Annotated in this window: 55 protein-coding genes and 1 pseudogene (1 of these 56 cut by a window edge); 21 read left to right on the top strand and 35 right to left on the bottom strand. The window is 63.2% G+C overall.

Annotated features, from left to right (window positions below):
- A protein-coding gene (locus tag CAG41_RS08150) for a hypothetical protein (RefSeq protein ID WP_085706844.1) crosses the window boundary here: on the bottom strand, positions 1-270 show its start. Its footprint begins 513 nt before the window's first position; the window shows 270 of its 783 coding nt (coding positions 1-270); it begins with the start codon at positions 268-270; the stop codon falls past the left edge of the window.
- Between the two features lie 10 nt (positions 271-280).
- Positions 281-826 carry a PAAR domain-containing protein gene (locus CAG41_RS08145; protein ID WP_085706843.1) on the bottom strand — a complete coding sequence of 182 codons (546 nt, stop codon included), beginning with the start codon at positions 824-826 and terminating at the stop codon, positions 281-283.
- A gap of 358 nt (positions 827-1,184) precedes the next feature.
- On the opposite strand from CAG41_RS08145, the gene CAG41_RS08140 reads away from it, so the two are divergent.
- Both CAG41_RS08140 and CAG41_RS08135 read left to right on the top strand, forming a co-directional pair.
- The gene (locus CAG41_RS08140) at positions 1,185-2,114 is read left to right on the top strand and encodes an S-4TM family putative pore-forming effector (protein ID WP_085706842.1); all 930 of its coding nucleotides are present in this window, start codon (positions 1,185-1,187) and stop codon (positions 2,112-2,114) included.
- Complete coding sequence (locus tag CAG41_RS08135) at positions 2,111-3,544, top strand: nucleotidyltransferase (RefSeq protein ID WP_085706841.1); 1,434 nt, start codon at positions 2,111-2,113, stop codon at positions 3,542-3,544. The genes CAG41_RS08140 and CAG41_RS08135 overlap by 4 nt, the downstream gene beginning before the upstream one ends.
- A gap of 278 nt (positions 3,545-3,822) precedes the next feature.
- Here the strand turns inward: CAG41_RS08135 and CAG41_RS08130 are convergent, their stop codons facing one another.
- From CAG41_RS08130 to CAG41_RS08120, 3 genes are all read right to left on the bottom strand, one after another.
- Positions 3,823-5,625: an ATP-binding protein gene (locus tag CAG41_RS08130; protein ID WP_085706840.1), complete on the bottom strand. Its 1,803-nt coding sequence runs from the start codon at positions 5,623-5,625 to the stop codon at positions 3,823-3,825.
- Positions 5,622-6,812, bottom strand: a complete 1,191-nt coding sequence (locus CAG41_RS08125; protein WP_085706839.1) for an SIR2 family protein — start codon at positions 6,810-6,812, stop codon at positions 5,622-5,624. Before CAG41_RS08125 ends, CAG41_RS08130 begins: the two co-directional genes overlap by 4 nt.
- 218 nt (positions 6,813-7,030) lie before the next feature.
- A complete protein-coding gene (locus CAG41_RS08120; protein ID WP_085706838.1) occupies positions 7,031-9,178 on the bottom strand; it encodes a hypothetical protein in 2,148 nt (715 codons plus the stop codon).
- 672 nt (positions 9,179-9,850) lie between these two features.
- Between CAG41_RS08120 and CAG41_RS08115 the strand changes: the two genes are divergently transcribed.
- From CAG41_RS08115 to CAG41_RS08100, 4 genes are all read left to right on the top strand, one after another.
- Positions 9,851-10,168 carry a helix-turn-helix domain-containing protein gene (locus CAG41_RS08115; protein ID WP_085706837.1) on the top strand — a complete coding sequence of 106 codons (318 nt, stop codon included), beginning with the start codon at positions 9,851-9,853 and terminating at the stop codon, positions 10,166-10,168.
- The gene (locus tag CAG41_RS08110) at positions 10,161-11,420 is read left to right on the top strand and encodes a type II toxin-antitoxin system HipA family toxin (RefSeq protein ID WP_085585186.1); all 1,260 of its coding nucleotides are present in this window, start codon (positions 10,161-10,163) and stop codon (positions 11,418-11,420) included. The genes CAG41_RS08115 and CAG41_RS08110 overlap by 8 nt, the downstream gene beginning before the upstream one ends.
- Before the next feature lie 262 nt (positions 11,421-11,682).
- The gene (locus CAG41_RS08105) at positions 11,683-11,862 is read left to right on the top strand and encodes a type II toxin-antitoxin system HicA family toxin (RefSeq protein ID WP_007957952.1); all 180 of its coding nucleotides are present in this window, start codon (positions 11,683-11,685) and stop codon (positions 11,860-11,862) included.
- A 34-nt stretch (positions 11,863-11,896) separates the two neighbouring features.
- Complete coding sequence (locus CAG41_RS08100) at positions 11,897-12,310, top strand: type II toxin-antitoxin system HicB family antitoxin (RefSeq protein ID WP_085585188.1); 414 nt, start codon at positions 11,897-11,899, stop codon at positions 12,308-12,310.
- A gap of 53 nt (positions 12,311-12,363) precedes the next feature.
- Here CAG41_RS08100 and CAG41_RS08095 read toward each other — a convergent pair whose 3' ends face one another.
- From CAG41_RS08095 to CAG41_RS08085, 3 genes and pseudogenes are all read right to left on the bottom strand, one after another.
- Entirely contained in the window at positions 12,364-12,732 is a 369-nt protein-coding gene (locus CAG41_RS08095) for a DUF6124 family protein (RefSeq protein WP_085585190.1), read from the bottom strand.
- A 389-nt stretch (positions 12,733-13,121) separates the two neighbouring features.
- Positions 13,122-13,892 (bottom strand): trans-aconitate 2-methyltransferase, encoded by a 771-nt coding sequence (tam, locus tag CAG41_RS08090; protein ID WP_085585192.1) that lies wholly within the window; start codon positions 13,890-13,892, stop codon positions 13,122-13,124.
- A gap of 210 nt (positions 13,893-14,102) precedes the next feature.
- Positions 14,103-15,188: pseudogene (locus tag CAG41_RS08085) on the bottom strand (type I restriction endonuclease).
- Positions 15,189-15,408: 220 nt separating this feature from the next.
- On the opposite strand from CAG41_RS08085, the gene CAG41_RS08080 reads away from it, so the two are divergent.
- Positions 15,409-15,819, top strand: a complete 411-nt coding sequence (locus CAG41_RS08080; protein ID WP_085585196.1) for a low affinity iron permease family protein — start codon at positions 15,409-15,411, stop codon at positions 15,817-15,819.
- Between the two features lie 171 nt (positions 15,820-15,990).
- Here the strand turns inward: CAG41_RS08080 and CAG41_RS08075 are convergent, their stop codons facing one another.
- From CAG41_RS08075 to CAG41_RS08040, 8 genes are all read right to left on the bottom strand, one after another.
- A complete protein-coding gene (locus tag CAG41_RS08075) occupies positions 15,991-16,494 on the bottom strand; it encodes a DUF4142 domain-containing protein (protein ID WP_085585198.1) in 504 nt (167 codons plus the stop codon).
- Positions 16,495-16,559: 65 nt separating this feature from the next.
- Positions 16,560-16,718, bottom strand: coding sequence for a KGG domain-containing protein (locus CAG41_RS08070; RefSeq protein WP_085585200.1), 159 nt, complete (start codon positions 16,716-16,718; stop codon positions 16,560-16,562).
- A 116-nt stretch (positions 16,719-16,834) separates the two neighbouring features.
- Positions 16,835-18,184, bottom strand: a complete 1,350-nt coding sequence (locus CAG41_RS08065) for a bifunctional diguanylate cyclase/phosphodiesterase (protein WP_085585202.1) — start codon at positions 18,182-18,184, stop codon at positions 16,835-16,837.
- 79 nt (positions 18,185-18,263) lie between these two features.
- Positions 18,264-18,902, bottom strand: coding sequence for a LysE family translocator (locus CAG41_RS08060; protein WP_085585204.1), 639 nt, complete (start codon positions 18,900-18,902; stop codon positions 18,264-18,266).
- Between the two features lie 61 nt (positions 18,903-18,963).
- A complete protein-coding gene (gene fos, locus CAG41_RS08055) occupies positions 18,964-19,380 on the bottom strand; it encodes a fosfomycin resistance glutathione transferase (protein ID WP_085585207.1) in 417 nt (138 codons plus the stop codon).
- Between the two features lie 4 nt (positions 19,381-19,384).
- Positions 19,385-20,101: a hypothetical protein gene (locus CAG41_RS08050; protein ID WP_085637261.1), complete on the bottom strand. Its 717-nt coding sequence runs from the start codon at positions 20,099-20,101 to the stop codon at positions 19,385-19,387.
- A 36-nt stretch (positions 20,102-20,137) separates the two neighbouring features.
- The gene (locus CAG41_RS08045; protein ID WP_085706836.1) at positions 20,138-20,872 is read right to left on the bottom strand and encodes a hypothetical protein; all 735 of its coding nucleotides are present in this window, start codon (positions 20,870-20,872) and stop codon (positions 20,138-20,140) included.
- Between the two features lie 20 nt (positions 20,873-20,892).
- On the bottom strand, positions 20,893-21,804 hold the full coding sequence (locus tag CAG41_RS08040) for a LysR family transcriptional regulator (protein ID WP_170929957.1): 912 nt from the start codon (positions 21,802-21,804) through the stop codon (positions 20,893-20,895).
- Between the two features lie 79 nt (positions 21,805-21,883).
- On the opposite strand from CAG41_RS08040, the gene CAG41_RS08035 reads away from it, so the two are divergent.
- Complete coding sequence (locus tag CAG41_RS08035; RefSeq protein WP_085637267.1) at positions 21,884-22,405, top strand: DMT family transporter; 522 nt, start codon at positions 21,884-21,886, stop codon at positions 22,403-22,405.
- 91 nt (positions 22,406-22,496) lie between these two features.
- Here the strand turns inward: CAG41_RS08035 and CAG41_RS08030 are convergent, their stop codons facing one another.
- From CAG41_RS08030 to yiaY, 5 genes are all read right to left on the bottom strand, one after another.
- Positions 22,497-23,828, bottom strand: a complete 1,332-nt coding sequence (locus tag CAG41_RS08030; RefSeq protein ID WP_085585217.1) for an MFS transporter — start codon at positions 23,826-23,828, stop codon at positions 22,497-22,499.
- Positions 23,829-24,060: 232 nt separating this feature from the next.
- The gene (locus CAG41_RS08025; RefSeq protein ID WP_085632222.1) at positions 24,061-24,987 is read right to left on the bottom strand and encodes a hydroxymethylglutaryl-CoA lyase; all 927 of its coding nucleotides are present in this window, start codon (positions 24,985-24,987) and stop codon (positions 24,061-24,063) included.
- Positions 24,984-26,177 (bottom strand): CaiB/BaiF CoA-transferase family protein, encoded by a 1,194-nt coding sequence (locus CAG41_RS08020; protein WP_085585221.1) that lies wholly within the window; start codon positions 26,175-26,177, stop codon positions 24,984-24,986. The genes CAG41_RS08025 and CAG41_RS08020 overlap by 4 nt, the downstream gene beginning before the upstream one ends.
- 202 nt (positions 26,178-26,379) lie before the next feature.
- On the bottom strand, positions 26,380-27,288 hold the full coding sequence (locus tag CAG41_RS08015) for a LysR family transcriptional regulator (protein WP_085585223.1): 909 nt from the start codon (positions 27,286-27,288) through the stop codon (positions 26,380-26,382).
- Between the two features lie 68 nt (positions 27,289-27,356).
- A complete protein-coding gene (gene yiaY / locus CAG41_RS08010; RefSeq protein WP_085706835.1) occupies positions 27,357-28,505 on the bottom strand; it encodes an L-threonine dehydrogenase in 1,149 nt (382 codons plus the stop codon).
- Positions 28,506-28,660: 155 nt separating this feature from the next.
- Here yiaY and CAG41_RS08005 point away from each other — a divergent pair, with 155 nt between their 5' ends.
- The gene (locus tag CAG41_RS08005; protein ID WP_085585227.1) at positions 28,661-29,680 is read left to right on the top strand and encodes a DUF4917 family protein; all 1,020 of its coding nucleotides are present in this window, start codon (positions 28,661-28,663) and stop codon (positions 29,678-29,680) included.
- Between the two features lie 94 nt (positions 29,681-29,774).
- Here CAG41_RS08005 and CAG41_RS08000 read toward each other — a convergent pair whose 3' ends face one another.
- Entirely contained in the window at positions 29,775-30,317 is a 543-nt protein-coding gene (locus CAG41_RS08000) for a helix-turn-helix domain-containing protein (RefSeq protein ID WP_085585229.1), read from the bottom strand.
- A 159-nt stretch (positions 30,318-30,476) separates the two neighbouring features.
- Here CAG41_RS08000 and CAG41_RS07995 point away from each other — a divergent pair, with 159 nt between their 5' ends.
- Both CAG41_RS07995 and CAG41_RS07990 read left to right on the top strand, forming a co-directional pair.
- The gene (locus tag CAG41_RS07995; protein WP_085585231.1) at positions 30,477-31,259 is read left to right on the top strand and encodes an aldolase; all 783 of its coding nucleotides are present in this window, start codon (positions 30,477-30,479) and stop codon (positions 31,257-31,259) included.
- A gap of 25 nt (positions 31,260-31,284) precedes the next feature.
- Positions 31,285-32,172, top strand: coding sequence for a dihydrodipicolinate synthase family protein (locus tag CAG41_RS07990; protein ID WP_085585233.1), 888 nt, complete (start codon positions 31,285-31,287; stop codon positions 32,170-32,172).
- A gap of 80 nt (positions 32,173-32,252) precedes the next feature.
- Here CAG41_RS07990 and CAG41_RS07985 read toward each other — a convergent pair whose 3' ends face one another.
- Positions 32,253-32,597, bottom strand: a complete 345-nt coding sequence (locus tag CAG41_RS07985) for a YegP family protein (RefSeq protein ID WP_085706834.1) — start codon at positions 32,595-32,597, stop codon at positions 32,253-32,255.
- 155 nt (positions 32,598-32,752) lie between these two features.
- Between CAG41_RS07985 and CAG41_RS07980 the strand changes: the two genes are divergently transcribed.
- The 3 genes from CAG41_RS07980 (at position 32,753) to CAG41_RS07970 (ending at position 36,926) form a co-directional block, all read left to right on the top strand.
- Positions 32,753-33,289 (top strand): RNA polymerase sigma factor, encoded by a 537-nt coding sequence (locus tag CAG41_RS07980; protein WP_085585237.1) that lies wholly within the window; start codon positions 32,753-32,755, stop codon positions 33,287-33,289.
- Positions 33,286-34,245 (top strand): FecR domain-containing protein, encoded by a 960-nt coding sequence (locus CAG41_RS07975; protein ID WP_085706833.1) that lies wholly within the window; start codon positions 33,286-33,288, stop codon positions 34,243-34,245. The genes CAG41_RS07980 and CAG41_RS07975 overlap by 4 nt, the downstream gene beginning before the upstream one ends.
- A gap of 122 nt (positions 34,246-34,367) precedes the next feature.
- Positions 34,368-36,926 carry a TonB-dependent receptor gene (locus tag CAG41_RS07970; protein WP_085656110.1) on the top strand — a complete coding sequence of 853 codons (2,559 nt, stop codon included), beginning with the start codon at positions 34,368-34,370 and terminating at the stop codon, positions 36,924-36,926.
- A gap of 64 nt (positions 36,927-36,990) precedes the next feature.
- Here CAG41_RS07970 and CAG41_RS07965 read toward each other — a convergent pair whose 3' ends face one another.
- Positions 36,991-37,572 (bottom strand): DJ-1/PfpI family protein, encoded by a 582-nt coding sequence (locus tag CAG41_RS07965; protein ID WP_085632208.1) that lies wholly within the window; start codon positions 37,570-37,572, stop codon positions 36,991-36,993.
- Between the two features lie 183 nt (positions 37,573-37,755).
- Here CAG41_RS07965 and CAG41_RS07960 point away from each other — a divergent pair, with 183 nt between their 5' ends.
- Positions 37,756-38,646 (top strand): DMT family transporter, encoded by an 891-nt coding sequence (locus CAG41_RS07960; RefSeq protein WP_085632206.1) that lies wholly within the window; start codon positions 37,756-37,758, stop codon positions 38,644-38,646.
- Positions 38,647-38,796: 150 nt separating this feature from the next.
- Here CAG41_RS07960 and CAG41_RS07955 read toward each other — a convergent pair whose 3' ends face one another.
- The 4 genes from CAG41_RS07955 to CAG41_RS07940 form a co-directional block, all read right to left on the bottom strand.
- Positions 38,797-40,005 (bottom strand): SAM-dependent methyltransferase, encoded by a 1,209-nt coding sequence (locus CAG41_RS07955; protein ID WP_085632204.1) that lies wholly within the window; start codon positions 40,003-40,005, stop codon positions 38,797-38,799.
- A gap of 102 nt (positions 40,006-40,107) precedes the next feature.
- Positions 40,108-40,725 carry a TPM domain-containing protein gene (locus tag CAG41_RS07950; protein WP_085585249.1) on the bottom strand — a complete coding sequence of 206 codons (618 nt, stop codon included), beginning with the start codon at positions 40,723-40,725 and terminating at the stop codon, positions 40,108-40,110.
- Between the two features lie 29 nt (positions 40,726-40,754).
- Positions 40,755-41,507, bottom strand: coding sequence for a YgcG family protein (locus CAG41_RS07945; RefSeq protein WP_085632202.1), 753 nt, complete (start codon positions 41,505-41,507; stop codon positions 40,755-40,757).
- Between the two features lie 13 nt (positions 41,508-41,520).
- Positions 41,521-42,129, bottom strand: coding sequence for a LemA family protein (locus CAG41_RS07940; protein WP_085706832.1), 609 nt, complete (start codon positions 42,127-42,129; stop codon positions 41,521-41,523).
- A 261-nt stretch (positions 42,130-42,390) separates the two neighbouring features.
- On the opposite strand from CAG41_RS07940, the gene bglX reads away from it, so the two are divergent.
- Positions 42,391-44,682, top strand: a complete 2,292-nt coding sequence (gene bglX / locus CAG41_RS07935) for a beta-glucosidase BglX (RefSeq protein ID WP_085706831.1) — start codon at positions 42,391-42,393, stop codon at positions 44,680-44,682.
- An 82-nt stretch (positions 44,683-44,764) separates the two neighbouring features.
- Here the strand turns inward: bglX and CAG41_RS07930 are convergent, their stop codons facing one another.
- The 5 genes from CAG41_RS07930 to CAG41_RS07910 all read right to left on the bottom strand — a co-directional run bounded on the left by CAG41_RS07930 (position 44,765) and on the right by CAG41_RS07910 (position 49,072).
- Positions 44,765-45,922 (bottom strand): phosphatidylserine/phosphatidylglycerophosphate/cardiolipin synthase family protein, encoded by a 1,158-nt coding sequence (locus CAG41_RS07930; protein ID WP_085694339.1) that lies wholly within the window; start codon positions 45,920-45,922, stop codon positions 44,765-44,767.
- A 1-nt stretch (position 45,923) separates the two neighbouring features.
- Positions 45,924-46,511 (bottom strand): YceI family protein, encoded by a 588-nt coding sequence (locus CAG41_RS07925; RefSeq protein WP_085581741.1) that lies wholly within the window; start codon positions 46,509-46,511, stop codon positions 45,924-45,926.
- Between the two features lie 84 nt (positions 46,512-46,595).
- The gene (locus tag CAG41_RS07920) at positions 46,596-46,901 is read right to left on the bottom strand and encodes an amidase (protein WP_085581739.1); all 306 of its coding nucleotides are present in this window, start codon (positions 46,899-46,901) and stop codon (positions 46,596-46,598) included.
- Positions 46,898-47,974, bottom strand: a complete 1,077-nt coding sequence (locus CAG41_RS07915; protein WP_085581737.1) for a serine hydrolase — start codon at positions 47,972-47,974, stop codon at positions 46,898-46,900. Before CAG41_RS07915 ends, CAG41_RS07920 begins: the two co-directional genes overlap by 4 nt.
- Before the next feature lie 219 nt (positions 47,975-48,193).
- Positions 48,194-49,072 (bottom strand): acyl-CoA dehydrogenase family protein, encoded by an 879-nt coding sequence (locus tag CAG41_RS07910; RefSeq protein WP_085637280.1) that lies wholly within the window; start codon positions 49,070-49,072, stop codon positions 48,194-48,196.
- A 153-nt stretch (positions 49,073-49,225) separates the two neighbouring features.
- Between CAG41_RS07910 and olsB the strand changes: the two genes are divergently transcribed.
- Together olsB and CAG41_RS07900 are read left to right on the top strand one after the other, a co-directional pair.
- Positions 49,226-49,981, top strand: coding sequence for an L-ornithine N(alpha)-acyltransferase (olsB, locus tag CAG41_RS07905; protein ID WP_085581733.1), 756 nt, complete (start codon positions 49,226-49,228; stop codon positions 49,979-49,981).
- Complete coding sequence (locus CAG41_RS07900) at positions 49,981-50,775, top strand: 1-acyl-sn-glycerol-3-phosphate acyltransferase (RefSeq protein ID WP_085706830.1); 795 nt, start codon at positions 49,981-49,983, stop codon at positions 50,773-50,775. The genes olsB and CAG41_RS07900 overlap by 1 nt, the downstream gene beginning before the upstream one ends.
- Positions 50,776-50,883: 108 nt before the next feature.
- On the opposite strand, the gene CAG41_RS07895 is transcribed toward CAG41_RS07900, so the two are convergent.
- Entirely contained in the window at positions 50,884-51,462 is a 579-nt protein-coding gene (locus CAG41_RS07895; RefSeq protein ID WP_085581729.1) for an ACP phosphodiesterase, read from the bottom strand.
- 169 nt (positions 51,463-51,631) lie between these two features.
- Here CAG41_RS07895 and CAG41_RS07890 point away from each other — a divergent pair, with 169 nt between their 5' ends.
- Genes CAG41_RS07890 through CAG41_RS07880 form a run of 3 tightly spaced genes read left to right on the top strand, consistent with a single transcriptional unit; the run spans position 51,632 to position 54,216 of the window.
- Positions 51,632-51,934 (top strand): helix-turn-helix transcriptional regulator, encoded by a 303-nt coding sequence (locus tag CAG41_RS07890; protein WP_085581727.1) that lies wholly within the window; start codon positions 51,632-51,634, stop codon positions 51,932-51,934.
- Between the two features lie 34 nt (positions 51,935-51,968).
- A complete protein-coding gene (locus tag CAG41_RS07885; protein ID WP_085706829.1) occupies positions 51,969-53,135 on the top strand; it encodes an MFS transporter in 1,167 nt (388 codons plus the stop codon).
- A 31-nt stretch (positions 53,136-53,166) separates the two neighbouring features.
- Positions 53,167-54,216: an alkene reductase gene (locus tag CAG41_RS07880; protein ID WP_085581723.1), complete on the top strand. Its 1,050-nt coding sequence runs from the start codon at positions 53,167-53,169 to the stop codon at positions 54,214-54,216.
- Positions 54,217-54,459: 243 nt separating this feature from the next.
- Here CAG41_RS07880 and CAG41_RS07875 read toward each other — a convergent pair whose 3' ends face one another.
- Positions 54,460-55,092 (bottom strand): TetR family transcriptional regulator, encoded by a 633-nt coding sequence (locus CAG41_RS07875; RefSeq protein WP_085581721.1) that lies wholly within the window; start codon positions 55,090-55,092, stop codon positions 54,460-54,462.
- Positions 55,093-55,291: the final 199 nt, after the last annotated feature.

Here is a 55,291-nt window from a genome sequence, read left to right as displayed (position 1 = left end):
GTACATGATTTTGTTGCGCATCTCGTTGCTGAACTTTGTCGCGTCCTCAACGCTGATATTGCCGGCTCTGACTTCAGCGAAGATCTGCTGTGACATTCGTCGAATATTGCCCTCGTAGCTAGCACGGACGCGCTCGTCCTTGATGGCATCGATGGAAAAACGGCTGGCTGCCCCCTCCATGCCTGCAACCGCCATCTCTAGGGGCGAACGGTCGAGAGTATGTTCGCTTTTGACAACATAACTTCCGGTTACCAGGTTCGGTTCCGTCACGAGAAAATCCTTATCCCAAAATGTCATTCAGCAACCCGTCAATACCTGAGGTGGTGCAGGCAATCTCGTCTTGGGTAAATGCCAAGGTATGGCATGTCTTACCGGTGGGATTAGAAAATTTGACCGAGTTGTTTGCGTCAAAGACGCCGGGCATGGACGACCCATCATCAAAGTGTGCCGTGCAGGCAAATCCTTCGTAGCTTTCTTCCGCGGAAATTTTAAAGCCAATCCAGTTACCGTGGATGACCATGGGCGTAGGTGGAGTAAACGGAGCGGGGGTATGGGTGCCTCCGATGATGACCGTACTCGAACCGCCGATCACAACGTCGCCATGGGTGCCGACAGTGCCGACCAGTGCGGCATTTTGGCCGTTGATAAACACGGTGCTGGACACGTCTGAGGCTAACGCACTACCACAGGTGCACGCGTCCCCTTTGCGAGCGGCCGCAAGACCGTCGAAGAACACATTGGGAGAACCCGAGGAGATTGCTTTAGAACCGTGCCCAGGCACGGGACAACTGGTTGGATCAGTAATACGTGCCGCTGGCTTAGCCATGCTTGACTCCCTGTCAAAGACTTTCCGGAGCCGACTGTACCAGACTCGCCTTGAACGGTGGCCTGCGCCTATGCAGCCAGACGCAAGCGATGGACGAACAATTGCTTTGATATTTCTACATTTGTCCTTCAAAAATCGGCAAAGGCTAGGCAGGGCACAAATCATCATCGGATCGAGCCAGCGTCTGCTTTCGGCCAATTGCGGCCTCTCAGGGCTGGAAGCCGAGCGTCGGCGGTTGCATGTACTTACCTTTCGATCCACGACCTATAAGCACTTGTAATTTCAAAAAGCCACCACAAAATACACGGATGGCTACGACATAGACGTTGCAGAATAAAAAACACGCTCTGGGGGATCAATGAGCAGCCTTCAAAACAATATCCCGACGCAGCAGGCGTCGGACGTAAATCGGGGCCTATTGCGGGCCCGCCACCGCAACTACCGTGCAGCCAAGGTAACCCAGGGTCTGTTGGTGCTGGTATCGATCATCTTGCCGATAATCGGTGTTTGGGTTGGGCCCCAGTTCCCCGAGATCCGGCCCTACCTTGCCTTGGCCAGCTTGATCTTGCTGCTGATGGAGACGGCGTTGTTCGACCGGATCCAAAAGGATCGCCTCAAGCGCGGCGCCAAGCTGCAGGAACAGTTCGATACAGACGTCTTCGGTCTGCCTTGGAATCGCTTCGTGACGGGCGCTCAGGTGGAACATGAAGACGTGCGTAGGCTGTCGGCCAAGCCGCTGTCCAAAAAGCGCGAGGCGCACTTCCAGGCCTGGTACGAAGTGTGCGTGGGCCGTTTGCCCCTGCACTTGGCCCGGCTGATTGGGCAGCGTACAAACATCAGCTACGACGCGCGGCTCAGACGCCGGTACGGAGGCTGGCTGCTAACGCTCACCACCCTGTTCGGTGTGGTGCTGCTGTTCGTGGGTTTGTATAAGGGGCTGCAGTTTCCCGATCTCATCATGACCTTAGTGGTGCCGTTCCTGCCCGTGCTCACGTGGGCACTGCGTGAGCGCATGCAGCAGGCCAACGCCGCGATTTCGCTTACCAACCTCAACGGCGAATGGGAAAAAATCTGGATTAAGGCCCTTGGTGGTGCCGATGCGGCGGCCCTCGCGACCGAATCGCGCGCCTTGCAGGACGCCATCTACCAGCATCGCGAGCGCAGCCCGCTGGTCTTCGACTGGGTCTACTCCATCTTTCGGTCTGCGAACGAGGACGAGGCCCACCACGCGGCAGAGGATCTCGTGCGCAAGGCCGAGAAGGTGCTCGTAGGGGAGGCTAAGGAATGAAGCTGATCGATCAGTTCAAGACCTTCCTCAGCAGCGAGGTCAACCTCAATGACACGCGGGTGAGCCAGCTGGACGCCAGCGTCGAAGCGGTTCAAAAAGCGATAAAGACCTCCAACTGGGGGCCGAAGATTCTTGATTTCGACGCTCATGGTTCATGGGCCCACGGCACCATCATCAAGCCGCGCACGGGCGGCGAGTTTGATGCCGACCTGTTGGTGATCGTAGAACCCGTCGAGGGCTGGGAAGCCAAGGACTACGTCAACAAGCTGGGCGCCGTCTTTGACGGCCATAGCACCTACAAGGACAAGGTGCACCGGTATTCGCATTGCGTGACCATTGAATACGTGGGCGAACGCCGCATCGACATCGCGCCGTGCATCAAAGGCCGCCAGTGGCCGAACGCATACGAGGTCTGCAACCGGACCACCAACGAGTTCGAGACGACCGCCGCGCTGGAATACACGGACTGGGTGGTTGGCAGGAACGGCGTAGTGGGCGGTAACGACCTCAAGAAGGTCACGCGGCTGCTGAAGTACCTTCGCGACATCAAGACTAACTTCACCTGCCCGTCGTTTCTGTTCACGACGCTGGTGGGCATGCACATCTACGACTCGGACAAGGACACCGCGGCCTTCGCGGACACGCCAACCTGCCTGAAGACCTTAATGAGCCGTCTGGATGACTACCTGCAGGCGCGTCCCACTGTTCCTGTCATCCGAAACCCAGTGCTGTGGTCCGACATTCAGAGCCGCGTTTGGGATCAAACGAAATACGGCAACTTCCGCGAGAAGATCAATCTTTACCGCACGTGGATCGACGAAGCCTTCGGCGAGACGGATCGCGACGAGTCTATCGGCAAGTGGCAGCGCGTCTTCGGCGACAGCTTCGCTGCCAGCGAGGCCAAGGAATCTGCGCGGCTCAGCGAAAGCGTGTCGAGGAGCGATGCGCTGGTTTTGGCAAGCCAGTTCAAGGATCTGGTCCAGCGTGTAATCGAGCGTGGCCGCGCAGCACTGCCAGAGCGCATCACCCGGCTACCATATGTCCAGCGCCCCAAGTGGCGCAACGCGTCGCAGTCGTACCACGTCAAGGTGTCCGCCGAACTCTTGGCCGAACAAAGGGGCAGGTGTCTGGGCTCAGTGGCGACGCTGCAACCGCTGCCGAAGGGCAACTCGATCCGCTTCACGGCATCTAACTCCATCGGAGTGCCGTTCCCCTCATCGTTCAAAGTACAATGGCGCGTGACGAACACCGACCTAGCGGCATACGACGCCAACTCACTACGCGGTGATTTCTATCCCAGTGACTCGGGCTTTTCGCGTGAAGAGGATTTAGCCTATCGCGGGGTGCACTTCGTGGAGGCATTCCTGATCGGCAAGAGCGATAACCGTCTGTACGGGAAGTCTGAGCCGTTCTATGTCGTGATCGAGTGAAACAAACAACACCTGATCTGTTCCGCCAGATGTCGCATCGCCAGCGTCGCCTTCGCTTGTTCCATTTGTTCGACCAGGCGTTGGCGGCGGTATGGAGTGTCAGCATGTGCCGGCGAACGTCAGCTCAGCAGCGAGCTTCGAATCGCTACTCCTGGCCGCTTTCTGCCTGTCGCTAAAGGCAGAAAGCGGCCAGAAGCAGTCGCTCAGCAGTTATTCTTGATTAACCGCTTTAGCCTGTGAGAGAAGGTTGTGCAGCACCATTACTGCTGCGACTGGCTCTACTCCTCCGCCCCAACTGCCAGAGCATCACTCCAAAGCCTGTCGAGATCGACGTCCTCGCTGGCAGGTTGCTTACCATCTAGCAGTCTATCCACTTGGATCACCATCGGCAGCTCAAAAGCAGTACCAGTGACCACGCAACACCCTTGTGAGAGTCCCGGGATGAGGCTACGAGACAGAGAATCCAGCGTAGATATTGTATTGTCGATCAAGTAAAGATCCCGATCATTCACCAAACGGTGAATGAAAAAATTGTGTAGCTGCGAGACGATTGTGGGCGAGATATCAGCTGGACGCTGACTGGCGATGGTAATGAACATCCCAAACTTGCGCCCCTCCTTGATGATCTCTTCGAACTGTTCGAGCCGATAATCCTTCCAGGTTTCACTTTCTCTCGCAGACTGATCGGACAGGATGTTGTGTGCCTCATCGACGATGAGATGGATGGTCCGGTCGGGCGGATTGGTGACCGTGGCCTTGTGACTGTTGTAGTAGTGCTTCGCGAACAGTAGAGGCAGAACCTTCTTAATCTCGTTGTTACAGCGGCGCATCGAGATGACCGTGAGCAGCCGCTCATCTGGTGCCGCATCCGAAACAGACAACACTTTACGCAGGTTGTCGAGTGAAGACTCGACGCGCTTCAGAAGTGGCTGAATATGCTCAAACTGAACGTATCCGGCGTTCAAATCTGATATCAGCTGCAAGTTGACACGTAGCACAAGCTGGTCAAACTCATCGAGGCATGCGGCGTCTAACGTTTCTACAATTGGAGCGATATCCGCCGCGTACTGTGCGCCATCGGTACCTATGAACCGCCCCTGGTAAGTGAAGCGCCCGCCAAGCCGGTGCCAGACCACATCCGCCAGCATGCCCTGGACCTGCTGATTTCCCATGAGCCGCGAGACGGTGCGCATCAAATCCAGCGTCGCCGTCTTGACCTCTCCGGCGCAGAACGAAGTGTGGAACATCAGCTTCGCATAATTCGCGAGTGCCCCAGGAATGGCTCTATAGCGTTCCCTGCCTGAGATGACACGGTTGAGAAATGGCCTTTGTGTGTTCGGGGTAGCCTGAAAGAGCAGAGCCATAGTCTCAAGCTGCCAGAATTCCTGCATTACCAGCGGAAACCGTGAAGCTAGATCGTTCAGGTTTGGAGCGGTAAGCGTGGACAGTTGGTAGACGGTTTTGTGATCCGCAGCGACGAGCTGCTCACCGCCGTACTCACCATTAAAATCCAAGATGACGAAACGGCTCTTACCTGTAATGAGAGGTAACTTTTGGTCGAAAAGAACAGTGTAGAGCTTTGCCAGAGTGTTCGACTTGCCGCTTCCGGTATTGCCGAAAATACCGATATGGCTATTGAAGAGTCGCTTCCACGGCAACCCAACCGCGATTTCCTCTTTCAGCATAGTCCCAATTCTGAAATCACTGTCCGCCTTGCGGTCGAAGATGGATCTGATTTTCTCTTCGGGAAGCAGGTAAGCCCCATCCTGGATCATCGGTAGATACTTAATGCCCTGAGTGAAACCAGAACGGTCGAAGTATCCAATCGGCCTAGCCTCTACCTTTCGTACAAACGTTTGCCGACCATCATGCATCTCAGTGCGGCTTTCATCCAGATACTCGCCTTCGACGATGCAGATGATTTCGCGGAAGCCACGCTGAATGGATAGGTATTCGCGGATTGAGACTCCCTTGTATCTCTCTCCTTCATAGAACAGGGTTTCTTTGCTCGACTGTTCATCTATCTTCAGAACCAATTTTGTTCCTTGGACGGCGATGACCTCGCCAACGCGAATACTCATATCTGATTCTCAAGGTCTGCGTCGGCCATCGGAACCATAGGAATAGCCACTGGAGCTATGGGGGTAGCCGGTGCAAGAGCCGTAGCCTCCGGCCAAGCCAGTACCTGCTCATTGAATGCGGTAAAATCCATCACCCCACTCTGCAGCATGAGGCACTTGACGTTACGGTTGCCCTTGAATTTTTCCTCCATTTCGGCATGCCCAGCTTGGCTGTAACAGCAAACAAACACCTGCAACCCCGGATTGGAGAGAGAACGCATGACGAGGTTGAGGATATGCTCGTCGGCAAACGAGAACCCGAAGGTGATGAGTACGGCGTTTGGTTTCTCAAGCTCATAACTGAGCAGCCGCAGCATTTGATAGTAATGCTCCTCGTAGACCGTCTCGTGGAACTTCCACTTGGTCGGGTTGACGATAGGAATCTGTTCATATCTGTCCCAGAACGACACCAATTCTTCATTGGAAAAATCTGTGACAGGGACATCAGCAAGCGTCGATGCAGGGTTAGTAAGCGCGGCCGAAAATGGTTGCAACATCGCCATAGCGTCAGCATCCAGCAGACTTTCGCGGCTAGACAGGTCGTAGCCAACCTGAATCGCGGCATCCGACTTGTTCCAGTAGACCGACCCATGCAAATGGATCAGATTGATTTGAGGAATGCTGCTCTGATGACGGCCGAAGACACCGGTTTGGCAAAGGTATGACCCGAAATTTCGGGCCTGTAGCATGCGCCTGGTGAATCCTCGAGCACCGTCATTTAGCACGAAGTCAATGTGGCCTTCCTTGATAAGCGCGTCAGCCACGAGCGGGAAGCAACCGTCATAGTTCGTCGTGAACACATTGCAACGGCGATCCAGCGCTTTGCGCCGCTTTACCATTTCGAGTACTGTCGTTAGGAAGGTGCGGTAGTTCTTGATAACCGTGGCACCTGCTTCTTCGGCCACCGCCTGTTCCAGGCTAATTTGCTCGGCAGGGCGGATACAACTGGCGTAGTAGTGCATAAACAATGGAATGAGACGCCGGTCGCCATCGCGTTCGAACTTGGTGGCTAGATCCTCCAACGTGTAGCGCGAGTTACCGTCTCCAGTCTGGACCTGCAACTGGAGGGTCGGGAGCAGGCCGAATGATGCTCCTGATCCGAAGAGGAAGTTGATGTCTTGATTGTAGATATCGCCGATAGAAATCACTGGCTATCCTCCCTGGCTGCGCATAATGACGAAAGGAGACGATACATCTCGCAGTGGGCAGAGTGCCACTGGGGAGGCCATGAATAACTGCGGCGCTAAAGACAGGCCTCTGTGGCTGACATTAACCGCTAAGCTCGAGCGACAGCTAATGGCCAGTTCCTGCCAGTCATCTGCTGGAATGCGCGAGTCGCCGCCGTGGCCCAAAAGGGGTGAGCACGTTAATCGGAAGTAACCGTTTCAATCAGCTTCCGCCACGTGATTTTCGCCATAATGGCGTGCCCTGAGAGATTGTCATAGAAGTACACTTCCTCCTTTGGATCTAAAATGGGGACTAGCAAGCCGGTCATGCCTTTGTCGATGCATCCAGTGCCAATGGTTCCATCCAGTTGGCGGATGACTGCTCCGTGATGGTTACCAGCATCGTACAAAGCTCGAATCCCTGCTTTGAGCCAATCCCAGTCGACTGCAGAGATCGGAACCGCTTTTGCCTGGTGAAAAACCAAAGGGATAATGATGTCGATGCCTTTCAAAATCTGCTTGGGAAACTGAGCAATCAGTTCATCATCGGGCATCGCATCGACCGCAGTCCCCACTGACGTTTCGTCGTGACAAGACCCAATATCAAGATAGGGGGAAAGATAGTCTGCAAATGCCTTGTAGGCTTCACTGCGGACTTGATACCCCACGCTGGCCGCAACCTTCGGGATCGCTCGCTTCATGATTTCACGGAGCTCACCAAGCATGTGTCCTCGGGGCTCTGGGGGAAGCTGATAGCCTAGTCGTAGAGCCAAGTCTCCAAACAGAAATGGTCCGCTGCACCCGAGTTCAAAGCAATGTTGATGGAAAGGATGGTCATCCCCAAGGAGGTGGGAAAAAATCCAGAGTCTCATCGCCTCCACAGCCTGCAGCCTTTGCTGGGGATTATTCGTCAGGGTAGGAATTGGCTCCTCAATATCATCAGTTCCGGCACTGATCTGCTGCATTTCAATCGCGTAACGAAGCGCTTCGTATTGAGACCAGCAAACGAACGGTTCTAGTTTCAACGCCGCAGCTTCGCTGGCCGCTGCATTCCTCAGAGCTATAATGAGTGTCCCGATAGCAGTACCAGCTTTGAACGCGTCGCTACAACTTATCTGTCCTCCTGAAAATGGAGTGCCTTGCGCGAGGTTTTGGATAAGCGGAAGTGCTACGTCTGGATCTGTCCAGTCCAGATCATTATGCCCGATGTAAGGCATATACCGGTCGCGAACGCTTGGGTTACAGACAAACTTCTGGGCGTATTGTCCGAGGCTGCCCCAAAACTCGAATCGTCTCGGCAGGGCTTGCATGCGCAAAGCCTTGAGTTGCATCTCCCAGCTAAATGCGTCGCCAAGCTCAAGATCGTAGCGATCAGAGAGCAGAGTTCTTGCCTCATCGATGTGTGCAAAAACGGAACTTGGTACCAAGCCGGGCATATCGTCTAGGTTTTTATCGAAGAAGAGTGCGATGTCGGAATCGCGCTGAGGCAAGCCATGGTTTCTCCACCATGCATACATCGCGTATGGATCAATGCCACAAAGGGTTAAGCCCCAGACACCTCTCCCCATACCGTTAACATCTTTCCAGAGCATCATGAAGCCGTGAGACCCGGCTCGATCACCAGCGCGAGCTATCACATCCATGGCGGTAATGACTGACCTCGGCGGCCAGTTTTCGTCCATGTCTGGGTAATCTTCTGCCAAATACAGGTTAATGGTCTGTAATGCTTCAGGGGCGAGCGCAAGGCTTCCGGTTAGGTGCCAAGCTTCCGGGAGGTGGCAACTCAGACTTAAATTCTTGCCGGGTAAATCGATAGCAAGCTTGAGGGCGAGGCATCGTTTGCCCGACCATGCATTCAATGCGCCAACCGCGTGGTTCAAAAGGGTCGACCACTCAGTGGCTACCACCACGAAACAGATATCGTAGTCACCTACAAATGGCAGAAGGTTTCTCAACTCCTGCTCATAGCCTCCCAGTTCAGTGACTGTCTGTCGCTCAGTCTCTGCTGCTCTCTTGATCTCGAAAACAACCAGCGTTCTTGACTCCGGGTTGAAGCAAAGAATGTCCGGTCGAAGCACCTCTCCAGTTGTAAGAGAGATGCTCATATTGATGGAGATGATTTCTAACAATGTCAGCTGATTGAGCACATGCTCAGCTGCGTCTGCGGAGGCTAATCTGGATCTATAGTCGATACCAAATGAGGGAATGAAGTGAGCCTGGCGCACGCCTTCGGCTATTGATACCAAGTCTTCCTTTCCAGCGATAGCGTCATACAAACCCTCGCTTTCGATCAGTTGTACCAGCCAGGCTGCAACCTCGCTTTCCAGTGGTATCGACGATGCGCTCATGAGTCTTCCTTGGGAACGGAACTGAGATTACAACGATAGCGATAATTGTGAAGTTAGTCGCACTCCAGGGCGAATTCCGTAGTAGGCGTTTCAGATGTAGGTCTGCTTCTGGCCGGAATCAATCGTTACTGAGCGTCCGCTTCTGGCCGTTAGCTGCCCTTCACGACTAAGCAGCTTTTGGCCATCTCAGCGAATAATCAACCTCCGGCGACATCCGGGTCATGGGGTAGATCAGCACAGGATCACCTTCACACATGCTCAGCGCGGGCGATCTCATGTGCACGCCAAGCGAGTCAACGGCACTTGATCCACTCCCCATCCTGGTACACACTGCGGCACAGCCACCGTCTCGGTGGCCAGTTAATCCATTGATAACCAGTTCGTTGGATGCCCACTGATCATCCCTTCACCCGCTCCAATCAGATTTCAGTCCTGCGTCGTTTGACGGGGATGAAAAAAACCGGCCTATAGGGCCGGTTTTTTTGTGTCTGGAATCTGGCATCCCATTCATGCAAAGCATCAGCTCACCTGAATGATAAATCCATAAAACAACGTCTTAAGCCGAAAACCGATAGTTAATCAGCAAAATATTGGAATTGTGTGCTTTGACAAAGCCAAGGCCAACTCTATACTTTTGAGCACCCACGCACTCAGTCCCGCCTTAGGCCCATCATGCTGGAATTAAGCCTCAGCACCCCCAGTGAAATCGTCAAACGACTTTGCGAACGTCTTCGCACCGAACGGTTGGCCCGGCAAATGACGCAGGCCGAAGTGGCGGCGCGCGCCGGCATCGGCACCAATACCGTGTCCAATCTGGAATCCGGGCGCAATGTCGGGTTTGAAAACGTGATTCGCGTGGCCATGGTGCTCGGGCGCGCCCATGAGTTCGAAAACCTGTTCATGCCGAAGCTGGACAGCCTGGACGATATCCTTCGCTACGAAAACAGCTCCACGCGTCATCGTGTCAGGAGGAAGTCCGGCGATGCTTGAGCAAGTCGATGTCTACTACGACGGCTGGGGCGAACACTGGCATTGGGGCACGCTGGTTTCCACGACGGCCCTCACGGGGCGCCCGTTGATCGTGTTCGAGTACAGCGACGAAGCGAAGCGCAAAGGGCTGGAGCTGTCCTCCCTCAAGCTTCCCTTGGAAGGCCCCAAGCTAAGCCGCGACTTCCCGCGCCATCAGTTGGGGCTTCCAGGCCCGGTCTACGATTCATTGCCCGACGGATGGGGCATGCTGCTGATGGATCGTCTCTTCAAGCGCCGCCGTCTGAACCCGGCTCGCATCAGGCCGCTGGAGCGGCTGGCCTACATCGGCAACAACGCCATGGGCGCGATGTCCTTCAAGCCCGTGGCGCCCGAAGGGCTGGAGCCGCAAGAACACATTCCACTCGACCTGCTCGCGGCCGAGGTACAGGACGTGCTCAACGGCGAAGGCGGCGAATTCCTGGAGAGGCTGCTGCTGGTCGGCGGCTCTCCCCAAGGCGCCAGGCCGAAGGCCTTGGTCTATCGCGATCCTCTGACACTAGCCTTTACGACGATTGCCACGCCGGGCTTCGAGGCTTGGTTGGTCAAGTTTCCGGCCAGGCAAGAACACCCCGAAGTCTGTGCCATCGAAATGGTCTACGCCGAATGCTTGCGCAAATGCGGCATCCGCACACCCGACACCCAGTACTTCAGCCTGCCGAACGGACTGGCAGCCTTCGCCACCCGGCGCTTTGACCGACAAGGCGAGCTCCGTGTGCCCATGCAAAGTCTTGCGGCCTTCACCGGAGCCGATTTCCAGACCGCAGGCACGCTGGATTACGTCAGTTTCCTGCGGGCGACCCATCGCTGCACCAATGACATTCGGGAAAAGGCGCTGGCGTTCGAACGTGCAGCCTTCAACGTTGTGTTCAACAACCGGGACGATCACCCCAAGAACTTTGCCTACCTGATGTCACCTTCGGGTCAATGGACATTGGCACCGGCCTACGACGTGACCTTCTGCGAAGGCCCCGGCGGATACCATCAAATGGATGTGATGGGCGAGGCACTGGAGATCGACCGGAAATCCCTGCTCAGGCTCGCTGAGGAAGCCGAGATCCCGGCAGGCGCGGCAGGCGACATCATTGACCGGATGTGCAACGTGGCCAGCCAGTTCGCGGCCATGGCCGAGCATGGATACCCCGGTGTGATCACCCGGGACACGCTGCAGGTCATTCAGGATCGGATCGACGAAAACATTGCCCTGCTTCGCTGAGGCCAGCGTCGCCAGCAAGCGAACGGGGATGTAAAAAAACCGGCCTATAAGGCCGGTTTTTTGTGTCTGGAATTCTCTGTTTCGTGGGCGGGCATCCGATCGCAACGGCATGCAACACACTCCTCTCGCCTCGGTTTCACCGCTGCCTAGACTGATCGACGCCACCGTTTGTCACTGAGCGAGCCACCGCCTGGTGGTTATGGTGTTGATCATAAAAAACCCGTAGGTATAGTACCCACCAAGCACACCACAAGGAGGTGTTGTGAACAGCCGTTTTCTAATCGGCCAACTCGTCGCGGACGGTTGGTATCTGGTGCGGGTCCGCGGCAGCCATCATCACTTCAAGCACCCGACCAAACCCGGGCTGGTGACGGTGCCGCATCCGAAGAAGGATCTGCTCAAGAAGACGGCCATCAGCATTCTGCAACAGGCGCTGCTTTGACCCGCAAGGCCAGTCGCCATGGAGGACAACGAACATGCTTTACCCGATCGCGATTTCGGTGGGCGATGACGAACAGGCTTGGGGCGTGGAAGTGCCGGACATTCCGGGGTGCTTCTCCGCCGGCGACGACCTGGACGATGCGATGGCCATGGCCCGTGAAGCCATTGAAGGCCATTTCGAAATTCTGGCGGAGGACGGTTCGCCCATCCCGCCGGCCAACAAGGTCACGCTGCACGCCGCCAATCCCAAGTACGCGGGCTGCACCTGGGCGGTCGTGGACATCGATGTGACCAAGTACCTGGGCAAGGCCCAGAAACTCAACATCACGCTGCCGGGGTATCTGCTCAACCGGATCGATGAGTACGTGCTGCATCATCCCGAGGAGAAGAGCCGCTCGGGGTTTCTGGCGTCGGCGGCGCTGAAGGTGCTGCAGCAGAGCGGCAACTGAAAGAGAAAAACCGGTCGCGATGACCGGTTTTTTTGTGCCTGCCCAACGGGCCGTCACCCCTTCGGTTCGACGTTATCCAACGCCTGGTTCACCGCCGCTTCCCCCAGCGCCACCAGTTGCGCGATGCCCAGCGCGGTCCGGCGGTGGCCGGCGTCCAGCACGGCGGCGAAGTTGTTGAGCATTTCCGAGGCCGAGCCGAGGTTCTCGCTAGCGTTGGCCAGCAGGGATTCGGTGTCGTAGACGGGGTTGGGGAGGTACATGGGTTCGGCGTCAAGGGACGTGGCCATGATCCCGGCGGCCGGATTCAGGTAATGGTCGAGCGCGCGTTCTGCGGCTTCGTGAAGTTTTCGCGAGTCGATCGAGGTGTAGGGGGAAGTTGGATCGGTGGGGATTTCGGGCGGGTTCGGTGTTGGTTTTTTCATGATTTTTTACTCAGCGTGATGGTCAGAGCTGCCGCCTTCGGTTCCACGCGAAGGGTGGCAGCTGTACGCAGGTTGGAACCCGGGCCACTGAGCAAAACCCGGCAGACTCGAAGTCTCCCGCGCACAGCCGCCATAGCGGAGCGCACACCATCAAGGTGCGCAGCATACGTCATGAAAGGTGCGTTTGCTTTCAGTGTTGTTCGGGGTTCCAATCCCGGCCGCTGATTCGTCAGCGACCCACTCAGGCTAAAGAGCCGACTTCCGACGGACAACCTGAAAACCATGTGGGAAGGTTCAGCAAATCATGAACAGGGATTAAACATCCCGGATCAAACCATCGCCTGCAGAGAGCTCCCGCCCGGCGCCCGAGGCCGCCCACCACCGCTTGCTCAGCGCGTCGCGACGATGAACAGCCGCGGGAACGGCAGCAGCACGGAGCCGTCAGGCAATGCCGGATAGGCCTGGGCCACAGCCGCCAGATACTGCTCCAGGTACTGCGCCCGCTCCGCTTCCGTGAGGGGGTTGAGGAACGGAATCAGGCCGCTGCCCTTGAACCACTCCACCACCCCCGCCGCCCCGCCCGGCAACGGATGATGATAGGTGGTACGCCACACATCGACCCGTGAACAGTGCGGCCGCAGCATCGAGAAGTAACCGCTGGCATCCGCCATTTCGGTGCGCTGCCCGGCGGCGCCCGCCAGTTTGCCGGCCCACGGCCCGTTGGCGGCGACTTCGCGCATCAGCCGGTGGGAGGGTTCGTTGAGGTTGTCCGGCATCTGGATCGCCAGACTGCCGCCGGGCGCAAGCTTGCCCGCCAGCGCCGGCAGCAGCGTCGCGTGGTCGGGCACCCACTGCAACACCGCGTTGGCGAAGATCACATCGAACGGGCCCTCATCGGCCCACGCATCGATGTCCGACACATCGAACCGCAACTGCGGCAGGCGCTTGCGCGCGGCCTCGATCATGTCCGGCGAACTGTCCAGCCCGCGCACCTGCGCCCCCGGGAAGCGCGGCACCAGCAGCTCGGTGGAATTGCCGGGGCCGCAACCGATGTCGACCACCGTGCGCGCCTCCGGCGTGGGGATCGCCGCCAGCAGGTCACGGGCCGGACGGGTGCGTTCATCTTCAAAAGCGACGTATTGCTTGGCGGACCAACTCATTGCGTACTCCTGTCGGTGGGCATTGCAGCGGTTCGCTACGATACCGCCTCCCTTGCGCTCAGCTCCAGAGCGACACGTTGCAATCCGTGTCCGGGGAATGCCAGCCTGCTCTCGCCGCATTGAACGCCAGCAATCGACCACAGGGTGATATCCAGCTGATTGACTCCCACAAAGAACCGGCCATGTAGGCCGGTCTTCTTGTGAACTGAATCACTTGTAGTAGCCCACCGTTTTTTTGAGATGATCCGAATACTCGTAAATATCGTCCACCGAGTTTATGGGGTGACGTGTTTCATTTTTCTCTTCGTCAAAGATCCCAATGTATTTCTGTGAACGATTGAAATGCAGGCGACAGATCGGCTTACGGTTGTTGTCGTCCAACAGGATCCCGAAATAACTCTGAGTATCACGCTGGACAATACGTTTGGCATCGACGACTGAACGTACGACCGCACGAACAATGTGGTACCCCTCCAGTTCCTCTAATGTGGTCAGAATTTTGTCATCCGAATCCTCCCTAGGTTCAGCAGGATCCGCGCCGTTTGATGCCGTCGGGATGGATGCCAATGTCGGTTGAAGAGCACCGCTCATGGCAGATTTGAGTCGATCGTTGATTTAATCGTTGAGAAACTGCCCCACTGCCTTTTTCGTCAGTTCGAAGAACTGATCCCGCACTTTTTGTGTAATCACACCATCGTAAACACGGGATGCGAAAACTTTTACAAAATCGTCATCCGGCTGACTGACTTGTGAAGCAATAACCTTCTTGATCTGACTGACATACTTCAGTTCACCGGCTGCATTGATGATCGAGTCGACGTCGAAAGCAGACTTGGTAAGCTTGATCAGTTCCGGAACCGAATACTCATCGATATCCAGCAAATCCAACTCGAGGAATGGCTTCTCATCCATCTTGTTGGGTGCATCAAGATCCGTGAAGAACTTGTAGATCTGACCATTGGTAAGAATGGAAATACGGGCACTGGTGACATGAAAATATCGAAACAATTGGGAAGCATGATTGATATGCAGTGGCTCTCCTATTTTCTTGCATTCGATGAGAATCTGAACCTCACCTTCTTTCATGATGGCGTAGTCGATTTTCTCTCCCTTCTTCGTACCAATGTCGCAGACAAACTCTGGCATCACTTCTGTCGGATCGAACACGTCGTAGCCCAGCACGGTGCTGATGAAGGGCATGACAAACGCGTTTTTCGTAGCCTCCTCTGTCTGGATGGCTGCGCTTTGCAACCGAACCTTTGCGGCAAGGCTGACTAATTTTTCGAAGAATTCCATGTGTGTCCCCTAGCTAGGTTTCTATCCGTGCATTTGCGTACTGGCAAATTGACTACCCCTTGAGCCTAGCCGCGAACCGACACAAGGAAAGTGTCCTCCACAAACGGCGTTTGTCAGCCGATACAGAAATCCTTCCGGGCGGGCACAGACGCGGCCCAAGAGAATTTTCATCTCACCACCGATGTCTGAATTTCAATCCCCCCGCGATAGGATCACCGCCATGAAATTCGCCAAGATTTCCCAGACCCTCGCCCTGTGGGCGGGCAGCCCCAAGACGTTCATGGGCGCGTTGATCCTGATCGGGCTGTGGGGGTTGAGCGGGCCGTTGTTCGGTTACAACGACACCTGGCAACTGATCATCAACACCTCGACCACCATCATCACGTTCCTGATGGTGTTCCTGATCCAAAACACCCAGAACCGCGACACAGACATCCTGCACCTGAAGCTGGACGAGTTGCTGCGGGTCACCAAGGAGGCGCAGAACGCGATGCTCGGGCTGGAGTCGCTGGACCTGAAGCAGTTGGAGGCGTTGCGCAAGCATTACCGGTCGCTGGGTGAGAACGAGGTGTTCAACCTGGAGGGGTTGGGGGACAAGAGCAAGCCGAAGCAGGATCTGAACGATTGTTGAGGTGGCGGTGTTTGCTGCGCGAGTGAAGGAGGGGCCTGCTGCGCAGGCCAACGAGAGCGAGCTCCCTCGCCACAGGGAGCTGGCGTCTGGACTGTTTGGGCCTGCTGCGCAGGCCCGCGGGAGCAAGCTCCCTCGCCACAGTGGGATTGCGTGGGGATTGCGTGGTGGCCGTCAGCGGCTGGCCTGCAGGGCCCTGGCCATTTCCAGGTGGTTCTGCAGTTTGGGCAGGGTCTCGGCGGCGAAGGCCTTGATCTCAGGCACGTCAGTGGTCTGCGCTTCCTGCTCGATCTGCCGGATGGCCTCTTCGGTCGCCTTGACCTGACTGGCGGCGTAGGCCTGGTCGAAGGTCTCGCCCTCCAGGGCTTCGGGCATCAGCGTCTTGGCCTTGTCGGCCATGTCGTCGTGGGACGCCACCGGCAAGTCGAGTTTCTTGGCGATCTTCGCCAGGTGTTGGTTGGCGGTGGTGCGGTCGTTGATGACCACGATGGTGTAGTCCTTGACCTCTTTGGATTCGGACTTCTGGTGCGCCACGCGGCTGGCTTCGATGTCGGCCATGCCCTTGGCCGAGGCATCGTTGATGAAGTCGGCGGGCGACTGGGCGAACGCGCTGCCGGCGCCCAGCGCCAGCAGGGTGAAGAAACTGATGTCGCGGACTCGGCTGGCCTTGCGGCTCATGGTCGCGCCCTCCTTCTCTGAAGCATTCAAGCGGGAGCTTGCGCCCCCGCCTCTCAATCAAACGGCTACTTCGACTTCTGCGCAGGCTTGCGGCCCATTTCGGCCTTGCCCGGATCCTTGTCGACGGTCGTGGTGGTGGTTTTCCCACCTTTGCGGCCGGCCTCGGACGCCTTGGTCCGGTCGTTGGCGAAGTTTCCCGAGTTCGAGTTTCTTGAATTAGGCATGATTCTCTACCTCTTGGCGTTGATCGTGGCGAGCAGGTGCCCGCCTAGGTTGAGAATTTCCTGACCGCCAAAGGTTTAGAAAAGTTGCCGGCGCCGCGACGAACGGCGAGCACGGTTCAACTGTCCAGGGCGCGGTGGTTCAAGCGTTTGGCGGCGTACATGGCCTGGTCGGCGTGGCGGAACAGTTGCTGTTCTTCGCTGCCGTGTTCGGGATAGCGGGCGACGCCGATGCTCGGCTGGATGTGCAGGTTGTGGCCGTCCAGGCGCATGGGTTGCACCAGCACGTGTCGGATCTTTTCCGCCACGCCGTCGGCATCGTCGGCGGCGTGGACGCTGTGCAGCAGCACGATGAACTCGTCGCCGCCGATCCGCGCCACCGTGTCGGTCTCGCGCACGCAGCCCTTGAGCCGGTTGGCCACGGTCTGCAGGAGCATGTCGCCGACGGCATGGCCCAGCGAGTCGTTGACCTGTTTGAAGCGATCCAGATCGACATACAACAGCGCCATGTACCCCGACTGCTCCCGGGCACAGGCCAGGGCGGCCTTGAGCCGCTCGCGCAGCAATTCTCGGTTGGGCAGTTGGGTGAGCTGATCGTACTGCGCCATGTGCCGCAGGCGGGCGTGCAGTTGCTGGCGCTCGATGGCCGTGGCGATCTGCGCGCAGACGTATTGCAGCAGTTCCTTGTCCCGCTCGGTGTAGCGCTCGCCGCCGGGTAAGCTCTTGACGATCAGCGCGCCGATGGTGCCGTTCTTCGAGTTCAGCGGCACGCCCAGCCAGCACGGGCCATGTTGCCCGGCCACCAGTTCCTCGAACCCCGCAGGCGTGTCGGCGCTGTCGGGCGTCAACAGAATCGGCTGCCCGGTGCGGATCACCTCTGCGCACAGGCGCCCGGTCACGGTGCCGGGCTGCTCCGGTTGACGTTCATCGTCGACGACGTGATAGGGAAAGTTCAGCTGCGCGCAGTGCTCGTCATACAGCGCCACGGAAAAATTCAGCGCCGGCAGCCACTCGCCGATGATCAGGTGAATGCGCTTGAACAGCGCCAGCAAATCTTCGGCCGCGTGGGCCGCTTCGGAGATCGCATAGAGCGCCGCCTGCCGGGACTCGGCCTGCTTGCGCTCGGTGATGTCCCGCGCCACGGCGATGCGCAGTTGGTCGACCTCCGACCAGCGCGCCGACCACAGGATGTGCACCACGCTGCCGTCCTTGCGCACGTAGCGGTTCTCGAAGTTGTGCTTGGGCTCGCCGCCCATGATCTCCCGGGCCGCCGCCAAGGTGCGCTCGCGGTCGGCCGGGTGGACGAAGTCGATCATCGCCTGGCCGATCAGTTCGTCTGGCAGATAGCCCAGGATCTGCTCGCAGGCGGCGCTGACAAAAACGAAACGGCCCTGTTTATCCACCGCGCAGACGGCGTCCAGCAACAGATCGATGTAGCTCGCCAGCGGCGCGGAGTTTCGGCTTTCCATGGTTCGGCGTAGGTGTCCGGACAATACAGCACTGATCAACCGTCCCTGACCTGGCTACTGCGCATCCTTGCGTTCGGTTTCAAGCCTTGTTCGGCATCAGCCCCGGCAACGCATGCACCAGCGCGTTGACGGCGAAGCCGATGAACATCACCCCGCACAGCCGGGTGATCGCCAGCTCATGGCGTTGATACAGCGTGCGCACCTGACGGGCGCCGACGATGCCGATGAGGATAGCGTAGGCCAGCAGGCCGCCCAGGAAACTCAAGGCGATGAGCATCGGCAGCATCGACCAGTTGAGCAGCTCGGCGCGGCTCGACAGCAGCGCGGTGAAGGTCGCCACCGCCACCGGGTAGGCCTTGGGGTTGGTCAGGCCGAACAGGATGCCGTGCCAGAACGGCTGGCGCGCCGCGCCCTGGGGCTGATCGCCGTTGCTGCGCCGGGCCCGCACCGCACGCCAGCCGAGCCAGAACAGGTACAGGCCGCTGAGCACGCCGAGCACGTCGAACGCCGTGCTGCCGATTTCCCGGGCGCCGACGATGGCGATCAGCGCGGTGCTGCACCACACCACATCGCCCAGCAGGTGCCCGCACAGAAACCCTGCCCCGGCCCGCCGCCCGCGCGCCGCACCGATGCCGAACACCGCGAGCACGCCAGGCCCAGGCGTGATGCCGTAGATGAACCCCGAGGCCAGCACGGCCATCAGCAACGATGAAGTCATGGAAAAACCTGCAAGCGCCGGAAAACGTGGCCGCCAGTCTATCCCAGCGTTCGGCGAATATTCACGGTTCGTTGAAAAAACGCATGCCCGCGTAGGGCTTTTGCCGACATGCGGCCAACCGCGAAGCCAGGTCGCCGACATGGGCTTCGAGCTTGTGGCCGTCCGGGTCGAGAAAGTAGAACGACGCACCTTCGCTGCGGTTGTCCCGCCATTCCCGCACGTTCGCGGCACGGAGCCTTTGCACGAACGGCAGGAAATCGGCCTCGTCGAGGCCGAAGGCGTAATGGGTGTAGTCGGCGGCGGGCTCGGGATTGCGCTCAGGATCCAGCGACAGGCACAACCACAGGCCCGGCAGCGACAGGTAGGCCCCGGCGTCCCAGGTGGCTTCGGCGCGCAGGCCCAGCACATCACGGTAGAACGCCAGGCTGCGCTCAAGGTCGGTGACCGCAAGGGTCAGATGATTGAGCCCGGTGAGCATCGGTTCAGTAACCTCGCAGGTCTTCGGGGACGGTGTACTGCCGGCCGTCGTAGCTCAGGGTGATTTGGGTGGCGCCCAGTTCCGTGGTGCTGGACACGCACGCCTGGCCCGACTTGACGGTCTTCAGTTGCGTGCCTTTGGTGGTCACGATCAGGTCGGAGAACCCGTGGTGGGTCTGCGGCCCGACCTCAAGGGTGCGGCGCAGCGTCTTGCCCTCGCCTTCGCAATTGGCCATCCACTCGCCGCTGTTCTTGTAGACCACCAGCCCCTCAAGCACCGGCCGCAGCTTGTCGCCCTCGCGGACATACAGCGCCAGATCGGTTTTCTCGTAGGGGTTGGCCCGGGAGCTGTGGCCGAAACTGGAACGCAGCCCGAACGCCCGCACATCCGTCGCCAAGCGGTAACGGGCGGTATCGATCTTGAGGTCGTCGAAACTGATGGCATCGGAGTTGAAGGCGCCGGGTTTGACGTAGGTGACCAACGGCTTGAGGCTGGAGGCGTTGACGACCGACAGTTCCAGGTCGAACACGCCGTCCTGGCTGCCGTCCGCATCCGGCACGAACGAGGACTTGGCGGAAATCGCCTGATTCGCGAACGCCGGCCAGATCTTGCAGCGGGACAGGGAGTGGCCGTTGAAGGGTTTGGTTTCGCAGGCGGCCTGGGCTTGGGCGGTGATGGCCAAAAGGCCGAGGGCGATGAAAAGTCGGGTTGGAGTCAGCATGGGTCTTCCTTGAAAAAGTCGTGTATCAGGCATCCGTCAGACGCCTTTGAAACCTGCGGGCAGCACATAGGACTTCCCGTCGTACCGAAGCGTGGTGAGGACGGGTTTGCCCGTCGTGGTTTTCAACTCGCACGTCTGCGGCTCGCCCTCACCGACAAGCCCTGTGGTGACCGATTTCACGATTAGGTCGGCGTAACCGTGAGAACGGGTCTGACCGATTTCAAGGGTGCGAACCGTACCCGCACGCTCACCTGCACAGTTGCCGTCCCACTCACCGCCGAAGTCGGAGACGACGAGACGATCCAGCACCGGGCGCAACTTGTCACCCTCCTTTACATACAGGGTCAACCAGGTTTCTTCCATCGGATTGACGCGGGAGGAGCCCTTGAAGTTGGCCCTGACACCAAACGCCCGAAGTTCAGGGGTAAGCCTGTACCTGGCGGTATCGAGATCAACGGCACTCAACGCAAAGGCGTCAGACATGAACGCAGTGGGTTGGCGGTAAGTGGCAATCGGCTCAGAACGACCGGTCGACAGCACGGCCAAGCTCAAATCATAGCTTCCGACCCGATCGTTTTTGCCGTACACCGGATCCGGCTCAAACGTTGAAACGGCAGAGAGTGTCAGACCGGGGTAGGCCGGCCACACCTTGCAAACGGAAAAGTCCAGCGATCCCGTTACCGGTTCAGGCGCGCAGTCCGCGAACACTGTCCCTGCCATCAGCCCACCGCTAAGCGCCACGCAGCCGATCCAACCCAACTTCACTGTCACGTCCCGCTCCTTGATGAATATCAGCCGCGCACTATCCCCTCCCCGATCCGCCGATTCAACCAGTTCAACGCCTGATCCCCACCCCGCCGCCCATGCCACGCCAGCACAAAGGTGAACGGCGCGATCTCGAACGGCGGCGGCACGACGGCCAGCGATGTGCGGTCGATCCCGCCCAGCGCCCGTGAAGCCACAGTCAGGATCAGGTCGGTGCCGGCGATCAACTGCGGGGCGACGCTCCAGTGCGGCAGGCTGACGGCGACGCGGCGGCGTTCGCGCAGGGCCGTCAGGGTGCGTTCGATTTCCGGGGTGCCGCTGCCGCGCATTTCCAGCAGGACGTGGGGACGGGACAGGTAGGTCGGCAGGTCGAGCACGCCGTCGGCGGGCAGGCTTCGGCGGTCGAGCAGGCAGGCGTAGCGCTCTTCGAACAACGGCGTGCAGCGCAGTTCGCCGGGCAGGTCGGGGAAGACGCCGGCGGCTACGTCGATATCACCGTTGAGCACGCCTTCGAGCATGCCTTCGCGGCTGGCGTGGCAGATCTGCAGGTCGATGCCCGGCGCTTCGTGGCGCAGGGTGCGGATCAGGTCCGGCAGGATGATCGCCGCGCCGTAGTCGGACATGGCGACACGGAAGGTGCGCCGGGCGCTGGCCGGGTCGAACGCATTCGGCGCCAGCAGCGCCTGCACCTGCGCCAGGGTCTCGGCCAGCGGCGCCGCCAGTTCCAGGGCCCTGGCCGTGGGCGCCAGGCCGGCGCCGGCCCGCACCAGCAGCGGATCGCCGAGCAGGTCGCGCAGACGGGCCAGCGCATGGCTGACCGCCGGCTGGCTCAGGTGCAGGCGCTCGGCGGCACGGGTCACGTGGCACTCGATGAGCAAGGCGTCGAGGATCACCAGCAGGTTGAGGTCGACGCGGCGCAGATCATTCATTCGATGCATGCTCCGAATAGCAAAACGGAATTTAAATCTGCGCGACGAATACCCTACAGTCCAGCGAAACCTTGCCGGAGAAAGACCCATGGGAACCTTGCAGTGGGCTGGACTGTTGCTGTTGGCGGCGCTCGCCGGCGCCGTGGTGCCGTTTCAGAGTGCGTTGAACTTCAACCTGGCGCGGGGCCTGGGGCACCCGCTGTGGGCGACGATGGTGTCGCTGGTGGTGAGCGTGCTGGTGTTGTTGCCGGTGATCGTCGCGCTGCGCCTGCCGCTGCCGTCGCTGACGCAGACGGGAATGCCGCCGCTGTGGATGTGGACCGGCGGGGCGTTCGGGGTGTGTTTCGTCGGGCTGGCGGTGGTGCTGCTGCCCAGGCTCGGCGCCTCGGGTTTCGTGGCCCTGGCGCTGGCCGGGCAGGTGGTTTCGTCGATGATGCTCGATCACTTCGGGCTGTTTGGTCTCGTCCAACGGCAGGTGACGCCGGCACGAGCGGTGGCCGCCCTGCTGCTGATCGCCGGCGTGGCGCTGATGCAGTTCAGCGCCGCTCCGGCGAAAAGCCTCAACGATGCGCCTCGGGACGATTTCGGCCAAACAACGCGAGGGCAATAATGTTTCCGACTGGGCCCTTGTCCGCACGTTTGAAGTGCTGCAACCGAAGTGAGCATCGCCGTTGCCGCCATCCAGCGGCAACGGCACCGACTCAACCCTTATCGAGCGTGCGCAGCTTCTGCGGCAACCCCCACAGCAGCAATGCCGCCGCGATCAGTGCCGCCACACCGATGACATACAGCGCCGGGGTGGTGCTGCCGGTCAGGTCCCTGATCCGTCCGACCATCACCGGGCTGACGATGCCGCCGAACTGCCCCAGCGTGTTGATCACCGCGATGCCGCCCGCCGCCCCGGCGCCGGCACCTGCCAGCAACTTGGGCGGCAACGTCCAGAAGCTCGGGATGGAGGCGATGATGCCGGCGCCGAGCAGGCCCAGGGCGACGATCAGGAACGTGGTATGGCTGGCGAAGATCCCCGCGCTGAAGAACCCGATGGCGCCGACGGTCACCAGCCCGGCGACGAACTTGCGCCGCTCGCCGGTGGCGTCCGACAGCCGGCCGATCACCACCATGCTGATGGCCCCGCAGATGTAGGGAACCGCAGTCAGCAGGCCGATCATCACCGGGCTTTCGGTGCCGGCGCTGCGGATCAGTTGCGGCGCCCAGAAGTTCAGGCCGTAGGACGCGACCTGGATCAGGAAGTAGATCAGGCCCAGTGTCAGGAAACCCGGGATCTTCAGCGCCGCCAGCAACGACCCGCCGCTCTTGTGTGGTTCATGCTGGGCGATGCGGCTGGCGAGCAGGCTCTTTTCGTCCGCCGTCAGCCAGGGCGCGTCCTCGATGCGGTCCTTGAGCAACGTCAGCACCAGGAAGCCGAGGCCCACGCACGGCACGCCACCGAGCAGGAACAGCCAGTGCCAGCCGCGCATCTGCAGCACGCCGTCGAGGTGCTCCAGCACCAGGCCGGAAAACGGCGCGCCCACCAGCCCGGCGAACGCCGAGGCCAGGAACAGCATCGAGGTGATGCGCCCGCGAAAATGCTGCGGGAACCACAGCGTCAGGTAATACAGCACGCCGGGGGCGAAACCGGCCTCCATCGCACCGATGAGAAACCGCAGCGCGTAGAACTGCCATTCGCTGGTGACGAACACCATCAACGCGGTGGCAATGCCCCAGGACATCATGATCCGGGCGATCCAGCGCCGTGCGCCGACCTTGTACAGCATCATGTTGCTCGGCACTTCGAACAGCACGTAACCGACCACGAACAGCCCGGCGCCAAACCCGTAGGCGGTGTCGCTCAGGCTCAGGTCGGCCTGCAGCTGGAACTTGGCGAAGCTGATGTTGATGCGGTCGAAAAAGGCGAACAGGTAACAGACCATGATCAGCGGCATCAGGCGCCAGGCGACCTTGCTGACCAGGGCTTTTTCGGCATCGTGATTGACGGACGGGCTCGCGCCCGCCTCCATGACGTTGAGGCTCATAAGTATTCTCCAGGCGGACTGCCGGGGGCGTCCGATTGTTTTTGTTGTCTGGCGGTTGAAATGCTTTTTGAAACGGAGGGGCCACTGTCTTGGCCCGCTTCTGCGGCGCCCGGTCTGACGTCATCGCCAGCAGGCTGGCTCCGACCGTGCCGGGGGCGGACGCAGAACCTGTGGGAGCCGGCCTGCTGGCGAAAGCGTCAGTCGGGGTCGCTCACACAGGGCAAGGCGCCTGTCACGAGGGAACCGGATGCAGGTCGCAATTGCGCCCGGCCTTGGCCAGTTGGCCGGGAATGTCGTGGCCCAGCAGCGCCGGCAAACCTCGGGACAGTTTCAGCAGCAGCGGCAAGTCGATGCCCGTCGCAATGCCGACCTCGTCGCAGAGGTTCACCAGGTCCTCGGTGCAGATGTTGCCCGACGCGCCCGGCGCGAACGGACAGCCGCCCAGCCCGCCGAGCGCCGCATCGAAGCGCCGGGCCCCGGCCTCGTAGGCCGCCAGCACGTTGCACAGGCCCAGGCCGCGGGTGTTGTGGAAATGCAAGGTGAGGTCGGCCGCCGGCACCCGCTGCAGCACCCGCCGCACCAAGCCGTCCACCTGCCGGGGGTTGGCCATGCCGGTGGTGTCGGCCAGGGTGATGCCGCGGATGCCGAGTTCCTGATAGGCGTCGACGATCCGCAGCACCCGGTCCTCGTCTGTCCGGCCTTCGAACGGGCAACCGAACGCGGTGGCGATGCTGCCGTTGAGGCCCGTACCAGAGCCGCTGGCGAACGCCACGGTCTCGGCGAACGCCGCCAGCGAGGCTTCGCAGCTCATGCGCATGTTCGCCAGGTTGTGGGTCTGGCTGGCGGACATCACCAGGTTCAGCTCGTCCGCCCCGGCCGCCAGGGCACGCTGTGCGCCTTTGAGGTTGGGAATCAGCGCAACGTAGGTCACGCCGGGCCGGCGAAGGATGCCCTTGAACACCTGCTCGCCGTCGCGCAGGGCCGGAACGGCGTTGGGCGAGACGAAGGAGCCGGCCTCGATGCGGCTGAAGCCGGCCAGGGACAGTTGATCGATCAGCGCGATCTTGTCTTGGGTCTCGACCCAGGTCGGCTCGATCTGCAGCCCGTCCCGGGGCGAGACTTCCTGGACGATGAGGCGTTGCGAAAAGTCCGTGATCATTGCACCACCTTCTGGGCTTTGAGGCGTTCGATGTCCGATGGCGCCAGGCCGAGCCCGGCGAGGATGGCGTCAGTGTGCTGACCGAGCGCCGGGCCGGACCAGTTCACCGCGCCGGGGGTCTGCGAGAGCTTGGGCACGATGCCCGGCATCTTCACCGTAGCGCCGCCGGGCAGTTCGGCGTCGAGCAGCATGTCCCGCGCCCGGTAATGCGGGTCGGCGACGATGTCGGCCACCGAATAGATGCGTCCGGCGGGCACTTCGGCGGCCTCCAGCACGCTCAGCACATCGTCGATCGGCAAACTGCTGGTCCAATGGGTGATGGCCGCGTCCAGCACGCCGCTTTTCGCCGCCCGCCCGTCGTTGTGGGCGAACTCGGGGGCATCGGCCAGGTCCGCACGGCCGATCACCTGCATCAGGCGCCGGTAGATCGGGTCGCTGTTGCCGGCGATCACCACATAGGCGCCGTCGCCGGTGAGGTAGGTGTTGGACGGTGCGATGCCCGGCAAGGCGCCGCCGCTGCGTTCGCGGACATGGCCGAGCATGTCGTACTCCGGCACCAGGCTTTCCATCACGTTGAATACGCTCTCGGCCAACGACACATCGACGACCTGACCGCCGCCCTGCCCGGTCTTGACCCGCAGCAGCGACATCAGCGCGCCGATCACCGCGTGCAGCGAAGCCAGCGAATCGCCCAGGCTGACCCCGACCCGCGCCGGCGGCGAACCGGGGCTGCCGGTGGTATAGCGAATGCCGCCCATGGCCTCGCCGATGGCGCCGAAGCCCGGGCGGTCACGGTAGGGGCCGGTCTGGCCGTAGCCGGAGATGCGCACGAGGGTGAGATTGGGGTTCAGCGCCTGGAGCACGTCCCAGCCCAGCCCGAGTTTCTCCAGGGCGCCGGGGCGCAGGTTTTCGATGATCACGTCGGCGTCCTGCGCCAACCGCTTGACCAGGTCGATGCCCTCGGTGGACTTGAGGTTCAGCGCCAGGGATTTCTTGTTGCGCGATTGCAGGTACCACCACAGCGACGTGCCTTCGTGCAGCTTGCGCCATTTGCGCAGCGGATCGCCCTGCCCCATGGCTTCGATCTTGATCACCTCGGCGCCGAACTCGGCGAGCATCCGCGCGGCAAACGGCGCAGCGATCAGCGTGCCGATCTCGATCACTTTGATTGCACTCAAGGGGGCGGTCATCGCGGGTTACCTCTTGTTCTTGGAATTGCGGCCAAGGCTAGAGGAATGCCGAAGGATGAATCCAACCTTCACTCGGCAAGGGGCGTTCGCCAAATGCGAACGCTCGGTGAATGTGGGAACGACGGTACAGCTCTGCCCGTCATCGCCAGCAGGCGAGTTCCCGCGGTATTGCCCGCTGCATCGGCTTGCCCGGATGGAAACCTCAGCCCTGCCCGCGCAGATGCTCGAACAGCATCCGGCTCACCGGCGACAGCGCCGCCTCGTCCCGCGCCACGAGGATCAGCGCCCGGTCCGACCACTCATCGCTCAACGGCACAGCCCGCAGCCCCAACGCCCGGCCGAACAGTTCGTAGGCGCGCTGCGGCAGGATGCCGATGCCCATGTTGGCCTGCACCATCCGGCACACCGCGTCGAACCCCGGCACATGAATGCGGATGCGCAGCACTTTGCCAGCCTGGCGCGCAGCGGCGTGGGTGCGCATGTTGATCGAGCTGGCGGCGTGCAGGCCGACGTAATCGTTGTCCAGGGTGTCGGCGAACGCGACGGATTCGCGGGCGGTCAGCGGATGTTCAGGCAGCGTCACCACCACCAGGCGGTCGCGGCGGTACAGCACGCTCTGCAGCCCCTTGATGTCGCTGTCGCAGGAACAGATGCCCAGGTCCGCGACGCCGTCGAGCACTCCCTGGATCACGCCCGCGCTGGGCCTCTCCTCCAGGTCGGTCTTGATCTGCGGGTGCGATCCGGAGAAGTCGCGCAGGTCTTCGGGCAGGAACTGGATGATCGCCGACAGGTTGGCGAGCATCCGCACATAGCCGCGCACGCCATGGCTGTGCTCGCCCAGCTCCAGGCCCATCTTCTCGACGTTGAACAGCATCTGCCGGGCGTGGTGCAGCAAGGTCTCGCCGGCCGGCGTCAGGGTCATGCCCTTGGCCTGGCGCACGAACAGGCTGATGCCCAGCGCCTCTTCCAGCTCCATCAGACGCTTGCTCGCCGCCGACACGGCGATCGCCTCGCGGGCGGCGGCGCGGGTCAGGGTGCCCTCTTCGTGGACAGCGACGAACAGGTGCAGGGTGATCAGGTCGAGGCGGCGGATCAGGCTCTTTTGCAGCATGCAAGACTCGGCGGTGACGGCGCGGGCGAGTCCGCAGCATAACGCCGTTCGCCCGCGCCGTGCCCGCCTCAGAATGCGTTGCGGAAAATCTCCTCGATCTGCCGCTGATCCGCCGCCCGCGGATTGGTGAAGCCGCAGGCGTCTTTCAGGGCGTTGGCGGCGAGCACCGGGATGTCGGTGCATTTGGCGCCCAGGTCGCGCAGGCCGCCGGGGATCTCGACGTCCTTGGCCAGGCAGCGGATCGCGGCGATGGCCGCTTGAGCGCCCTCCTCCGGGCTGAAGCCGCGGATGTCCGCGCCCATGGCGTGAGCCACGTCGGTGAGGCGGTCGGCGCACACCAGCGCGTTGAACGTCTGCACATGGGGCAGCAGCACGGCGTTGCAGACGCCGTGGGGCAAATCGTAGAAGCCGCCCAACTGGTGCGCCATCGCGTGTACGTAGCCCAGCGACGCATTATTGAACGCCATGCCGGCCAGGAACTGCGCGTAGGCCATGTTCTCCCGCGCCGCCAGGTCGCTGCCGTCGCGCACCGCCAGGCGCAGGTTGTTGCTGATCAGGGTCATGGCCTTGAGCGCGCAGGCGTCGGTGATCGGGTTGGCGGCGGTGGACACATAGGCTTCGATGGCGTGGGTCAGCGCGTCCATGCCGGTGGCGGCGGTCAGGCCCTTGGGCATCGCCACCATCAGCGCCGGGTCGTTGACCGACAGCAGCGGTGTGACGTTGCGGTCGACGATGGCCATTTTCACGTGGCGCGATTCGTCGGTGATGATGCAGAAGCGGGTCATCTCGCTGGCGGTGCCGGCGGTGGTGTTGATCGCGATCAGCGGCAGCTGCGGCTTGGCGGAGCGGTCGACGCCTTCGTAGTCGCTGATGTGCCCGCCGTTGGTCGCGCACAGGGCGATGCCCTTGGCGCAGTCGTGGGGCGAGCCGCCGCCCAGGGACACCACGAAATCGCAGCGGCCGGCCTTGAGCACCTCCAGCCCCGCCTCGACGTTGGCAATGCTCGGGTTGGGCTTGGCGCCGTCGAAGGTCACCGAATCGATGTCCTGCATCGCCAGTTTCTCGGCGATCATCTGCGCTACGCCGGCCTTGGCCAGGCCGGCGTCGGTGACGATCAGCGCCTTGCGCAGGCCGTAGTTGCGGATCGCGCCCATGGCGTCGTCCAGGCAGCCGCTGCCCATGATGTTGACGGCGGGAATGAAGAACGTGCTGCTCATGAACGGGTCTCCTGACAGGGGGCGAACCGGTTGCTCCGATCCGGCGGATGCGCACAGGATCGACCGAACGGTCACGGCCGTTGTTGATCTGGCTCAATGCCCGCTCGTGATAAAGTCGCCGCCCATCTGCCCCTTTGTTTGAGACCTGCCCTGCAATGACCGATTTTCTGGATGTCGACGACCGCCTCGAAGACTGGAACGCCCTGCGCGACACTGTGGCCTTCGGCGGCCTGCTCACGGGCAACGGCGCCAGCCGCGCGGTGTGGGACGACTTCGGCTACGACTCGCTGTTCGAGAACGCCCGCACGGTGGAAGAGAAACCGCTGGGTGCATCCGAGCTGGCGGTCTTCGACGCCCTGCAGACGCGCAGCTTCGAGCAGGTGCTGGGCGCGCTGAAGACCACCAGCCGGGTGAACAAGGCCCTGGCGGTCAGCTCGGCGGCGCCGCGCAACCGCTACTACGCGATCAAGGAAGCGCTGATCAACACGGTGCACGCGGTGCACATCCCCTGGCGCCTGGTCGAGGCCTCGACCCTGGCGGCGCTGGGCGAGGAACTGGCCCGCTACCGCACGGTGTTCACCACCAACTACGACCTGCTCGGCCACTGGGCGGTCCAGCACGGCGGCGAGGCCGTCGACGACCTGTTCAACGGCCCCGACGCCGGGTTCGACCTGTGCGCGAACGCCACGCACAAGCCACGCCTGCTGTACCTGCACGGCGGCCTGCACCTGGTGCGCAACCAGGACGGCACGGCGCGCCGGCTGGCCTCGACCGAAGGCACGCTGCTGGGCCAGTTCGCGATCAACAACACGATCAAGACCCTCGACGATGTGCCGCTGATCGTCAACGAAGGGCCGGTGGCGGACAAGCTCAAGACCATCCGCAGTTCGGACTACCTGTCGTTCTGCCTGGACCAGTTGCAGCGGCACAGCGACAACCTGTGCCTGTTCGGCCATGCCCTGGGCGAGCAGGACGCGCACATCGTCCGCGCCCTGCGCCTGGCCCAGCCCAAGGTTCTGGCGATCTCGGTCTACCCGCGCAGCAGCGCGTTCATCCAGCACCAGAAGCGCCATTACGCCAGGCTGTTCGAGGGAACCGCGACCGAACTGCGCTTCTTCGACGCCAAGAGCCATGCGTTGGGGAATCCGAAGCTGTCGGTGCCGGTCGAGGTTTAGCGGCGGACCATCGGACGCCATCGCTGGCAGGCTAGCTCCCACAGGAGACCGGTGCTGCACGCCTGCCCATGCAGGCGTCAGCCAAACCGGCCGGTCACTCTTCGGCGCTGTGCACCACCACCAGCAACTGCGCCTGCTCCTCGCCCACCGAGCGGATCCGGTGCGGCTTCTGCGCGTTGAAGTGCAGCGCGTCGCCCTTCTCCAGCAGCACCCGTTCGGTCATGAAATCCACTTCCACCCGGCCTTCGTGGACGAACAGGAATTCCTCGCCCAAGTGTTCCTTGAAGGTTTTGTCGGTGAACTCGGCGGGCGGGTAGATGATGAACGGCAGCAGGCTGCGCTCGCTCACCTGATGGGCCAGCACCGCGTAGCCGTGGCTGTGGTCGTTGGCGGCCAGCGACTGGCGCTCGTGGCTGCGCACCAGGCTGTAGCTGTCGAGGCTGACGTTGTCCTCGGAGAACAGTTCCTCGACCTTCACGTTCAGCGCCTTGGCCAGTTTCAGCGCGGCGGCGATCGACGGCGTGTTGAGCCCGCGCTCGACCTTCGACAGATAACTCTTGGTCATGCCGGACTTCTCGGCCAAGGCCTCCAACGTCACGCCAAGTTTTTTTCTCAATAATTTCAAACGGATAGACATGCGAAGCGATTAATCCATCAAGGAAGCGACGATTATTCCTTGCCAATGACACAAAGTGTCATATAGCCTCTTTAGTGTCATTTGCAGTCACCCACGACCTTGCGAGCAGCGGAGCGACAGCAAACCCGACGTCCGTTGAACCACCCGAAGGACACCGATATGGCCAAGACATTAGCACTACCCAAAGAGCAGCTGGTCAAGCAGGCGCTGACGCAGATGCAGAACACCCTGGCGGATAATACGTGGACAGACCGGCAAAAGCTGGCCCTGACCTGCCGCATCCTGTTCGAGAACGGCCACGACGCCGGCCTCGCCGGGCAGATCACCGCCCGCGGGCCGCAGCCCGGCACTTACTGGACCCAGCAACTGGGCCTGGGTTTCGACGAGATCACCGCAGGCAACCTGCTGCTGGTCAACGAAGACCTGGAAGTGCTCGAAGGCCACGGCATGGCCAACCCGGCCAACCGTTTCCACAGTTGGGTGTACCGCGCCCGGCCGGACGTGAACTGCATCATCCACACGCACCCGACGCACATCGCCGCCCTGTCGATGCTGGAAGTGCCGCTGGAGATTTCCCACATGGACCTGTGCCCGCTGTACGACGACTGCGCCTTCCTCGAAGGCTGGCCGGGCGTGCCGGTGGGCAACGAAGAAGGCGAGCTGATCGCCGGCGCCCTCGGCGACAAGCGGGCGATCCTGCTGTCGCACCACGGCCAGTTGTCCACCGGCGCCACCATCGAGGAAGCCTGCGTGATCGCGCAACTGATCGAGCGCGCCGCCAAACTGCAACTGCTGGCGATGGCGGCCGGCACCGTCAAGCCGATCATACCGGCGCTGGGCCGCGAAGCCCATGACTGGGTGTCCAAGCCCAAGCGCCATGCCGCCGCCTTCAACTACTACGCCCGGCAGAATCTGCGCCAGCACGCCGATTGCCTGAACTGAAGCCCCTTTTCACGGAGTCACCCCCATGTCCAAGACCGACATTCACGGCATCATCGGCTACACCGTCACCCCGTTCGGCGCCCACGGCGAAGGCCTCGACCTGCCGGCCCTCGGCCGCTCCATCGACCGGATGATCGACAGCGGCGTCCACGCCATCGCCCCGCTGGGCAGCACCGGCGAAGGCGCCTACCTGAGCGACGCCGAGTGGGACCAGGTCGCCGAGTTCAGCCTCCGCCACGTGGCCAAGCGGGTGCCGACCATCGTCAGCGTGTCCGACCTGACCACCGCCAAGGCCATCCGCCGCGCCCGCTTCGCCGAAGCCCACGGCGCCGACGTGGTGATGGTGCTGCCGGCCTCCTACTGGAAGCTCAGCGAAGCGGAGATCCTCGCCCACTACCGCGCCATCGGCGACAGCATCGGCGTGCCGATCATGCTCTACAACAACCCGGCCACCAGCGGCACCGACATGTCGGTGGAGCTGATCCTGCGCATCGTCGACGGCGTGGAGAACGTGACCATGGTCAAGGAGAGCACCGGCGATATCCAGCGCATGCACAAGCTGCAACTGCTCGGCGAAGGCCGGGTGCCGTTCTACAACGGCTGCAACCCGTTGGCCCTGGAAGCGTTCGCCGCCGGGGCCCGAGGCTGGTGCACGGCGGCGCCGAACCTGATCGCACAGCTCAACCTGGACCTGTACGACGCCACCCTGGCGGGCGACCTGGCCAAGGCGCGGGAGCTGTTCTACCGCCAGTTGCCGCTGCTGGACTTCATCCTCAAGGGCGGGCTGCCGGCGACGATCAAGGCCGGCCTGCGCGAGACCGGGCTGGAGGCCGGTGATCCGCGCCTGCCGGTGTTCCCGCTGAGCGAGGCCGGACGCACGCAACTCAAGGCGCTGCTCAAGCACCTGCGCTGATCCCGCCGCTCCTGCAGGAGCGAGCCTGCTCGCGACGGCACCTTCAAGGCCGCCATCGCGGGCAAGCCCGCATCAGCGGTTCAGAGAACCGGCCGCGCCTTGTCCTTGACCGTCTTCGAAGGCCCGTTGGCCTTGACGCTGGCGATGCCCTTGTCGCACGCGGCATTGGAGGAATAGGCCTCGCTGCTGCCGATGACCTGGTGATTGGCGGCCTTGAGGTTGAAGTACGGGTGGCCGTCCTTCGTCGATTTTCGCTCGTAGCGCTCATCCAGCGGACTGTTCGCCTGCACCGCCGCGATGCCGGCCTGGGCCGCCGCGTGCGTGGTGTAGAGCTCGCTGGTCAAAATGGTCTCGGCGTTGGCGGCCTTCAGGACGAACCTGAACTGACCGTTGCTGCTTTTGCTCAATTCGTACCATCCGGACATGTTCCTACTCCCGTCGATTGGACTTCCGACAGTAAAGACCCTTTGCGCGGTTCAGCCAGTGGACGGCCGGTGTCGTTTGCCAACATGACAAATAGCAATCGTTCTCGATATCATTCGCGCCTTTCTGCGCCCCCGTTCCGTCGAGAAGGATATCCATGTCCCGCCCAACGCCCGATCCTCTGCCGGTGGATTCATTTCGCCGGTTCTACAGGGACATCCTGCATTACCTGCACAAACGCACGGACAACCCCAGCGACGCGGCGGACATGACCCAGGACGTCTTCACCCAGTGGCTCGACTACCGCGACCGGGCCCAGGTCGAGCAGCCGCGGGCGTTCCTGTTCCAGATGGCGCGCAATCTGCTGCGCGACCACTGGCGGCGGCAGAAAGTGCGACATATCATCCAGCCCGCTCACGAGGCCGACCCGGAGCCTGTGGCCGACGAACGCCAGGATCCGATGGCCGCCGCGCAACGCCAGCAGCGCCTGGAACAGCTCAAGGCGGTGTTGGGCGAACTGTCGCCGCGCCGGCGCGAGGCACTGATGCTGCACCGCTTCGAAGGCCTGAGCCAGGCGCAGATCGCCGAGCGCATGGGCATCTCGCTGAGCATGGTGGAGAAACACATCGCCTGTGCGCTGTTGCACTGCAAGCAACGCCTGGATCACGACAACGGCACGGAGCAGCCTCAATGAACTTCCCTCACGATTTGACCGTCGGCCCGGCGGGCGAGAGCGTCGACGCGCAAGCCGCCGCTTGGTTCACGCGCAACCGCCGGCAACCGGGCCCCGCCACGCGCCGGGCATTCGAGTGGTGGCTGCGCGAGCCCGAACACGCCAAGGCCTATCAGGCATTCGAAGCGCTGTGGGCCGACCTGGAAGGGGTGCGCCCCCTGCACCGCCCGGCAACCCTGGCGCCGCGAAAGCCCGCCAGCCGATGGCGTCCGGCGCTGGCGACGGCGGCGGCGTTGCTCTGTGCCGTGCAGGCCTTGCCGTTGGGCACGTCCCACACGGTGCTTCATCAACAGATCGCCACGCCGTCCAAGGACAGGCGCACCCTCGAACTGCCGGACGGCAGCACGTTGTCGGTCAACGCCAACACGCAGCTGCGCATCGAGTTCGACAGCCAGCAGCGCCGGCTCATCCTCGACCGCGGCCAGTTCTATGTGGACGTGGCGCCGGACAAGGAACGGCCGCTGTGGGTGCAGGCCGGCGACGCGACCGTGCGGGTGGTCGGCACCGGCTTCGATGTGCGGCGCAGCGATGCGCAAGTAGTGGTGAGCGTCGCCCACGGTCAGGTGGCTTTCGCGCCGGCCAACCGGGCGCCGCTGCTGCTCGGTGCGCAGCAGCAAGCCGCGGTCGATCTGGCCGACGGCGCCGTGCGCCAGCAGACCCTGGCCGACGGCCAGGTGGCCGACTGGCGCACCGGGCATCTGTCGTTCCGCAACCGCGAGCTCGCCAGCCTGGTGGACGAGCTGAACCTCTACCGCCCGCACCCTGTGCTGCTGGCCAACGCCAGACTGGGGCAGATCAAGGTCTCCGGCCATCTCGACACCCAGGATCCGGACGCCCTGGTCAACGCCCTGCCCGCCTTGATTCCGGTGAAGGCCGTGCCACTGGCCGACGGCCGCATCCGCCTGGAAAACCGCTGACGGCACCTCACATGAGAATATTTTGCATTCGCATGTGAGGTTTTTTTCGCCTGTCCCGTCTTCCTCCGGTCTGCGTTCCGAACGCAGGCCTTTCCGGCCCTTTTGCCGCTTTGGGGGATTCCATGTTTCGCGTGCTTTCGCCGTACCCGCTCACCTGCCTTCGACCGACCCTGCTCGCCGCCTGCCTGGCGTTCAGCGTTCAGGCCCATGCCGACAACCTCAGCCTGCATCTGCCGGCGCAGCCGCTGGCCGCCTCGCTGAGCCAGATCGCGCAGCAGGCCGGGATCCAGCTGCTGTTCGATGAAGCGCAGCTGCGCGACCTCAAGGCCCCGGCCCTCGACGGCGAATACAGCGCGGAAGCCGCCATCCGGCAATTGCTGGAAAACAGCCCGTTCGGCCTGATCAAGGTCAACCAGACCTATGTGGTGCGCCCTCAAGAACCCGTGGCCAGCAGCGGCGACGGGATCCAGCTCGATGCCCTGAGCGTGATCGGCAGCGGCACCGAGGTCGATTCCGGCACGGTTGGCCGCTCGACCCTGACCCAGGCCGACATCGACCGCCGCCAGCCCGCCAACATCCCCAGCCTGCTCGCCACCCTGCCGGGCGTGAGCATGGGCGGGTCGATGAAGCCCGGCGGCCAGACCATCAACATCTGGGGCCTGGGCGACGCCGAGGACGTGCCGCTGACCGTCGACGGCGCCACCAAGAGCGGCTTCGAGCGCTATCAGCAGGGCACGATTTTCATCGAGCCGGAACTGATCAAACGCATCGAGGTGGAAAAGGGCCCGCACTCGGTGCTCACCGGCAACGGCGGCTTCGGCGGCACCGTCCACATGGAAACCAAGGACGCGCCAGACCTGCTGCAGGAAGGTCGCAACAGCGGCGCGATGGTCAAGTACGGCTACGCCAGCAACGACCATCAGCAGACCTACAGCGGCGCCGCGTTCGGCCGCACCGAGGACGGCCGCGCCGACGCGCTGGTGTACCTGACCCGGCGCGACGGCGGCGACATGAAGCTGGCCGGCACCCCGCCCGACCCGGACAACCAGTACCCGATCAACCCCAAGCGCCTGCCCAACAGCGCCCAGGACCTGGACGGCCAACTGCTCAAGTTCAACCTGCACCTGGACGACGAGCACAGCGTGGGGCTGTCCTACTCGCGTTCGCAAAGCGAGCGCTGGACTCCGTTCTCGTCCGCCAGCTACCCGACGCCGCCGACCTGGTCCAACATCAAGCAGTACGGCTACGACAAGGCGCTCAAGCGCTTCCTGGCCAACCGCGAAACCGTCGACACCACCTGGTCGGCCAAGTACCAGTACCAGCCGCTGGACAACCGCCTGATCGACTTCAAGCTCAGCTACTCGGAGTCCAACACCGACCAGACCGATGAACGCGACGCCACGGCGTTCTTCCAGACCTCCACCGGCGGACGCAAGATGGACACCGCCTACAAGGATCGCATCGTCGAGGCCAGCAACGTCAGCCTGTTCGAGACCGGCCCGCTGGCCCATGCGTTCACCACCGGCGTGCAACTGCGCCGCCACAGCCGCGACACCGAAATGTGGATGCCGGGCAAGGCCTACGAGGTGCCCAAGTACAACGGCGGCCGCTTCCAGCCCAGCTTCATGCCACAGGGCAAGGTCGACACCAACAGCGTCTACTTCCAGGACGCCATCACCCTGGGCGACTTCACCCTGACCCCGTCCCTGCGCTACGACCATGTGCGCAACCGCGGCGAAGCCAACGAAGCGCCGTACTACAACAACCCGGATCCGGCCTTCGGCCATGACTACAGCGACCGCACCTACACCGGCTGGTCGCCGCGCCTGTCGGCCTTCTGGCGGATGACCCCGGACGTCGGCTTCTTCGTCGACTACAGCAAGACCTGGCGCGCGCCGGTGATCGACGAACAGTACGAAGTCCAGGGCCTGGGCAGCCGCACCGCCACCAGCGTCGACCTCGACCCGGAACGCATCACCGGCTGGCGCGCCGGCAACATCAGCCATTTCGCCGGCGTGTTCACCGACCACGACAACGTGCAGGTGCGCACCACCCTGTTCCGCAACAAGATCGACGACGAGATCTTCAAGGCCACCGGCATCGGCTGCGAAAACCAGGCGATCAAGGGCGGCAGCATCTCCACCGACTGCAAAGGCATGGGCCCGATGGGCAACTACCGCAACATCGGCGGGGTGACCATCAAGGGCTTCGAGGTCGAGAGCTTCTATGACTCGACGTACCTGTTCGGCTCGCTGTCCTATTCGTGGATGACCGGCAAGCACGAGGGGGCCTACACCAACCCGTGGGGGCCGGACGTCTGGGCCCGGGACATTCCGCCGGCCAAGTGGGTGGCGGTGCTCGGCGTGAAGATCCCGTCCTGGGACGCCCAGGTCGGCTGGCAGGGCGAGTTCGTGCGCCAGACCGACCGCCTGCCGAGCGACAAGTACGGCTCCGGCAAGAACACCGTGGGCGATGTGTTCTACGACCAGTACGACAACGACCGCTACAACGTGCAGGGCCTGTTCGCCAACTGGAAACCGCAGCAGCCTTACCTCAAGGGCACCGAGGTGAACCTGACGGTCGACAACCTGTTCAACGAAGACTACCGCCCGGCCCTCAGCGGTGACCGCGCCTACAGCCAGGGGCGCAACGCCAAGGTGAGCGTGACGCGGTTCTTCTGACCCGCTCCGGCGGCGCCCTTGCGGGCGCCGGCCTGCTGGCTACCGCAAGGACGAGGCCCGTCGGCTACAGGGTGATCCGGGTGCCCAGCAACCCGAGGAAACCGGCCAGCCAGTGCGGATGCGCCGGCCAGGCCGGGGCGGTGGCCAGGTTGCCCTGGACATGGCCCTCGGTCACCGGGATGTCGATGTAGGTGCCGCCGGCCAGACGCACCTCCGGCGCACAGGCCGGGTAGGCGCTGCACTCGCGCCCCTCCAGAACGCCCGCCGCCGCCAGCAGCTGCGCCCCGTGGCACACCGCCGCGATCGGCTTGCCGGCCTGGTCGAAGGCGCGCACCAGTTCCAGCACCTTCTCGTTCAGCCGCAGGTATTCCGGCGCACGGCCGCCGGGGATCAGCAAGGCGTCGTAGTCCTTCGCCTGGACCTTGGCGAAATCGAAGTTCAGGGCGAACAGGTGACCGGGTTTCTCGCTGTAGGTCTGGTCGCCTTCGAAATCATGGATCGCCGTGCGCACCGTCTTGCCCGCCGCCTTGTCCGGACACACGGCATGCACGGTGTGACCGACCATCTGCAGGGCCTGGAACGGCACCATCACTTCATAGTCTTCGACGTAGTCGCCGACCAGCATCAGGATTTTCTTTGCGGCCATGGCCCGGACTCCTCAGGTAAATGCACAGGAACCTACAAGGTAGACCGGATCCGCCGCCTCTGCGGATATGTGGCCTGCAGCCGAACTGTACCGACCATTCTGCCGCCAGCTGTAAGCGCCAAACCCGGCGGTTTGTGGCTAGATGAACCCACCTCCCTGCCACCTTCCTAACCGGTCGCCAACATGTCCTCCCGCGAAAACACCGGCATGGCCCTGGGCCTGCTCGGGGTTGTGATCTTCAGCCTCACCCTGCCCTTCACCCGGATCGTGGTGCAGGAACTGCACCCGCTGCTCAACGGCCTGGGCCGCGCCTTGTTCGCGGCGGCCCCGGCGGCGTTGCTGCTGTTGTGGCGACGGGAAAAGTGGCCGACCTGGCGTCAGGTCAAAGGCCTGAGCCTGGTGATCGCCGGCGTGATCCTGGGCTTTCCGGTGCTGTCGGCCTGGGCCATGCAGACCTTGCCGGCGTCCCATGGCGCGCTGGTCAACGGCCTGCAGCCGCTGTGCGTGGCGCTGTACGCCGCGTGGCTGTCCCACGAGCGGCCGTCGAAGGCCTTCTGGGCCTGCGCGGCCCTGGGCAGTGCGCTGGTGCTCGGCTACGCGCTGCTCAGCGGCGCCGGCAGCATTCAGGCCGGCGACCTGCTGATGCTCGCCGCCATCGCGGTGGGCGGACTGGGCTACGCCGAGGGCGGCCGGTTGGCCAAGGAGATGGGCGGCTGGCAGGTGATCTGCTGGGCCCTGGTGCTGTCGACGCCGCTGCTGGTCGGCCCGGTGCTGTACCTGGCGCTGCAGCATCAGGGCGCGGTGTCGGCCAAGACCTGGTGGGCGTTCGGCTACGTCGCGCTGTTCTCGCAGTTCATCGGCTTCTTCGCCTGGTACGCCGGCCTGGCCATGGGCGGCATCTCCCGGGTCAGCCAGATCCAACTGCTGCAGATCTTCTTCACCATCGCGTTTTCGGCGCTGTTCTTCGGCGAGCACGTGGAACCGGTCACCTGGGTGTTCGCCTGCGGGGTGATCGCGACGGTGATGCTCGGGCGCAAGACGGCGGTGCAATCGAAGGTGGGGGCCACTGCCTAGGTTTTGGCCGGCGGTGATTTGACTGACCCCATCGCCAGCAGGCTGGCTCCCACATTGTTTTGCAGTGGCCGCCGTTTCGGCATTCAACCGAGAACCCTGTGGGAGCCAGCCTGCTGGCGATGACGTCAGCCCAGGCCCCCAAAACACAGGTCAGGCCAGGTAGCCGTCGGCGCGCAGCAGGGTTTCCAGGCAGTGTTCGCTGATGTGGTAGAACGCCTTCAGTTCCTGGATCTTCTCCAGCAGCCGGGCCGGGTCCGCCGGTTCGGCGCGCTTGACCGCCAGGATCATCTTGTTCTTGTTGGTGTGCTCCAGCGAAATGAATTCGAACACCTTGGTCTCGTAGCCGCAGGCCTCCAGGAACAGCGCGCGCAGGCTGTCGGTGACCATTTCCGCCTGCTGTCCCAGGTGCAGGCCGTATTGCAGCATCGGCTTGAGCAGCGCCGGGCTCTGGATCTGCAGGCGGATCTGCTTGTGGCAGCACGGCGAGCACAGGATGATCGACGCCCCGGAGCGGATGCCGGTGTGGATCGCGTAATCGGTGGCGATGTCGCAGGCATGCAGAGCGATCATCACGTCCAGCTCGCTCGGCGCCACGCTGCGCACGTCGCCGCACTTGAACGCCAGCCCCGGGTGCTCCAGCTTCTGCGCGGCGGCGTTGCACAGGTCGACCATCTCTTGGCGCAGCTCGACGCCGGTGACCTCGCCCTCGGCCTTGAGGGTGTTGCGCAGGTAGTCATGGATGGCGAAGGTCAGGTAGCCCTTGCCCGAACCGAAGTCCGCCACCCGCACCGGCTTGTCCAGCGCCAGCGGCGACGAGGTCAGCGCATGGCTGAACACTTCGATGAACTTGTTGATCTGCTTCCACTTGCGCGACATCGCCGGGATCAGCTCGCCCTGGGCGTTGGTCACGCCCAGGTCCTTGAGGAACGGCCGGTTCAGTTCGAGGAAGCGGTGCTTCTCGCGGTTGTGGCCGGCGGTCGGCACTTCGCGCAGTTGCTGGGGCTTGCTCATGAACAGCGAAGGCTTGCCCTTCTTGCTGTATTCGAGCTGGGCCTCGTCGGTCAGCGTCAGCAGGTGCGCGTTCCTGAACGCCTCGGGCAGCAGACCGGCGACCGCCGCCACGCCGTCGGCCAGGGCCAGGTTCTTGGTGATGTCGCGGGTCTTGTAGCGGTAGACGAAGGACAGGCTCGGCTGGCCCTTGACCGTCACCGGCTTGACGATGACCCGCTGCAGGTCCGCCTCGTCGCCGACGTACCGGGCCAGCACCAGTTTGATGAAACCGTTCTGATCGAGGCTGGTTTGCAGCAGGCCGATGAACCTGGCGTGCTGATCGGGGGCGGAAGCGGCGGTGACGGACATGCGGAAAACGGCCTCGGACGGGGCAAATCGGAAATGGCGCACAGTTTAGGGGGGATGGGCGCCGGGGACACGCAGTTATTTGCCCAACGGCGTTCTTTTGGCCTACCCCAGCACCACCAGGCGGTTCGGCAACTCGTTGCGCACCTGGGTCACCGGCACATGCACCTTGAGCAATTCGCCGCAGGCCTCGATGCACGCGACGAATCCCTGCAATGTCTGCCCCTGGCGCACCTGCTCGGTGAACGCTGCGACGATCGCATCCCAACTGCGGTTGTCCAGCCGGCGGGAGATGCCTTCGTCCACCAGGATCTCCACATAGCGCTCGGCCTCGCAGACGAAGATCAGCATCCCGGTGCCGCCCACCGTGTGGTGCAGGTTCTGCTCCAGGAACTGCCGGCGCGCCAGGTTCGACGCCCGCCAGTGGCGTACCCGGCGCGGCACCAGGTGGGTGGTGACCTTGGGCAGGCGGAACACCAGGCACAGCACGATGAACACGCCCCACTGCACCACCAGCAGGCTGCGCAGGGTCAGCCAGCCGGTGAAGTAATGCACGACGCCCGGCAGCACCAGCGCCAGCAGGCTGGCCCACAGCAGCGGGACGTAGGCGTAGTCGTCGGCGCGGGCGGCCAGCACCGTCACCAGTTCGGCGTCGGTCTCGCGCTCGACCCGGGCGATCGCCTCGGCGACCTTGCGTTGTTCGTGTTCGGTCAGTAGTGCCATGTCGTGAAATGCCCAGTCTTATTGTTGTGTCACCAGCCGCCGGACGATCCGCCGCCGCCGAAACTGCCCCCGCCGCCGCTGAAGCCTCCGCCCCCGCCGCCACCGAAGCCGCCACCGCCGAAACCGCCGCCCGATCCCCCGGAACCGCCCCGGCCGGCGGGAAGGATACCGAGCATCTGGCAGACAAAGACAGTCAGGATGAACAACATGACGAGAAACACGAACAGGGTCGGATGGCGGGAGACGAAATCGTCCGCCGGATCCCCGGCCGGTTCGTACACCGTCGACGGTTCGTCCAGCGGATTGCCGCCCAGCACCACCAGCATCGCCGCCACGCCGTCGCTGATGCCCTTACTGAAGTTGCCGGCCTTGAAGGCCGGCGTGATGACCTGATGGATGATCACCGAACCCTGGGCGTCGGTCAGCCGATCCTCCAGCCCGTAGCCGACCTCGATGCGCAACTTGCGCTCGGCGCGGGCGACGATCAGCAGCGCGCCGTTGTTCTTGTCTTTCTGGCCGATGCCCCAGTGCCGGCCGAGCTGGACGCCGAAGTCTTCGATGGTGTCGCCCTGCAGGTCCGGCAGCGTGACCACGACCACCTGCTCGCCGGTGGCCTGCTCGTGGGCCTGCAGCTGCTGGCTCAACTGGGCGCGCACCGACGGCTCGATCATCTGCGCCTGATCCACCACCCGCCCAGTCAGGGCCGGGAACGAAAGTTCGGCCAACGCGCTGCCGGCCAACAGCCACAGCGTCAGCGCCAGACCCGCCTTCAGCATGCGCATGGCCGGCCCCGGATCAGAACTTCACTTCCGGCGCCTTGTCCGCGCCGGGGCTGGTGGCCTCGAAGGTCTCGCGCACCGGCAGGTCGCTGTACATCACCCTGTGCCAGAGCAGGCCGGGGAAGGTGCGGATCTCGGTGTTGTACTTCTGCACCGCCAGGATGAAGTCGCGCCGGGCCACGCTGATGCGGTTCTCCGTGCCTTCGAGCTGGGACTGCAAGGCGAGGAAATTCTGGTTGGCCTTAAGGTCCGGGTAGCGTTCGGACACCACCATCAGCCGGCTCAAGGCCCCGCTGAGCTGATCCTGGGCCTGCTGGAACTGCTTGAGCTTCTGCGGATCGTCAAGGGTGTTGGCGTCGACCTGGATCGAGGTGGCCTTGGCCCGCGCCTCGACCACGGCGGTCAGGGTCGCTTCCTCATGCTTGGCGTAGCCCTTCACTGTCTCCACCAGGTTGGGGATCAGGTCGGCGCGCCGCTGGTACTGGTTCTGCACCTGGCCCCAGGCGGCCTTGGCCTGTTCGTCGAGGGTCGGGATGTTGTTGATGCCGCAGGCGGTCAACAGCGTGGCCAGCACCAGCAAGGTGGCGACCTGCAAACGCGAACGGTGGGCGGGACTGACATTCATCGCACGGGTGCTCCCTGGCGCATTCCATTAAAAGGCGATCGCGAAACATTCTCGGCGGGCTCTTGGGGCATAATCGCCCGCACCACTGGATTGCCGCAGGCCGATGGGCTACAAAGAGGCCCTGCGCGATCGCGTCGCCGAACACCGGCGACGTTTTTTCGGCTGTCGTTTTTTCAATCAGCACCCGAACAACAATAGTCGCTCCCTAAATTTTGGCTGGCCGGCATCGCATTGCCGTTTAGGCCCTTGAGAAAACCATTCATGAAGAAGCTGTGTTTGCTGGGCCTGTTCGTCAGCCTGGCCAGTCATCAGGCATTGGCCGCCACGACCCAGATCCCTCTGGAAAACAAGGACGCGTTCATCAACAACCTGATGAAGCAAATGACCCTCGACGAGAAGATCGGCCAGCTGCGCCTGATCAGCATCGGTCCGGAAATGCCCCGTGAGCTGATCCGCAAGGAGATCGCCGCCGGCAACATCGGCGGCACCTTCAACTCGATCACCCGTCCGGAAAACCGTCCGATGCAGGACGCCGCGATGCGCAGCCGGCTGAAGATCCCGATGTTTTTCGCGTACGACGTGATCCACGGCCACCGTACGATTTTCCCGATTCCCCTGGCCCTGGCCTCCAGCTGGGACATGGACGCCATCGGCCGCTCCGGCCGCGTGGCCGCCAACGAGGCGGCGGCCGACAGCCTCGACATCACCTTCGCGCCGATGGTCGACATCTCCCGCGACCCGCGCTGGGGCCGCAGCTCCGAAGGCTTCGGCGAAGACACCTACCTGACCTCGCGCATCGCCAAGGTGATGGTCAAGGCCTACCAGGGCGACTCGCCGAGCGCGGCGGACAGCATCATGGCCAGCGTCAAGCACTTCGCCCTGTACGGCGCGGTCGAGGGCGGCCGCGACTACAACACCGTGGACATGAGCCCGGTGAAGATGTACCAGGACTACCTGCCGCCGTACCGCGCGGCCATCGACGCCGGCGCCGGCGGCGTGATGGTGGCGCTGAACTCGGTCAACGGCATCCCGGCCACCGCCAACACCTGGCTGATGAACGACCTGCTGCGCAAGGACTGGGGCTTCAAGGGCCTGGCGGTCAGCGACCACGGCGCGATCTTCGAGCTGATCAAGCACGGCGTGGCCCGTGACGGCCGCGAGGCGGCGAAGCTGGCGATCAAGGCCGGCATCGACATGAGCATGAACGACACCCTCTACGGCAAGGAGCTGCCGGGGCTGCTCAAGTCCGGCGAGATCGAGCAGAAGGACATCGACAACGCCGTGCGCGAAGTGCTCGCGGCCAAGTACGACATGGGCCTGTTCAAGGATCCGTACCTGCGCATCGGCAAGGCCGAGGACGATCCGGCCGACACCTACGCCGACAGCCGCCTGCACCGCAGCGAGGCCCGCGACGTGGCCCGCCGCAGCCTGGTGCTGCTGACCAACCGCAACCAGACCCTGCCGTTGAAGAAGTCCGCCAAGGTCGCCCTGGTCGGTCCGCTGGCCAAGGCGCCGATCGACATGATGGGCAGTTGGGCCGCCGCCGGCCGTCCGGCCCAGTCGGTCACCCTGTTCGACGGCATGAGCGCGGTCATCGGCGACAAGTCGAACCTGACCTACGCCCGCGGCGCCAACATCACCAGCGACAAGAAGGTGCTCGACTACCTCAACTTCCTCAACTTCGATGCGCCGGAAGTGGTCGATGACCCGCGTCCGGCCAACGTGCTGATCGATGAAGCGGTCAAGGCCGCCAAGGACGCCGACGTGGTCGTGGCCGCCGTGGGCGAATCCCGCGGCATGTCCCACGAGTCCTCCAGCCGCACCGACCTGAACATCCCGGAAAACCAGCGCGAACTGATCCGCGCCCTCAAGGCCACCGGCAAGCCGCTGGTGCTGGTGCTGATGAACGGCCGTCCGCTGACGATCCTGGAAGAGAAGGAACAGGCCGATGCGATCCTGGAGACCTGGTTCAGCGGCACCGAGGGCGGCAACGCCATCGCCGACGTGCTGTTCGGCGACTACAACCCGTCGGGCAAGCTGCCGGTGACCTTCCCGCGCTCCGTGGGCCAGATCCCGACCTACTACAACCACCTGAGCATCGGCCGGCCGTTCACGCCGGGCAAGCCGGGCAACTACACCTCGCAGTACTTCGATGACACCACCGGCCCCCTGTTCCCGTTCGGCTACGGCCTGAGCTACACCGACTTCAGCCTGAGCGACATGGCGCTGTCCTCCACCACCCTGAACGCCACCGGCAAGCTCGACGCCAGTGTCGTGGTGAAGAACACCGGCCAGCGTGACGGCGAAACCGTGGTGCAGCTGTACATCCAGGACGTCACCGGCTCGATGATCCGTCCGGTGAAGGAGCTGAAGAACTTCCAGAAAATCCTGCTCAAGGCCGGCGAACAGAAGGTCGTGCACTTCACCATCACCGAAGACGACCTGAAGTTCTACAACGCCCAGCTCAAGTACGCCGCCGAGCCCGGCAAGTTCAACGTGCAGATCGGCCTGGACTCCCAGGACGTGACGCAGCAGAGCTTCGAACTGCTGTAAGGCAAAGCAACGCAATACCTGTGGGAGCGGCGGCAAGTCGAGTCGTCGCGCCGCAGCTCCCACAAAGTTTTCTGTGTAGCGACTATCCGCGCCGATCCAGCAGATTGACCACCAACCGGTCCACCCACCCCCACAGCCGCTGCTTGATGCGCCGCCACAACGGCCGCCGCCGCCATTCCTCCAGGCTCACCTGCTGACTCAGGCCGAAATCCCGCTCGAAGCTCGAAACCACTGCCGCCGTCAACGGCGGATCCAAGGCCTCCAGGTTCGCCTCAAGATTGAAGCGCAGGTTCCAGTGGTCGAAGTTGCACGAACCGATGCTCACCCAATCGTCCACCAGCACCATCTTCAGGTGCAGGAAACACGGCTGGTACTCGAAGATCTTCACCCCGGCCTTGAGCAGGCGCGGGTAGTAGCGGTGCCCGGCATAGCGCACGGAAGGGTGATCGGTGCGCGGCCCGGTCAGCAGCAGGCGCACGTCGAGGCCCCGGGCGGCGGCCTTGCGCAGGGAGCGGCGGATCTTCCAGGTCGGCAGGAAATACGGCGTGGCCAGCCAGATGCGGCGCTGGCCGCTGTTCAGCGCGCGGAACAGCGACTGCAGGATGTCCCGGTGCTGACGGGCGTCGGCATAGGCCACCCGGCCCATGCCCTCCCCCGCGTCCGGCACCCGGGGCAGGCGCGGCAGGCCGAAATGCGCCGTGGGCCGCCACGCGCGGCGATGGCGGTTGGCGATCCACTGGCGGTCGAACAGCAGTTGCCAGTCGAGCACCAGAGGGCCTGTGATCTGCACCATCACCTCGTGCCATTCGCTGGTGTCGTGGCCCGGCGTCCAGAACTCGTCGGTGACCCCGGTGCCGCCGACCACCGCCAGGCATTGATCCACCAGCAGCAGCTTGCGGTGGTCGCGATAGAAATTGCCGACCCAGCGCCGCCAGTTCAGGCGGTTGTAGAAACGCAGTTCGACCCCGGCGCCGGTCAGCCGCTGACGCAGGTTGAGGGTGAAGGCCAGGCTGCCGTAATCGTCGAACAGGCAGCGCACCCGCACGCCCCGCTCCGCCGCCAGCACCAGCGCCTGCACCACGGTTTCGGCGCAGGCGCCGGCCTCCACCAGGTACAGTTCCAGCTCGATCTGCTCGCGGGCGCCGGCGATGGCGTCGAGCATGCGCGGGAAGAACTGCGGCCCGTCGATCAACAGTTCGAAGCGGTTGCCGTCGCGCCAGGGGAACACCGCGCCGCGCATGTCAGCGCGCCGCGAAAATCAGCACCGCACCCACCGGCACCGACAGGCTGATGGCCGACAGGCCGGCCAGGCTGCGCAGGGTTTCCAGACCCGGCGCCAGGTCGAAGTCCGCGGCGTTGATCACCAGCGGCTCCAGGGTCACTACCTGAAAGCGCCGGTCGTCGAGACGGGTGGCGAGCAGTTCGGCGGGGTATTCGCGCTGTTTGCCGTGCAGGCTGACGGTCAGCGGCAGGCGCAGTTCCAGTTGCGCGCCGGGCGCCAGGTCGTTGATCGGACGCAGGTCGATCTGGGTGGAGATGGTGGCGTCGGGGAACTGATCGATCTGGAACAGCTCCTTGCGCATGCGCTCGTCCCGCAGCGGGATGCCGCTGTTGATCGACTCCAGCTCGACCTCGACCTCGGCCCGGCCGTCCGGGTCGACCTTGCCGTGCAGTACCAAAAAGCGCTGCACTTCGGAGACGTTGGCGTTTTTCGTGCTGACGAACGACAGCCGCGAGGATTCGCCGTCCAGGTACCAGTTGGCCTGGGCCGGCAGGGCGGCCGCGGCCAGCAGCAGGCCGGCGGCGGTGCAGAGAGAACGGTTGAGCATTGAAGACCCGTGGGGCAGAAAAACCTGCACGAACCTTAACCGGCCCGGGCCGTTCCGGCAAAGCCCCCGCCGCAAGTCACGGCATCAGGGCGCCAGGCGACAGCCCTGGCGCTCGCCGATCCATCGGGCGCTGCTGCTGCGGCCCAGGCCGCTGACCGTGACGGTCTTGCTCGACGGCTCGTCGGCAAAGGCGCTGGTGGCCAGCCACTGTTTCACATACCCGCGACAGTACGCGGCGTCGTTGTTCATCACGTACCGGCACGAGCAGTATTCCTTGGCGGTGTACGCGCTGATGATGTCCGGGAACGCCCACAGCGCTTGGCGCTCCAGCCAGCCCCAGCCCAGCAGCGCGACGAACGCCAGCAGCAACACACGCCCCAGCAATTTCATGGCCGCACCGTCCCGGCGAATGCCGCGAGGGCCCGCTTGAGCAGTTCGTTGTGCCGGTAGCGGCCGTCACGGTCGTCGCCGTAGCGCACGATCACCAGGTTCGCGCTCGGGATCACATACAAGGCCTGCCCCCAATGGCCGAGGGCGGCGAACGTGTCGGGCGGCGCGTCGGGCCAGGGCGACGGCGCGCCGTCCACCGCAAGGTTGAGCCACCAGTGGCCGCCGGGCACGGCCTCGTCCTGGCCGGCCTTGTAGCCCGCGAACGGGGTGCGGTTGAAGGCGATCCACTCTGCAGGCAGCAATTGCCGTTCGCCCCAGCGCCCGTCCCGGGCCATCAGCAGGCCGATCCGCGCCAGATCGCGGGCGGTCAGGTAGACATAGGACGAAGCGACGAAGATGCCGGCGGCATCGGTCTCCCACACGGCACGGCGGATGCCCAGCGGTTCGAACAGGGCCGTCCAGGGATAGTCCGCATAGCGCTGCGGACCGACGATGCCCTTGAGCGCCGCCGCCAGCAGGTTGCTGTCGCCGCTGGAATAACGGAAGGCCTTGCCCGGTGCGGCATAAGCCTCATGGCCCGCGGCGAACGCGGCCATGTCGCGATGGCCGCGGGTGTAGAGCATGGCCACCACCGAGGACTTGAGCGGCGCGTATTCGTAGTCTTCCTGCCAGTCCAGGCCGGACGCCCAGTGCAGCAGGTCGCCCAGGGTGAGGGTCGGGTGCCGCTCCAGCGCCGGGTAATACTTCGACGCCGGTTCTTCGAGGCGCAACCGCCCTTCGCCGTAGGCCACCCCCAGCACCGTGGCCATCAGGCTCTTGCTGATCGACCAGGTCAGGTGCGGGGTGTCGGCGGTGGTCGGACCGGCGTAGCGCTCGTAGACCAATCGGCCGTCGCGGATCACCAGCAAGGCGTCGGTGCGGATGCCCTGGCGGGTGACGTCGTCGCGGGGCGGGAAGGCGTAGGCCTCCAGGGCCTCGATGGCCGGGCCGGTCGCTTGCGGGGGAACCGGCCATTCCTCGGCGCGCACCGCAAGGCTGATCAGCAGCAGACACAGGGACAGGCCTTTGAACATGGCGGGGGCTCTGGGGATGAACCCGACGAGGGTAGCCGGCATTGATGACAGATTGGCGATGGACGGGGCCTGATGCAGAGTCTGCGGTCACCCCAGAACACGGTAGGAGCCAGCCTGCTGGCGATGACGGCAGCACATCCGGCATTGAGGTGTCAGACAGACCGCTATCACCAGCAGGCTGGCTCCCACAGGGTGTTCGGCTGAATGCAGGGCTTGCGGTCAGCCCGCCGCCAAGGCCTTGGCCAGCCGCTTGGCCCGTGCCCCCGCCGCCAACTGCATGACGGACTGGTCCCGTGCCCACATCGCCGCCCACTCGGGCGCCCCTTGGGCAAGCGCCTGATCCAACTCAGGCTTGAGCGCGTCGAACTGCGCGAACAATCCGCCCAGCACCACATGCGCCGCCGGGCTGTCCGGCGGTAGCCGGCTGGCCTCCGCGCACCCGGCCAGCAGCGCCACCCAGCGCAGTTGCAGCGCCTGCGGCCAGCCGCTGTCCTGGCCGACGCCGTACAGCCACGCGGTCATCGCGCTCAGCACGTAGATGTCCTCCAGGGTGCGGAACGGTTTCACGTAGGCGTCCCAGCCATCCCCGGCAAGCAATTCGCAGCCCGCGTTCTCCAGGTGCAGGCGACCGTGGCTGATGTCCGGCATCAGCGGCAGGGCCGGCAGCGTTTCCACCCGCACACCGGGCTCGTCCGGATAGACCACCGCCAGGCTCAGGCTCGGCGCCTCTCCCGGCGCCTCGCTGCGCGCGGCGACCAGCAGCCAGTCGGCGGCGTCGCCGGCGGTGACGAAATCCTTGCGCCCGTCCAGGCGCAGGTCCGTGAGACGGGTCTGCATGTCCGCCGGGCGCAGGCTGCGCTGTTCGGTCGCACACAGGGCGCCCAGGCTTTGCGGCGCACTCGGCCAAAGCATGCGCAGGGCCGCCTGGTAGCCCACCAGGAACGCCAGCCCCGGCGTGGCCATCCGCCGCCCGCCGGCCACCGCCAGTTCGAACGGGGTCACGGTGCCCAACTGATGCAGCAGCATCGCGAAACCTTCCCTCAGGTCAGGGACGGCGGGCATTCGTTCACGGCATTCGAGCAGGGTCGGCCAGGGCATAGGAGGCTCCTTGAGGGCTGTCATACAAGCATCACCAAACATTCATGGCGATGACACCGGGGCTACATAGCCTGACTTTGCCCAACACGGCGGCATAAAGAAAGTCGATCGGCTGCAACCCTTGACGGGTGAACGGCCCGTACGGAGATTCACATGACTCAGATCGCCCGCATCAGCGACACCGGCAATGAACGCCGCCTGCAAGCCGAACGCCTGATCGGCGCCGAGGCTCTGCAGCAAGCCCAGGCCTTGCGCTTCAACGTGTTCAGCGGCGAGTTCAACGCCAAGCTGAAGGGCGCGGAGCTGGGTCTGGACATGGATGACTATGATGTCCACTGCAGCCACATCGGCGTGCGTGACCTGAACACCGGGCGCCTGGTGGCGACCACCCGCCTGCTCGACCACACTGCCGCCAGCAGCCTGGGCCGCTTCTACAGCGAAGAGGAATTCAGCCTGCACGGCCTCGCCGGCCTGCAGGGCCCGATCCTGGAGATCGGCCGCACCTGCGTCGATCCGGCCTACCGCAACGGCGGCACCATCGCCGTGCTCTGGGGCGAACTGGCCGAAGTGCTGAACCAGGGCGGCTACAGCTACCTGATGGGCTGCGCCAGCATCCCGATGCAGGACGGCGGCGTGCAGGCCCACGCGATCATGCAGCGCCTGCGCGAACGCTACCTGTGCACCGAACACCTGCGCGCCGAACCGAAGAATCCGCTGCCGTCGCTGGACATCCCGTCCAACGTGATCGCCGAAATGCCGCCGCTGCTCAAGGCCTACATGCGCCTGGGCGCGAAGATCTGCGGCGAGCCCTGCTGGGACGAAGACTTCCAGGTGGCCGACGTGTTCATCCTGCTCAAGCGCGACGAGCTCTGCCCGCGCTACGCCAAGCACTTCAAGGCGGCCGTGTGATGGGCCGCCTGCGGGTGTACGCGCGGATCGCGCGGGTGCTGCTGGTGGTGGCGCTGGGCCTGTGCATGGCCAGCGCGTTCGGGGTGTTCGAGCGGCTGGGCCTGGCCCATTCGATGGTGCGCCGGCAGCGCTGGTCGCGGTTTTTCATGGCGCGCCTGAGCAACGCCCTGCCCTTTCGCGTGACCGTCCTGGGCGAGTTGCCCAAGCAGCCGATGCTGTGGGTCAGCAACCATGTGTCCTGGACCGACATTCCGCTGCTGGGCATGCTCACGCCGCTGTCGTTCCTGTCCAAGGCCGAAGTGCGCACCTGGCCTGTGGCCGGCTGGCTGGCCGCCAAGGCCGGCAGCCTGTTCATCCGCCGCGGTTCGGGCGACAGCCAGCTGATCCGCAAGCAGATGACCCGTCACCTGCAATCGGAACATCCGCTGCTGATGTTCCCGGAAGGCACCACCACCGACGGCCGCTCGCTGCGCACCTTCCACGGGCGCCTGCTGTCGGCGGCCATCGACTCCGAGGTGAAGCTGCAACCGGTAGCGATCCGTTACCTGCGCAATGGCCACATCGACCCGCTGGCACCGTTCATCGGTGACGATGACCTGCTGTCGCACCTGATGCGCCTGTTCAGCCATGACTGCGGCGAGGTGGAGATCCACCTGCTCAAGCCGATCGCCTGCCAGGGCCGCGAGCGTGCCGCGCTGGCGTTCGAGGCGCAGCAGGCGGTGCAGAAGGCATTGTTCGGCGAGGTGGCCAAGCCGGTCGAACCGAGCCGTGCCGGCGACCTGATTGCCGCCTGAGGCCACGCAACCCTGTAGGCGCCAGCCTGCTGGCGATAGGGCCGGATCAGTCACATCAACATCGACTGACAGGCCGCCATCGCCAGCAGGCTGGCTCCTACAGGGGAATCAAGATGTCGGCGGGGTCTGCGCGAAGTCCTGAAGCCTGGGATAGAACCGCGCGAAATCCTCGCTCAACGGCTCGTACAGCCGCCGCAGTTCGTCCATCGCCCCCGCCAGTTCCTCCGGCCGGCTCAGCCGCCGGGAAATCCCCCGCAGCACCTGTTCCAGCACCTCGAACTCCCGGTACGAGCCCAGCCAGTCGTCGGCCACCATGTACGGCGCGATCTTCGCCAGGCGCTCCGGCAATTGCCGTTCGCTGGACAGCGTGCGGTAGACATCGGAGGTGAAGTGTTCCAGCGGCCGGTCTGCGTACAGCGTCCAGTCTCGGGCCAGGCAATGGTCGAAGAACACGTCGAGGACGATGCCCGCATAACGCCGCCGGGTGGTGGCGAAGCGGTCCAGCGCCGTCCCCACCAGCGGGTGCCGGTCGGTGAACACGTCGATTTGCCGGTGCAGCCGGATGGCGGCCTCGATCTCCGGCGCGTACTGCCCTTGCAGCGGCCCTTTGACGAAATCGCCGTACAGGCTGCCGAGCAATTGTCCGGGGCGCTGGCCTCCGAGGTGCAAATGTGCGAGATAGTTCATGGGCGCAGCTTAGCACTGCTCCTTTGCTGGATCACAACCACAATATCGTTATAACCCGATATACCGATTTATGCGGTCGTCAGATCGAAATCATATTGGTATATCGCGAAATACCGATTTAAAGTTCGCCTCATCGCGATATAACGCTACACGTCACGAGCACCCGACCATGAACCTCAACCTCGACGAAATCATAAAAGCCCTGGCGCACCCGGTACGCAGAGACATCCTGCACTGGCTGAAAGACCCGACCGTCGAATTTCCCGACCAGTCCCACAGCAACGAGCACGGCGTCTGCGCCGGGCAGATCGACCAACGCTGCGGCCTGTCGCAGTCGACCGTATCCGCCCACTTGGCGACCCTGCAGCGCGCCGGCCTGGTCAGCAGCCGCAAGGTCGGCCAGTGGCACTTCTTCAAACGCAACGAGGACGTGATCCAGGCGTTCCTCGAAACACTCGGCAAAGAGCTCTGACCCTTAACGTCAGCCGGCCCAAAAGGAAATAACGATGCCCATCCCGCTTCTCATACTCGCCTTGAGCGCCTTCGCCATCGGCACCACCGAGTTCGTCATCATGGGGCTGCTGCCCGATGTGGCGGCCGACCTGGGCGTGTCGATCCCCGGCGCCGGCTGGCTGGTGACCGGCTACGCCCTGGGCGTGGCCATCGGTGCGCCGTTCATGGCGCTGGCCACCGCCCGCCTGCCGCGCAAGGCCGCGCTGATCGCACTGATGGGCATCTTCATCGTCGGCAACCTGCTGTGTGCGGTGGCCAGCGACTACAACGTGCTGATGCTGGCGCGGGTCATCACCGCCCTGTGCCACGGCGCCTTCTTCGGCATCGGCTCGGTGGTGGCGGCCAACCTGGTGCCGGCCAACAAACGCGCTTCGGCCGTGGCCCTGATGTTCACCGGCCTGACCCTGGCCAACGTCCTCGGCGTGCCGCTGGGCACCGCCCTCGGTCAGGAAGCCGGCTGGCGCTCGACCTTCTGGGCCGTGACCGTGATCGGCGTCGTCGCCCTGTTCAGCCTGGTGCGCTTCCTGCCGGCCAAGCGCGACGAGGAAAAGCTCGACATGCGCGCCGAACTCGCCGCCCTCAAGGGCGCGGGCATCTGGCTGTCGCTGAGCATGACCGCGCTGTTCGCCGCCTCGGTGTTCACCCTGTTCACCTACGTCGCGCCGCTTTTGGGCGAAGTCACCGGCGTCTCGCCCCGCGGCGTGACCTGGACGCTGATGCTCATCGGCCTGGGCCTGACCGTCGGCAACATCATCGGCGGCAAGCTGGCCGACAAGGGCCTGGCCGCCACGCTGATCGGCGTGTTCATCGCCATGGCCGTCGTCTCCACCGTGCTGACCTGGACCAGCGTCGCGCTGATCCCCACCGAAATCACCCTGTTCCTCTGGGCCACCGCCTGCTTCGCGGCCGTGCCGGCACTGCAGGTCAACGTGGTGACCTTCGGCAAGGCGGCCCCGAACCTGGTCTCGACCCTGAACATCGGCGCCTTCAACGTCGGCAACGCCCTGGGCGCCTGGGTCGGCGGCAGCGTCATCGCCCACGGCTACGGCCTGACCAGCGTGCCCCTGGCCGCCGCCGTCCTGGCCGTGCTCGCCTTGCTGGCGACCCTGATCACTTTCCGCCAGAACGGCAATCCCGAACTGGCACCGGCTGCAAACTGATTCACTTTTCACCTCACGAGGGTTGTATCTCATGGCAACGATTTTCGATCCGATCAAACTGGGCGACCTGGAACTGTCCAACCGCATCATCATGGCGCCGCTGACCCGCTGCCGCGCCGACGAAGGCCGCGTGCCCAACGCGCTGATGGCCGAGTACTACGTACAGCGCGCCTCCGCCGGCCTGATCCTCAGCGAAGCCACCTCGGTGACCCCGATGGGCGTCGGCTACCCGGACACCCCCGGCATCTGGTCCAACGACCAGGTGCGCGGCTGGACCAACGTGACCAAGGCGGTGCACGCCGCCGGCGGCAAGATCGTCCTGCAACTGTGGCACGTCGGCCGGATCTCCCACCCGTCGTACCTGAACGGCGAGACGCCGGTCGCGCCGAGCGCCCTGCAGCCCAAAGGCCACGTCAGCCTGGTGCGTCCGCTGTCCGACTACGTCACCCCGCGCGCCCTGGAAACCGATGAGATCGCCGAGATCGTCGAGGCCTACCGCACCGGTGCCGAGAACGCCAAGGCCGCCGGCTTCGACGGCGTGGAGATCCACGGCGCCAACGGCTACCTGCTCGACCAGTTCCTGCAGAGCAGCACCAACCAGCGCACCGACCAGTACGGCGGTTCCCTGGAAAACCGTGCCCGCCTGCTGCTGGAAGTGACCGACGCCGCCATCGATGTCTGGGGCGCCGGCCGCGTCGGCGTGCACCTGGCGCCACGCGCCGACTCCCACGACATGGGCGACGACAACCTCGCCGAAACCTTCACCTACGTGGCGCGTGAATTGGGCAAGCGCGGCATCGCGTTCATCTGCTCCCGCGAGAAGGAAGGCGCCGACAGCCTCGGCCCGCAGCTCAAGGAAGCCTTCGGCGGTGCCTACATCGCCAACGAGCGCTTCACCAAGGACAGCGCCAACCAATGGCTGGCCAGCGGCAAGGCCGATGCGGTGGCCTTCGGCGTTCCGTTCATCGCCAACCCGGACCTGCCGGCCCGCCTCAAGGCCGACGCGCCGCTGAACGAGCCGCGTCCTGAACTGTTCTACGGCAAGGGCGCGGTCGGCTACCTCGACTACCCGACCCTGTAAGCCGCACCGCAGAAACGCAAAAGCCCCGACTCGTCAGAGCCGGGGCTTTTTCTTGCGCGTTCGCAACGCGCCTCACACACCTTCACAGGTGCGCAACAAAATCCCTACAAAATACGTAGCCCGCTATGTATCAACCCCTGCCGCAGGCGTATATAAAAGCACTCCTAGGCAGCGGGGCCTGTGAACAGGGATCTTCATCGGCCTCCTTGATTGACACACGCTGATCCAAATACGCATTTTGTTTCATTTGCGCAGGGCGGGGCTCAAGCGCAGCATGTCCAACCCTGCATCGACCCAGCGTTCGGCTTCGGCCTGCAGCTCGAAGCTGTCCGGCGCCAGCAGCCACTGATACAGCAGACCGTCGATGTAGGCATGGATCGCGATGGCGGCCCGGACGGTGTCGAGGTCGGCCGGCAACTGCCCGCGCTTGACCGCATTGCTCAGGGTCAGCCCGATGCCCACGTTGCATTCGAGGCTGGCCGCCCGACGCTGCTGGCGCAGGTCGCACATTTCATCGGTGAACTCGCACTTATGAAAAAGAATTTCGTTGATGCGCCGGGTCTTCGGATCCAGCGCGATCTGATGGAGCAAATGAACCAGCAGTTGGCGCATGCAGCCCAGCGGGTCGACTTCGTCTTCGCTTTCGCTGGCCCGGGCCAGTTCGTCCAGCGGCTCGCGCAACGTGTCGAGCATGGCCTGGAGCAGATCGGCCTTATTGCTGAAATGCCAGTAGATGGCGCCGCGGGTGACACCGGCCAGCGTCGCGATGTCGGCCAGCGTCGTGCGGGCCACGCCACGCTCGTAGAACGCGTGCTCGGCCGCTTCGAGTATCCGGCTCCGGGTCTCTTGAGCTTCCTCTTTGGTGCGACGGACCATGGCAGTAAAACCTCAAACAGGATGTTTCAGGGATGGCTGAATATCCGCTGAATAAAAAGGGGGTGATCTCTCGTGGATCGACTGCCCCGGCCTACAATTTCGAACCTTGCGACGACTTTTGTAACAGGGTGGGTACGCAGTCAAGGTGTTTACAAACAACCATGAACGTAAGTATATTCCTTAGCAAGCTACTTATCCA

This window comes from Pseudomonas sp. B35(2017) (assembly GCF_002113645.1).
Taxonomy (GTDB): Bacteria; Pseudomonadota; Gammaproteobacteria; order Pseudomonadales; family Pseudomonadaceae; genus Aquipseudomonas; species Aquipseudomonas ekonensis.
Note: the sequence above shows the minus strand (reverse complement) of the source record. Positions and strands in the feature narration are given on the sequence as shown.

What these genes read in the sequence shown, in the direction of transcription:
- CAG41_RS08145 (WP_085706843.1), bottom strand. Translation starts at nt 826, where the DNA reads ATGGCTAAGCCAGCGGCACGTATTACTGATCCAACCAGTTGTCCCGTG.
- CAG41_RS08140 (WP_085706842.1), top strand. Translation starts at nt 1,185, where the DNA reads ATGAGCAGCCTTCAAAACAATATCCCGACGCAGCAGGCGTCGGACGTA.
- CAG41_RS08135 (WP_085706841.1), top strand. Translation starts at nt 2,111, where the DNA reads ATGAAGCTGATCGATCAGTTCAAGACCTTCCTCAGCAGCGAGGTCAAC.
- CAG41_RS08130 (WP_085706840.1), bottom strand. Translation starts at nt 5,625, where the DNA reads ATGAGTATTCGCGTTGGCGAGGTCATCGCCGTCCAAGGAACAAAATTG.
- CAG41_RS08120 (WP_085706838.1), bottom strand. Translation starts at nt 9,178, where the DNA reads ATGAGCGCATCGTCGATACCACTGGAAAGCGAGGTTGCAGCCTGGCTG.
- CAG41_RS08115 (WP_085706837.1), top strand. Translation starts at nt 9,851, where the DNA reads ATGCTGGAATTAAGCCTCAGCACCCCCAGTGAAATCGTCAAACGACTT.
- CAG41_RS08110 (WP_085585186.1), top strand. Translation starts at nt 10,161, where the DNA reads ATGCTTGAGCAAGTCGATGTCTACTACGACGGCTGGGGCGAACACTGG.
- CAG41_RS08100 (WP_085585188.1), top strand. Translation starts at nt 11,897, where the DNA reads ATGCTTTACCCGATCGCGATTTCGGTGGGCGATGACGAACAGGCTTGG.
- CAG41_RS08095 (WP_085585190.1), bottom strand. Translation starts at nt 12,732, where the DNA reads ATGAAAAAACCAACACCGAACCCGCCCGAAATCCCCACCGATCCAACT.
- tam (WP_085585192.1), bottom strand. Translation starts at nt 13,892, where the DNA reads ATGAGTTGGTCCGCCAAGCAATACGTCGCTTTTGAAGATGAACGCACC.
- CAG41_RS08080 (WP_085585196.1), top strand. Translation starts at nt 15,409, where the DNA reads ATGAAATTCGCCAAGATTTCCCAGACCCTCGCCCTGTGGGCGGGCAGC.
- CAG41_RS08075 (WP_085585198.1), bottom strand. Translation starts at nt 16,494, where the DNA reads ATGAGCCGCAAGGCCAGCCGAGTCCGCGACATCAGTTTCTTCACCCTG.
- CAG41_RS08070 (WP_085585200.1), bottom strand. Translation starts at nt 16,718, where the DNA reads ATGCCTAATTCAAGAAACTCGAACTCGGGAAACTTCGCCAACGACCGG.
- CAG41_RS08065 (WP_085585202.1), bottom strand. Translation starts at nt 18,184, where the DNA reads ATGGAAAGCCGAAACTCCGCGCCGCTGGCGAGCTACATCGATCTGTTG.
- CAG41_RS08060 (WP_085585204.1), bottom strand. Translation starts at nt 18,902, where the DNA reads ATGACTTCATCGTTGCTGATGGCCGTGCTGGCCTCGGGGTTCATCTAC.
- fos (WP_085585207.1), bottom strand. Translation starts at nt 19,380, where the DNA reads ATGCTCACCGGGCTCAATCATCTGACCCTTGCGGTCACCGACCTTGAG.
- CAG41_RS08050 (WP_085637261.1), bottom strand. Translation starts at nt 20,101, where the DNA reads ATGCTGACTCCAACCCGACTTTTCATCGCCCTCGGCCTTTTGGCCATC.
- CAG41_RS08040 (WP_170929957.1), bottom strand. Translation starts at nt 21,804, where the DNA reads ATGCATCGAATGAATGATCTGCGCCGCGTCGACCTCAACCTGCTGGTG.
- CAG41_RS08035 (WP_085637267.1), top strand. Translation starts at nt 21,884, where the DNA reads ATGGGAACCTTGCAGTGGGCTGGACTGTTGCTGTTGGCGGCGCTCGCC.
- CAG41_RS08030 (WP_085585217.1), bottom strand. Translation starts at nt 23,828, where the DNA reads ATGAGCCTCAACGTCATGGAGGCGGGCGCGAGCCCGTCCGTCAATCAC.
- CAG41_RS08025 (WP_085632222.1), bottom strand. Translation starts at nt 24,987, where the DNA reads ATGATCACGGACTTTTCGCAACGCCTCATCGTCCAGGAAGTCTCGCCC.
- CAG41_RS08020 (WP_085585221.1), bottom strand. Translation starts at nt 26,177, where the DNA reads ATGACCGCCCCCTTGAGTGCAATCAAAGTGATCGAGATCGGCACGCTG.
- CAG41_RS08015 (WP_085585223.1), bottom strand. Translation starts at nt 27,288, where the DNA reads ATGCTGCAAAAGAGCCTGATCCGCCGCCTCGACCTGATCACCCTGCAC.
- yiaY (WP_085706835.1), bottom strand. Translation starts at nt 28,505, where the DNA reads ATGAGCAGCACGTTCTTCATTCCCGCCGTCAACATCATGGGCAGCGGC.
- CAG41_RS08005 (WP_085585227.1), top strand. Translation starts at nt 28,661, where the DNA reads ATGACCGATTTTCTGGATGTCGACGACCGCCTCGAAGACTGGAACGCC.
- CAG41_RS08000 (WP_085585229.1), bottom strand. Translation starts at nt 30,317, where the DNA reads ATGTCTATCCGTTTGAAATTATTGAGAAAAAAACTTGGCGTGACGTTG.
- CAG41_RS07995 (WP_085585231.1), top strand. Translation starts at nt 30,477, where the DNA reads ATGGCCAAGACATTAGCACTACCCAAAGAGCAGCTGGTCAAGCAGGCG.
- CAG41_RS07990 (WP_085585233.1), top strand. Translation starts at nt 31,285, where the DNA reads ATGTCCAAGACCGACATTCACGGCATCATCGGCTACACCGTCACCCCG.
- CAG41_RS07985 (WP_085706834.1), bottom strand. Translation starts at nt 32,597, where the DNA reads ATGTCCGGATGGTACGAATTGAGCAAAAGCAGCAACGGTCAGTTCAGG.
- CAG41_RS07980 (WP_085585237.1), top strand. Translation starts at nt 32,753, where the DNA reads ATGTCCCGCCCAACGCCCGATCCTCTGCCGGTGGATTCATTTCGCCGG.
- CAG41_RS07975 (WP_085706833.1), top strand. Translation starts at nt 33,286, where the DNA reads ATGAACTTCCCTCACGATTTGACCGTCGGCCCGGCGGGCGAGAGCGTC.
- CAG41_RS07970 (WP_085656110.1), top strand. Translation starts at nt 34,368, where the DNA reads ATGTTTCGCGTGCTTTCGCCGTACCCGCTCACCTGCCTTCGACCGACC.
- CAG41_RS07965 (WP_085632208.1), bottom strand. Translation starts at nt 37,572, where the DNA reads ATGGCCGCAAAGAAAATCCTGATGCTGGTCGGCGACTACGTCGAAGAC.
- CAG41_RS07960 (WP_085632206.1), top strand. Translation starts at nt 37,756, where the DNA reads ATGTCCTCCCGCGAAAACACCGGCATGGCCCTGGGCCTGCTCGGGGTT.
- CAG41_RS07955 (WP_085632204.1), bottom strand. Translation starts at nt 40,005, where the DNA reads ATGTCCGTCACCGCCGCTTCCGCCCCCGATCAGCACGCCAGGTTCATC.
- CAG41_RS07950 (WP_085585249.1), bottom strand. Translation starts at nt 40,725, where the DNA reads ATGGCACTACTGACCGAACACGAACAACGCAAGGTCGCCGAGGCGATC.
- CAG41_RS07945 (WP_085632202.1), bottom strand. Translation starts at nt 41,507, where the DNA reads ATGCGCATGCTGAAGGCGGGTCTGGCGCTGACGCTGTGGCTGTTGGCC.
- CAG41_RS07940 (WP_085706832.1), bottom strand. Translation starts at nt 42,129, where the DNA reads ATGAATGTCAGTCCCGCCCACCGTTCGCGTTTGCAGGTCGCCACCTTG.
- bglX (WP_085706831.1), top strand. Translation starts at nt 42,391, where the DNA reads ATGAAGAAGCTGTGTTTGCTGGGCCTGTTCGTCAGCCTGGCCAGTCAT.
- CAG41_RS07930 (WP_085694339.1), bottom strand. Translation starts at nt 45,922, where the DNA reads ATGCGCGGCGCGGTGTTCCCCTGGCGCGACGGCAACCGCTTCGAACTG.
- CAG41_RS07925 (WP_085581741.1), bottom strand. Translation starts at nt 46,511, where the DNA reads ATGCTCAACCGTTCTCTCTGCACCGCCGCCGGCCTGCTGCTGGCCGCG.
- CAG41_RS07920 (WP_085581739.1), bottom strand. Translation starts at nt 46,901, where the DNA reads ATGAAATTGCTGGGGCGTGTGTTGCTGCTGGCGTTCGTCGCGCTGCTG.
- CAG41_RS07915 (WP_085581737.1), bottom strand. Translation starts at nt 47,974, where the DNA reads ATGTTCAAAGGCCTGTCCCTGTGTCTGCTGCTGATCAGCCTTGCGGTG.
- CAG41_RS07910 (WP_085637280.1), bottom strand. Translation starts at nt 49,072, where the DNA reads ATGCCCTGGCCGACCCTGCTCGAATGCCGTGAACGAATGCCCGCCGTC.
- olsB (WP_085581733.1), top strand. Translation starts at nt 49,226, where the DNA reads ATGACTCAGATCGCCCGCATCAGCGACACCGGCAATGAACGCCGCCTG.
- CAG41_RS07900 (WP_085706830.1), top strand. Translation starts at nt 49,981, where the DNA reads ATGGGCCGCCTGCGGGTGTACGCGCGGATCGCGCGGGTGCTGCTGGTG.
- CAG41_RS07895 (WP_085581729.1), bottom strand. Translation starts at nt 51,462, where the DNA reads ATGAACTATCTCGCACATTTGCACCTCGGAGGCCAGCGCCCCGGACAA.
- CAG41_RS07890 (WP_085581727.1), top strand. Translation starts at nt 51,632, where the DNA reads ATGAACCTCAACCTCGACGAAATCATAAAAGCCCTGGCGCACCCGGTA.
- CAG41_RS07885 (WP_085706829.1), top strand. Translation starts at nt 51,969, where the DNA reads ATGCCCATCCCGCTTCTCATACTCGCCTTGAGCGCCTTCGCCATCGGC.
- CAG41_RS07880 (WP_085581723.1), top strand. Translation starts at nt 53,167, where the DNA reads ATGGCAACGATTTTCGATCCGATCAAACTGGGCGACCTGGAACTGTCC.
- CAG41_RS07875 (WP_085581721.1), bottom strand. Translation starts at nt 55,092, where the DNA reads ATGGTCCGTCGCACCAAAGAGGAAGCTCAAGAGACCCGGAGCCGGATA.